Origin of the sequence: Nocardia sp. NPDC059154 (assembly GCF_042755705.1) — a bacterium.
GTDB lineage: Bacteria > Actinomycetota > Actinomycetes > Mycobacteriales > Mycobacteriaceae > Nocardia.
Window position 1 is genome coordinate 1 of sequence record NZ_JBHZCS010000010.1, and the last position, 56,541, is coordinate 56,541.

The 56,541-nt window shown below is 68.1% G+C and carries 51 protein-coding genes and 5 pseudogenes (1 of these 56 only partly in view); 33 read left to right on the forward strand and 23 right to left on the reverse strand.

The genetic code is table 11. The features are described 5' to 3' along the window. Positions 1-85: 85 nt before the first annotated feature. Complete coding sequence (locus ACFXN1_RS11230) at positions 86-1,126, reverse strand: alcohol dehydrogenase catalytic domain-containing protein (RefSeq protein WP_379396030.1); 1,041 nt, start codon at positions 1,124-1,126, stop codon at positions 86-88. Positions 1,127-1,895: 769 nt separating this feature from the next. Between ACFXN1_RS11230 and ACFXN1_RS11235 the strand changes: the two genes are divergently transcribed. The 8 genes and pseudogenes from ACFXN1_RS11235 to ACFXN1_RS11270 form a co-directional block, all read left to right on the forward strand. After that, complete coding sequence (locus ACFXN1_RS11235) at positions 1,896-2,447, forward strand: Chromate resistance protein ChrB (protein ID WP_379445205.1); 552 nt, start codon at positions 1,896-1,898, stop codon at positions 2,445-2,447. 30 nt (positions 2,448-2,477) lie between these two features. Then, on the forward strand, positions 2,478-3,092 hold the full coding sequence (locus ACFXN1_RS11240) for a phosphatase PAP2 family protein (protein WP_379445204.1): 615 nt from the start codon (positions 2,478-2,480) through the stop codon (positions 3,090-3,092). Further along, positions 3,089-4,297 carry an MFS transporter gene (locus tag ACFXN1_RS11245; protein WP_379445202.1) on the forward strand — a complete coding sequence of 403 codons (1,209 nt, stop codon included), beginning with the start codon at positions 3,089-3,091 and terminating at the stop codon, positions 4,295-4,297. Before ACFXN1_RS11240 ends, ACFXN1_RS11245 begins: the two co-directional genes overlap by 4 nt. Positions 4,298-4,442: 145 nt before the next feature. Further along, positions 4,443-4,776, forward strand: a pseudogene (locus ACFXN1_RS11250) (transposase family protein); the annotation flags it as partial. Between the two features lie 154 nt (positions 4,777-4,930). Beyond that, positions 4,931-5,275 (forward strand): YciI family protein, encoded by a 345-nt coding sequence (locus ACFXN1_RS11255; protein ID WP_379339831.1) that lies wholly within the window; start codon positions 4,931-4,933, stop codon positions 5,273-5,275. Between the two features lie 2 nt (positions 5,276-5,277). After that, positions 5,278-6,516 carry an RNA polymerase sigma factor gene (locus ACFXN1_RS11260; RefSeq protein ID WP_379445201.1) on the forward strand — a complete coding sequence of 413 codons (1,239 nt, stop codon included), beginning with the start codon at positions 5,278-5,280 and terminating at the stop codon, positions 6,514-6,516. Positions 6,517-6,627: 111 nt separating this feature from the next. Next, positions 6,628-7,305 (forward strand): hypothetical protein, encoded by a 678-nt coding sequence (locus tag ACFXN1_RS11265; RefSeq protein ID WP_379445200.1) that lies wholly within the window; start codon positions 6,628-6,630, stop codon positions 7,303-7,305. A gap of 64 nt (positions 7,306-7,369) precedes the next feature. After that, positions 7,370-7,594 (forward strand): annotated as a pseudogene (locus ACFXN1_RS11270) (ATP-dependent DNA ligase); the annotation flags it as partial. A gap of 125 nt (positions 7,595-7,719) precedes the next feature. Here the strand turns inward: ACFXN1_RS11270 and ACFXN1_RS11275 are convergent. Then, positions 7,720-8,703, reverse strand: coding sequence for a LysR family transcriptional regulator (locus ACFXN1_RS11275; RefSeq protein ID WP_379445198.1), 984 nt, complete (start codon positions 8,701-8,703; stop codon positions 7,720-7,722). Positions 8,704-8,843: 140 nt separating this feature from the next. On the opposite strand from ACFXN1_RS11275, the gene ACFXN1_RS11280 reads away from it, so the two are divergent. The 3 genes and pseudogenes from ACFXN1_RS11280 to coaD form a co-directional block, all read left to right on the forward strand. Further along, positions 8,844-9,092 carry a hypothetical protein gene (locus ACFXN1_RS11280; protein ID WP_379445197.1) on the forward strand — a complete coding sequence of 83 codons (249 nt, stop codon included), beginning with the start codon at positions 8,844-8,846 and terminating at the stop codon, positions 9,090-9,092. Continuing rightward, positions 9,092-9,604, forward strand: coding sequence for a thioesterase family protein (locus ACFXN1_RS11285; RefSeq protein ID WP_379445195.1), 513 nt, complete (start codon positions 9,092-9,094; stop codon positions 9,602-9,604). Before ACFXN1_RS11280 ends, ACFXN1_RS11285 begins: the two co-directional genes overlap by 1 nt. 128 nt (positions 9,605-9,732) lie before the next feature. Continuing rightward, a pseudogene (gene coaD / locus ACFXN1_RS11290) lies at positions 9,733-10,209 on the forward strand (pantetheine-phosphate adenylyltransferase); the annotation flags it as partial. Between the two features lie 391 nt (positions 10,210-10,600). On the opposite strand, the gene ACFXN1_RS11295 reads toward coaD, so the two are convergent. Then, complete coding sequence (locus tag ACFXN1_RS11295; RefSeq protein ID WP_379445194.1) at positions 10,601-11,335, reverse strand: carboxymuconolactone decarboxylase; 735 nt, start codon at positions 11,333-11,335, stop codon at positions 10,601-10,603. 88 nt (positions 11,336-11,423) lie between these two features. Here ACFXN1_RS11295 and ACFXN1_RS11300 point away from each other — a divergent pair, with 88 nt between their 5' ends. Continuing rightward, positions 11,424-12,062, forward strand: a complete 639-nt coding sequence (locus ACFXN1_RS11300; protein ID WP_379445193.1) for a TetR/AcrR family transcriptional regulator — start codon at positions 11,424-11,426, stop codon at positions 12,060-12,062. 56 nt (positions 12,063-12,118) lie between these two features. On the opposite strand, the pseudogene ACFXN1_RS11305 reads toward ACFXN1_RS11300, so the two are convergent. The 4 genes and pseudogenes from ACFXN1_RS11305 to ACFXN1_RS11320 form a co-directional block, all read right to left on the reverse strand. Beyond that, positions 12,119-12,367 (reverse strand): annotated as a pseudogene (locus ACFXN1_RS11305) (IS701 family transposase); the annotation flags it as partial. A 424-nt stretch (positions 12,368-12,791) separates the two neighbouring features. Continuing rightward, complete coding sequence (locus tag ACFXN1_RS11310) at positions 12,792-13,463, reverse strand: cysteine hydrolase family protein (RefSeq protein ID WP_379445191.1); 672 nt, start codon at positions 13,461-13,463, stop codon at positions 12,792-12,794. A gap of 113 nt (positions 13,464-13,576) precedes the next feature. Beyond that, positions 13,577-13,882, reverse strand: coding sequence for a hypothetical protein (locus ACFXN1_RS11315; RefSeq protein ID WP_379445190.1), 306 nt, complete (start codon positions 13,880-13,882; stop codon positions 13,577-13,579). Beyond that, positions 13,869-14,252, reverse strand: coding sequence for a hypothetical protein (locus ACFXN1_RS11320; protein WP_379445189.1), 384 nt, complete (start codon positions 14,250-14,252; stop codon positions 13,869-13,871). The genes ACFXN1_RS11315 and ACFXN1_RS11320 overlap by 14 nt, the downstream gene beginning before the upstream one ends. A 217-nt stretch (positions 14,253-14,469) precedes the next feature. Here ACFXN1_RS11320 and ACFXN1_RS11325 point away from each other — a divergent pair, with 217 nt between their 5' ends. The 5 genes from ACFXN1_RS11325 to ACFXN1_RS11345 all read left to right on the forward strand — a co-directional run bounded on the left by ACFXN1_RS11325 (position 14,470) and on the right by ACFXN1_RS11345 (position 20,743). Beyond that, positions 14,470-15,351 (forward strand): helix-turn-helix domain-containing protein, encoded by an 882-nt coding sequence (locus ACFXN1_RS11325; protein WP_379445187.1) that lies wholly within the window; start codon positions 14,470-14,472, stop codon positions 15,349-15,351. A 2-nt stretch (positions 15,352-15,353) separates the two neighbouring features. Beyond that, a complete protein-coding gene (locus tag ACFXN1_RS11330; RefSeq protein ID WP_379445186.1) occupies positions 15,354-15,563 on the forward strand; it encodes a DUF397 domain-containing protein in 210 nt (69 codons plus the stop codon). 487 nt (positions 15,564-16,050) lie between these two features. Continuing rightward, entirely contained in the window at positions 16,051-17,067 is a 1,017-nt protein-coding gene (locus tag ACFXN1_RS11335) for a TIGR03617 family F420-dependent LLM class oxidoreductase (protein ID WP_379445184.1), read from the forward strand. Between the two features lie 252 nt (positions 17,068-17,319). Continuing rightward, a complete protein-coding gene (locus tag ACFXN1_RS11340; protein ID WP_379445183.1) occupies positions 17,320-19,563 on the forward strand; it encodes a DUF2267 domain-containing protein in 2,244 nt (747 codons plus the stop codon). A gap of 28 nt (positions 19,564-19,591) precedes the next feature. Next, complete coding sequence (locus ACFXN1_RS11345) at positions 19,592-20,743, forward strand: site-2 protease family protein (RefSeq protein WP_379445182.1); 1,152 nt, start codon at positions 19,592-19,594, stop codon at positions 20,741-20,743. Positions 20,744-20,762: 19 nt separating this feature from the next. Here ACFXN1_RS11345 and ACFXN1_RS11350 read toward each other — a convergent pair whose 3' ends face one another. The 4 genes from ACFXN1_RS11350 to ACFXN1_RS11365 form a co-directional block, all read right to left on the reverse strand. After that, a complete protein-coding gene (locus ACFXN1_RS11350; protein ID WP_379463554.1) occupies positions 20,763-22,421 on the reverse strand; it encodes a SulP family inorganic anion transporter in 1,659 nt (552 codons plus the stop codon). 212 nt (positions 22,422-22,633) lie between these two features. After that, positions 22,634-23,536: a universal stress protein gene (locus ACFXN1_RS11355; RefSeq protein ID WP_379446500.1), complete on the reverse strand. Its 903-nt coding sequence runs from the start codon at positions 23,534-23,536 to the stop codon at positions 22,634-22,636. A gap of 18 nt (positions 23,537-23,554) precedes the next feature. Next, positions 23,555-23,815, reverse strand: a complete 261-nt coding sequence (locus tag ACFXN1_RS11360) for an SHOCT domain-containing protein (RefSeq protein ID WP_379396075.1) — start codon at positions 23,813-23,815, stop codon at positions 23,555-23,557. Between the two features lie 30 nt (positions 23,816-23,845). Continuing rightward, complete coding sequence (locus ACFXN1_RS11365) at positions 23,846-24,337, reverse strand: SDR family NAD(P)-dependent oxidoreductase (protein WP_379446499.1); 492 nt, start codon at positions 24,335-24,337, stop codon at positions 23,846-23,848. 178 nt (positions 24,338-24,515) lie between these two features. Between ACFXN1_RS11365 and ACFXN1_RS11370 the strand changes: the two genes are divergently transcribed. From ACFXN1_RS11370 to ACFXN1_RS11390, 5 genes are all read left to right on the forward strand, one after another. Beyond that, on the forward strand, positions 24,516-25,226 hold the full coding sequence (locus ACFXN1_RS11370; RefSeq protein WP_379446497.1) for an SRPBCC family protein: 711 nt from the start codon (positions 24,516-24,518) through the stop codon (positions 25,224-25,226). Further along, entirely contained in the window at positions 25,223-26,224 is a 1,002-nt protein-coding gene (locus ACFXN1_RS11375; RefSeq protein ID WP_379446496.1) for an Acg family FMN-binding oxidoreductase, read from the forward strand. The genes ACFXN1_RS11370 and ACFXN1_RS11375 overlap by 4 nt, the downstream gene beginning before the upstream one ends. Before the next feature lie 144 nt (positions 26,225-26,368). Then, the gene (locus tag ACFXN1_RS11380; protein ID WP_379396083.1) at positions 26,369-27,373 is read left to right on the forward strand and encodes a hypothetical protein; all 1,005 of its coding nucleotides are present in this window, start codon (positions 26,369-26,371) and stop codon (positions 27,371-27,373) included. A 35-nt stretch (positions 27,374-27,408) separates the two neighbouring features. Next, entirely contained in the window at positions 27,409-28,452 is a 1,044-nt protein-coding gene (locus tag ACFXN1_RS11385; RefSeq protein ID WP_379463555.1) for a zinc-dependent alcohol dehydrogenase family protein, read from the forward strand. A 13-nt stretch (positions 28,453-28,465) separates the two neighbouring features. After that, on the forward strand, positions 28,466-29,326 hold the full coding sequence (locus ACFXN1_RS11390) for a universal stress protein (protein WP_379436691.1): 861 nt from the start codon (positions 28,466-28,468) through the stop codon (positions 29,324-29,326). On the opposite strand, the gene ACFXN1_RS11395 is transcribed toward ACFXN1_RS11390, so the two are convergent. From ACFXN1_RS11395 to ACFXN1_RS11430, 8 genes and pseudogenes are all read right to left on the reverse strand, one after another. Beyond that, positions 29,293-29,547 (reverse strand): hypothetical protein, encoded by a 255-nt coding sequence (locus ACFXN1_RS11395; protein WP_379436693.1) that lies wholly within the window; start codon positions 29,545-29,547, stop codon positions 29,293-29,295. The genes ACFXN1_RS11390 and ACFXN1_RS11395 overlap by 34 nt on opposite strands. Then, positions 29,544-30,215, reverse strand: a pseudogene (locus ACFXN1_RS11400) (DUF4389 domain-containing protein); the annotation flags it as partial. The gene ACFXN1_RS11395 and the pseudogene ACFXN1_RS11400, both read right to left, overlap by 4 nt. 75 nt (positions 30,216-30,290) lie before the next feature. After that, complete coding sequence (locus ACFXN1_RS11405; RefSeq protein WP_379436694.1) at positions 30,291-30,749, reverse strand: hypothetical protein; 459 nt, start codon at positions 30,747-30,749, stop codon at positions 30,291-30,293. Positions 30,750-31,285: 536 nt separating this feature from the next. After that, entirely contained in the window at positions 31,286-32,644 is a 1,359-nt protein-coding gene (locus tag ACFXN1_RS11410) for a wax ester/triacylglycerol synthase family O-acyltransferase (protein WP_379436696.1), read from the reverse strand. 20 nt (positions 32,645-32,664) lie between these two features. Beyond that, a complete protein-coding gene (locus tag ACFXN1_RS11415) occupies positions 32,665-33,567 on the reverse strand; it encodes a universal stress protein (RefSeq protein ID WP_379436697.1) in 903 nt (300 codons plus the stop codon). Between the two features lie 30 nt (positions 33,568-33,597). Further along, positions 33,598-34,185: a hypothetical protein gene (locus ACFXN1_RS11420; protein ID WP_379436699.1), complete on the reverse strand. Its 588-nt coding sequence runs from the start codon at positions 34,183-34,185 to the stop codon at positions 33,598-33,600. Positions 34,186-34,265: 80 nt separating this feature from the next. Then, positions 34,266-35,975: a SulP family inorganic anion transporter gene (locus ACFXN1_RS11425; RefSeq protein ID WP_379436700.1), complete on the reverse strand. Its 1,710-nt coding sequence runs from the start codon at positions 35,973-35,975 to the stop codon at positions 34,266-34,268. Between the two features lie 22 nt (positions 35,976-35,997). Further along, positions 35,998-36,432 (reverse strand): hypothetical protein, encoded by a 435-nt coding sequence (locus ACFXN1_RS11430; protein WP_379436702.1) that lies wholly within the window; start codon positions 36,430-36,432, stop codon positions 35,998-36,000. A gap of 361 nt (positions 36,433-36,793) precedes the next feature. Here ACFXN1_RS11430 and ACFXN1_RS11435 point away from each other — a divergent pair, with 361 nt between their 5' ends. The 3 genes from ACFXN1_RS11435 to ACFXN1_RS11445 are packed head-to-tail and all read left to right on the forward strand — an operon-like array spanning position 36,794 to position 39,240. Further along, positions 36,794-37,219 carry an SgcJ/EcaC family oxidoreductase gene (locus tag ACFXN1_RS11435; RefSeq protein ID WP_379436703.1) on the forward strand — a complete coding sequence of 142 codons (426 nt, stop codon included), beginning with the start codon at positions 36,794-36,796 and terminating at the stop codon, positions 37,217-37,219. Positions 37,220-37,269: 50 nt separating this feature from the next. Further along, positions 37,270-38,214: an LLM class F420-dependent oxidoreductase gene (locus ACFXN1_RS11440; protein ID WP_379436705.1), complete on the forward strand. Its 945-nt coding sequence runs from the start codon at positions 37,270-37,272 to the stop codon at positions 38,212-38,214. Positions 38,215-38,241: 27 nt separating this feature from the next. After that, positions 38,242-39,240 carry an RNA polymerase subunit sigma-70 gene (locus ACFXN1_RS11445; RefSeq protein ID WP_379436706.1) on the forward strand — a complete coding sequence of 333 codons (999 nt, stop codon included), beginning with the start codon at positions 38,242-38,244 and terminating at the stop codon, positions 39,238-39,240. Positions 39,241-39,734: 494 nt separating this feature from the next. Here ACFXN1_RS11445 and ACFXN1_RS11450 read toward each other — a convergent pair whose 3' ends face one another. Both ACFXN1_RS11450 and ACFXN1_RS11455 read right to left on the reverse strand, forming a co-directional pair. Then, positions 39,735-42,098 carry a phosphoketolase gene (locus ACFXN1_RS11450; RefSeq protein ID WP_379436708.1) on the reverse strand — a complete coding sequence of 788 codons (2,364 nt, stop codon included), beginning with the start codon at positions 42,096-42,098 and terminating at the stop codon, positions 39,735-39,737. Continuing rightward, positions 42,095-43,033, reverse strand: a complete 939-nt coding sequence (locus tag ACFXN1_RS11455) for a universal stress protein (protein WP_379436710.1) — start codon at positions 43,031-43,033, stop codon at positions 42,095-42,097. The genes ACFXN1_RS11450 and ACFXN1_RS11455 overlap by 4 nt, the downstream gene beginning before the upstream one ends. Before the next feature lie 226 nt (positions 43,034-43,259). Between ACFXN1_RS11455 and ACFXN1_RS11460 the strand changes: the two genes are divergently transcribed. Further along, positions 43,260-43,466, forward strand: coding sequence for a hypothetical protein (locus ACFXN1_RS11460; RefSeq protein ID WP_379436711.1), 207 nt, complete (start codon positions 43,260-43,262; stop codon positions 43,464-43,466). Here ACFXN1_RS11460 and otsB read toward each other — a convergent pair. After that, positions 43,447-47,172, reverse strand: a complete 3,726-nt coding sequence (otsB, locus tag ACFXN1_RS11465; protein WP_379436834.1) for a trehalose-phosphatase — start codon at positions 47,170-47,172, stop codon at positions 43,447-43,449. The two genes, ACFXN1_RS11460 and otsB, sit on opposite strands and share 20 nt — an antisense overlap. Before the next feature lie 118 nt (positions 47,173-47,290). On the opposite strand from otsB, the gene ACFXN1_RS11470 reads away from it, so the two are divergent. From ACFXN1_RS11470 to mgtA, 3 genes are all read left to right on the forward strand, one after another. Further along, the gene (locus ACFXN1_RS11470; protein WP_379436713.1) at positions 47,291-48,310 is read left to right on the forward strand and encodes an Acg family FMN-binding oxidoreductase; all 1,020 of its coding nucleotides are present in this window, start codon (positions 47,291-47,293) and stop codon (positions 48,308-48,310) included. Positions 48,311-48,365: 55 nt separating this feature from the next. Next, positions 48,366-49,013 (forward strand): response regulator, encoded by a 648-nt coding sequence (locus ACFXN1_RS11475; protein ID WP_379436714.1) that lies wholly within the window; start codon positions 48,366-48,368, stop codon positions 49,011-49,013. Positions 49,014-49,124: 111 nt separating this feature from the next. Beyond that, complete coding sequence (gene mgtA, locus ACFXN1_RS11480) at positions 49,125-51,788, forward strand: magnesium-translocating P-type ATPase (protein WP_379436716.1); 2,664 nt, start codon at positions 49,125-49,127, stop codon at positions 51,786-51,788. Positions 51,789-51,793: 5 nt separating this feature from the next. Here mgtA and ACFXN1_RS11485 read toward each other — a convergent pair whose 3' ends face one another. Next, complete coding sequence (locus ACFXN1_RS11485; protein ID WP_379436717.1) at positions 51,794-52,231, reverse strand: pyridoxamine 5'-phosphate oxidase family protein; 438 nt, start codon at positions 52,229-52,231, stop codon at positions 51,794-51,796. 258 nt (positions 52,232-52,489) lie between these two features. Between ACFXN1_RS11485 and ACFXN1_RS11490 the strand changes: the two genes are divergently transcribed. From ACFXN1_RS11490 to ACFXN1_RS11505, 4 genes are all read left to right on the forward strand, one after another. Next, entirely contained in the window at positions 52,490-54,820 is a 2,331-nt protein-coding gene (locus ACFXN1_RS11490) for a heavy metal translocating P-type ATPase (protein ID WP_379436719.1), read from the forward strand. Between the two features lie 134 nt (positions 54,821-54,954). Beyond that, a complete protein-coding gene (locus ACFXN1_RS11495; RefSeq protein WP_379436720.1) occupies positions 54,955-55,833 on the forward strand; it encodes a DUF302 domain-containing protein in 879 nt (292 codons plus the stop codon). Between the two features lie 80 nt (positions 55,834-55,913). After that, positions 55,914-56,468: a flavodoxin domain-containing protein gene (locus tag ACFXN1_RS11500; protein ID WP_379436722.1), complete on the forward strand. Its 555-nt coding sequence runs from the start codon at positions 55,914-55,916 to the stop codon at positions 56,466-56,468. A 42-nt stretch (positions 56,469-56,510) separates the two neighbouring features. Beyond that, positions 56,511-56,541: the 5' portion of a DUF2267 domain-containing protein gene (locus ACFXN1_RS11505; RefSeq protein WP_379436724.1), read on the forward strand. 449 nt of this gene lie beyond the right edge of the window; 31 of the gene's 480 nt are visible here — the first part of the coding sequence; the start codon lies at positions 56,511-56,513; the stop codon falls past the right edge of the window.

Genomic DNA, 56,541 nt, shown 5'->3' on the forward strand with positions numbered 1-56,541 from the left:
CAGCCATTCACGGACAGAACCGCAACAGCGAAACCATCAGCAAATGCACGTAGTGGCCGCGTAGCGCGCGGCTCGAGCGCTGGTCTCAGTAGGTGATCACGGCGCGGAACCGCACAGCGCCGCCGGCCACGCGTTCGTAGGCGTCGGCGGCCTTCGCCAGCGGATAGGTCTCGACCATCGGTGTCACCTTGCCGGTGGCGACGAAATCGAGTGCCTGGGTGAGGTATTCGAAGCCGCCATGCGTCGCGCCGATGATCTGATTGCGATTGACCACGAAATTGATCCCGGTCTCCGGCCCCGGAATGACGAAATCGGTGTCGTGCGGCAGACCGACCAGCACCATCCGCCCTTCCGGACGCAACCCGTGCAGGCTGTCCATGGCCGCGCGGTTGGAGTTGCCGGTCATCAGGATGATGTCCGCGCCGCCCATCGCCTTCAGTTCTTCGCCGTCCGAGACCACCTCGTCCGCACCCAATTTCAGTGCGAGTTCCCGCTTGTCCGGTGAATGCGTCATCGCGACCGTCTCGAACCCGGCCGCCTTCGCATACTGCACCGCCATATGCCCGAGCCCGCCGATCCCCACCACGGCGACCCGCTCGTGCGGCTGCGGATTACCCGCGCGCAACGCACTCCACGTCGTGTAACCCGCGCAGGCGACCGGGGCAGCCAACTCGAAGGACAAGCCCTCCGGCAACAACACCGTGGCAGCCTCGGGCGCCGCGAAGTACTCGGCATGCCCACCCTGGACACTGAACCCACTGGTTTTCGGTGCAGCACAGCTCAAGCCGGCCACCCCACTGACCGGCTTGTTGAGCCGGCAGTACTCACATCGGCCGCACGTCTGCAGGATCCAGGTCGCCGCGACCCGGTCACCGACCACCCGCGAGTGCACCCCCTCGCCCACCGCGACGATCTCACCGACCGTCTCGTGCCCGACCACCCCGGGCACGCCCGTCGGGATCACTCCGGTGGTGGACCAGATGTCGGTGTAGCAGATTCCGCTGGCCCGCACCCGGATCAATACCTCGCCGGGACCCGGTTCCGGCCTCGGCAGTTCACGCACCTCCCACATCGCATTGACTGCCGGGACGTAGGCGGCCCGCATTTCCGCTGTCTTTTCCGTCATGGTTTCGCACACTGTCCGACGGCGCTGGCAAAGCGCTGTCAGCCGCTGCTCGCAGGCAGTGCACGCTCATGCCGCGACCCGCGCGGACAGGACCGACCGCAGCACCTGTCGGCGAACGTCCTGAACTACCGGGTTGAGTACGCAGGCGACTAGCCTTCGGCGATCGAGGGTCACTCTGTCGGTCGCGTTCTTTAGAGTTGTCAGATTGCAGGACAATGACATCGGAGACTTCCGGAACGGAATCTGATCGCGCGCATGATGTGGCTGCTTTGGTCGGTGCAGTGATTGGTCGTGTGGTCGCCGACGGGCTCCGGCGTGAGTCGATGGTTGGGGCGTCTGCTGGTCGATGCCGGCATCGAAAAGTGATGCCCAAGCGACAAATCCGCGCAAACTCGCAGCTGGGCGGGCCAGTCAGAGCATTCCCGCGCCTCAGGTCACCCGGAATCCCTTCTGAGCATTGGAATGTGCCGGTCCGGAATCTAAGAACCGACACCGACAAGTGTCGGAAAAGTCGGTAAGGATTCTATTCCGACGACTGTGCAGGGACCGGGTGTGTCGAGTTGGGGTCTACCCCAAAACGACAGCCCTGGTTGCGCGTCTTTGGACACCGGGTCCGAATCGCATTCCTGCCGATGCGTGTTCGGGTTGCCCGAGTGTCGAGAACTGATCGCTTCCGATCCACAAATGCCACGCACCCCGCGCACGAGGGCCTATCGGCTATGTGTCGCCCGATACCAACCCGTAGGTAACATCTGTTACATTTCATGTTGTGACGGCGAATCAGGCTGCGGCGCGGTGGCTGGTGTTGTTGGTCCGGGTGCCGGCCGAACCATCGCGGCATCGGGTGGCTGTGTGGCGTGAACTGCGCCGTGTAGGTGCTTTGCAAGTCGGCCAGGGCGTGTGGGTGGTGCCCGACGTTCCGGTGTTCGCTGACGGAGTCGCGCGGGTGATCGAGCTGGCTGCCCGCGGGACCGGTGAGGTGCTGGTGCTCGATGCCACGGGCCACGCCGACGCCGACACCGCGCGGTTGGAGGCGATGTTCACCGCCGAGCGCGGTGAGGAGTGGGCGGAGTTCCTGGCCGATTGCGCCGGGTTCGATGCCGAGATCGACAAGGAGATCGCCAAAGCCAAGTTCACGATGGCCGAGCTCGAGGAAGAGGAGCAGAGCCTGGAACGGTTGCGGCGCTGGCATCGCGACATCAAGGCCCGCGACGTGTTCGGTGCCCCTGCGGCCGCCGAGGCCGAGCGGCAGCTCGAGCACTGCGCCGATCGGCTGGCCGACTACACCGAGCGGGTCTTTCAAGCCCTGCACCAGATGTGACCGGCTGCTACTGGACTCGAGGGAGCCTCGATGAGCGTGGATACGCGAATCTTCTACGACATCAACGACTTTGCCCGCGATACCCCGTGGTTGCATCCGATCGTGTCCGGCTACGCCAATTACAGTGTCTTGCTGTTCGCGGTGCTGCTGCTGGCCGGATGGTGGATCGCCCGCCGCGACGGCGATCCCGCTGCGATAGTGGCGGCGGTGTGGGCGCCGCTGGGCATGTTGACCGCGCTGATGATCAACCAGCCGATCGCCGCCGCGGTCGATGAGACCCGCCCGTGTAATGCGTTGCACGACATCGTGATCCTGCACTGCAACACCGATGCCGGGTTCCCCAGCGACCACGCGGTCATGGCCGGCGCGGTCGCGGCCGGGCTGTGGCTGGTGAACCGGCGACTCGCGGTGCTCGCCGCGGTGGCTGCGGTCGTGATGACGTTCGCCCGGGTGTACATCGCCGCGCACTATCCCCAAGACGTCCTCGCGGGTCTCGCCCTCGGGGCCGCGGTCAGCCTTGTCGGGTTCTACCTGGCACGACCGCTCATGGCACGGTTGCTGGCCCTGCTCGCTCGTACTCCACTGCGCATACTGCTCACCGACACCGCCGTCGAACCCGCTGCCGCGCAGCAAGAATCGCGATGACCGCTATCCCCGGTACCCGAACCGGTCCAGGCCGGGCACGGCTGCTGCCGCTGTATGCGGCCGGGTTCGTGACCGCGTTCGGTGCGCACAGCATCGCAGCCAGCCTCGCCGGATATACCGGACAGCAGCACGCGAGCCTGCTCACCTTGGGGCTGCTTCTGGCCGTCTACGACGGTGCGGAGGTGCTGCTCAAACCCGTCTTCGGAACGTTGTCCGACCGCGTCGGAGCGCGGCCGGTGCTGCTCGGCGGGCTGGTTGCGTTCGCGCTCGCGTCCGCGGCGTTCGTGCTGGTCGGCAATCCTGGCCTGGTCGGTGTCGCACGATTCGGTCAAGGCGCGGCCGCGGCCGCGTTCTCTCCAGCCGCCGGGGCGATGGTCGCCCGGCTCACCCCGGCCGGCGGACACGGGCGCGCGTTCGGCAGCTACGGCGCGTGGAAGGGCCTGGGCTACACCCTCGGCCCGCTGCTGGGCGGCATCCTCGTCTCCATGGGCGGCTACGGCCTGCTGTTCACCGCCCTCGCGGTACTCGCCACAGCAGTCGCTGTGTGGGCGGCGCTGGTCGTGCCCACCGTCGAGGTGCTGCCGAAAACCCGTCAGACCGTGCTGGATCTGGCACGCCGCCTCACCAGCGGCCCGTTCCTACGCCCCACGGCCGCCCTGGCCGGAGCCACCGCCGCGCTCGCGGTCGGGGTCGGATTCCTGCCCGCGATCGGTTCCCGCCACGGCCTGGGGCCGCTGGCCACGGGCGCTGTTGTGTCGCTGCTCGCCGCCACTGCCGCGCTCGTTCAACCACGCGCCGGGCGCGCCCGCGACACCGCACGGCTCCAAGATCGATCCGGTATGGCAGCCGGGCTCCTGCTGGCCGCGATCGGGATCACCATCGCCGCGGCCCTGCCCGGGACAGCGGGGACGGTGTGCGCTGCCGTAATCATCGGGGCCGGTACGGGACTCATCACCCCCCTCGGATTCGCGCACCTGGCCGCGACGAGCCCACTCGAACGGCTCGGCCAGACCATGGGTGCCGCCGAACTCGGCCGCGAACTCGGCGACGCCGGCGGCCCGCTTCTCGTCGGGATCGTCGCCACCGCCGTCACACTCGACACCGGCCTGCTCACGCTCGGCGCACTCCTCGCAGCCCTCGCCGCCGTGATAACCCTGACCACACGAGCAGCCACCGTCGCCCACACCGATACCGGCGCCGCCTGACACCGCGAAAACCACGCCATCTACCGCTGCGAGTCACAACGGCCCTCACCTGGCAGGAGTGTTCGTGTTCGGCAGGCCATCGTTTTCCGAACGTGAACGGGAGCTGGCAACATCAAACGACCGCGGCGGCGAGCTCTTGTTTGCGTTGCCCGGCAGTGTGCACGACAGCAAGGCCGCCTGGATTTGGCAGATCGTGCGCGAGCTCGCGCACTGCGGGCTGATCGTGCTGGCGGACAAGGGGATACCACGGCGTCGAGGGCTGGCTCACCCCGTACATGGGACGCGACAGGCCCGAATCGCAGAAGCAGGCCAACCGCGCCCACGCAAGGCTACGCAGCCCCGGCGAACGCGCCAACGCCCAGCTCAAGACCTGGAAGGTGCTGCGAAAGCTACGCTGCTGCCCGTACTGGGCCGGGCAACTTGTCAAGGCAGTCGACCTCCTGCAAGCCCGCGAGCTTCAAGCCGCAACCCGAGGCTGAAAGGGCTCACTGCACGACTCGTGGCCGATGCTGGCGCAGGGCGTGGGCCTGACGATCTAGGAGATCGATTCCGGACCTGTCGATTCCGCGGTGGTCTGCGCGTCGAAGAGTTGAATGGTCCGAGAGGCGGACCGGACAGCGAGAGGACGGCATCATGGCGGAGTATCTGGTCTTGATCTACCAGGACGAGCGGTTGGCCGGGGACACCTTGTCCAGCCGGTCGGTGACGCAGGGGCATGCGGACTTCATGGCCACGAACCAGGCGGCGCTGCGCGGCGGAAACGCTGTGGAGTACAGCGATGCGGCGACCAGCATACGGCCCGACGGTGCAGGCGGGTTCGTGGTGACCGATGGGCCCTTCGCCGAGACAAAGGAGCAGATCGGCGGGTACTACCTGATCGAGGCGTCCGATTTGGACGAGGCGATCAGCCGCGCCAAGCAGATCCCGATGTCTGCGGGCGGCGTCGAGGTCCGGCCGATTCACGTATTCGAGCCGTAGCGATGCCCAGTGCCGCGGTAGCGGCGGCGGTCGCCGATGCGCACCGGCGCGAGTGGGCCTTCGTGCTCGCCGCGACGGTGCGCGTCACCCGCGACCTCGACGCCGCCGAGGAATGCGTCCAGGACGCCTACGCCCAGGCCCTGACCCGCTGGGAAAGCGCCGTGCCCGCCAAGCCGGCGGCCTGGCTGACCACGGTGGCGCGCAACCGCGCGCTGGACCTGCTACGCAGGCAGGCGACGGCGAAACGATCTCTGCCGCTGCTTGTTTCGGACGATTTCGGCGACGACGTCGCGAACACCGTGGTCGCCGAGCGGGATATCCCCGATGATCGATTGCGATTGGTCAGCACCTGCTGCCACCCGGCACTGTCGCTCGAGGCTCAGGTGGCGCTGACGCTGCGGCTGGTGTGCGGGTTGACGACCATCGAGGTTGCGCGAGCATTCCTGGTGTCGGAGTCCACCATGGCGGCGCGAATCACCCGCGCCAAGAAGAAGATTGCCGCCGCGCGGATCCCCTATCGGGTCCCCGCTCCGGCAGAGCTGCCCGAACGGATCGACGCGATCTTGACGGTGGTGCACCTGCTGTACACGACGGGCCACACCGCGCCCCACCACGCCGAGCTGAGCCGACGCGATCTCACCACGCGCGCAATGGATCTGGCCCGCATGCTCCGCACCCTGCTGCCCGAGAATTCGGATGTGTCCGGGCTGCTGGCACTGATTCTGCTGACCGAAGCGAGGCGTCCGGCCCGCACCGACACCGACGGCAATCTGCTGCGACTGTCGGAACAGAACCGAAACCTGTGGGACCGCGGCGACATCGACGAAGGCATCGCATTGGTCCGAGAGTCATTGCGGCGCAGACCCGGCCGATACGCCTTGGAAGCAGCAATCGCGGCCGTACACGCGGAGGCACTCACCTACGACGACACGGACTGGCACGAAATCGTCGGACTCTACGGAGTTCTCGCCCAACTGTGGCCGTCACCGGTGGTGGCATTGAATCGCGCCGTGGCCCTCGGCCTGGCCGCAGGCGCCGAGTCGGGATTGGCAGCGCTCGACGAGCTGAGCACCGAGCCTCAGCTGGCCGGCTACGGATATCTGGCCGCAGCCCGCGGACATTTCCTCGCCGCGCTCGGCCGACCGACCGAAGCGCAGACGGCGTACGAGGAGGCCATGTTGCTCACCGACAACGAGGTGGAACGACGATTCCTCGCGGGCCGGCTGGCCGAACTGGGGTGAACCCGCGAACGGGGCCGCGGCCGACCGATCGGTCGCAGCGGGAAAACCGGCACCCCATGCCCGCAATGACGCCGATTCGGAGTCGGCGATCAGATCCCCGCCGCGAGAGGCTTGTTCGCCCGCGCCATCCTGCAGAGCGGACCAACACCCCGACCAACCCGAGCACAACAGGACGCGCAAAAGATCGGCGAGATCTTCATCGAGAAACTGGGCGTCGATCCGCGTGCCGCCCCCGTCGCCGCAATGCTCGACGCCGCCGCCCGAACCGCGACGGAGCTGGCGTCAGCCGGTGGAGTCGCGTTGCCGCCGTTCTATCCGGTCTCGGGCGCAGAACCGCTACACACACTGGGCGCGAGTCTCGCCGACAACGTCACAAGCCTGGATGTGCTCTGCGGCTGGAACCTCGACGACACCTCAGCATTCACCGCGACCGCCCCGGGACCGGAAACCCTCGAGTTGACCGAACAACTGCTCGCACAACCGGTGCGGGCGTTCGCGGCCGAGCTCGACGACGCGGGCGCCCGCGTGCACATCTACCGCTTCGACTGGCGCCCCGAGGGATCGGCGTTCAGCGCGACACACGGCGTCGAACTACCTCTGCTCCTGGGCACACGACAAGCATGGCAACCAGCACCGATGCTCGGCACCACCACATGGACCGATATCGAGAGACTCGGCGCTCAACTACGCAGAGTCTGGGGCTATTTCGCACGAACCGGACACATCGACACCGAATCACCGACAGCCCTACCGATGATCTGGGGCCCCGGTAGGGCTGCTCCACGGTGAGAATTGCGCGATGGCGCGGTGAGCGACTGGGTTGCGTCCGAATGGGGCTGCCGCACCAGCGCCGATGCTCGCTACGGCCGGGCCCGCTCCCGCCGACGACGACACCCGGTACGCCTACGAATGGAAGCACAACGGAATCCGCTGCCTGGCACGGATTTCCGACGGCGTATGCCACATGGTCAGCCGTAACGCCAACTCCCTCAACCCGGCCTTCCCCGAGATCTCCCACACCCTGCTGTCGCTGGCGGCGGGGCGGGAGATGACCCACGACGGTGAACTGGTGGCCCCGGACCACGACGGGGTGCCGCCGAGCGCGCGGCATCGTCGATCGGAACGATCGTTTGCCGACAACACCGAACCCTCGGTAAGCAACGCGCGGATCGCGGTGCGGACGTTGGTCTCGGTGCCGAGTTCTCAATGGTCTCGGCATTGCTGTTCGACCATGTCTGCAAAGCTTCTCGCCAGCGGGCTGAGTGTTTCCCAGCGGCGGACGGCCCATCCGACGGTCAGTGGAGCAAGGAACGGTAAAGGCTGAAATCGCAGTGGCCGGTGCGAGGCGGCGGCGGAGTCGTACGGCAGCGAGGGAACTATCGCGTGGCCGACGCCGAGTTCGGCGAGCAGGACTGCGGTGTTCCAGTCTGCGACACCGGTTTCGGGTGTCAGCTGGATTCCGAGTCGATTGAGGACGGTGTCGAGGTGGACACGCGATACTGCGTTGTCAGGTAGTTGGATGTGTCGGATCGCCGTGAGGTCGGCCGGTGTGATCGAGGGCCGGTCAGCCAGAGGGTCGTCGTCTCGGGTCGCCAGCACCCAGGGCAGGTCCATGACGGGGCGTTGTTCGATGCCAGGGATCGCATCGGCGATGGTCACCCACGCCAGATCGACGAGGCCCTCGGCAAGGGATTCGAAGCATCGGCGACTGGAAATGATCGTTCGGAACTCGAGTCTGGCGTGGGGATAGCGTCGGCGGAAGTCGACGACGGCTTCGGACATGAAGTTGCGGATGGTTGTCGCTCCTGTGGTGATGCGAACGGAACCGGTTTGGCCACGGGCCATTTCGCGAAGTTGGCGTAGCGCCAGGTCCACGCCGACGATGCCGTCGCGCGCTGCCGTATACAGCACGAGCCCTTCCGCGGTGGGGGTCACGCCGTCAGGTCCGCGTTCGAGCAGCCGTACGCCGGTGGCCTTTTCGAGCCGTTTGACGTGCTGACTCACCGCGGGCTGGGTACACGCGAGGTCGCGAGCAACGGCACTGAGGTTTCCGGCCTGACAGACCGCCACGAATACCCGGAGGTCATCGAAGGTCATCCGCATCGAGCCCACCGTAATGCGTGTCCGGTTCAAAGCTGAATCTTGGGGATTACCAAGGCAAACCGAGGATTGACCGGCTGCGCGCACGTCGCTGATGATCTTTGTGGGCCCAGGGCGGCAACCCGCCCCGCTTCTTCGGCTCGTCCGGATCAGGGCGGAGCAGAGGGGCGGGTGCCGACCCGCACATCGCAAGATCGTCGTCAACCGGATCGGAGGGGATATGCATCATGAGTATCACCGAACAACAGGTGATCACCGATCAGCCGTCAGTCCACACGCGAGCGCTCATCACCTGGATTGCTGTCTACCCGACCATCACGATCACGCTGGCGTTGATCGGCCCGACGACAGCACACACCCCGCTTCCCTTTCGCACACTGCTGCTCACCATCATCGTGGTCCCGATCGTCATCTACCTGCTGGTACCGGTCTTGACCAAGACTGTCCGCCGACTGACCGCCCGGATACGCAACTGATGTCCGCCTGCACCCGATTACGGCGGTCCCATACAAGTGGGGGCGCTGTGCGAACTCTCGAATGCGATGTCGACGCAACGTGGATCGACATCAATGATCACATGAACGCCCAGTTTTACGGGATCGTGGTCTATCGGGCGCACGCCGCGTTCACCGAGGTTCTGGGTCTGGGCGACGATTACGTCAGGAAGACAAGGTTCGGCAAGGTTGTCGTGCAGACCGCAATGACCTACGAACGAGAAGTACGCCGTGGGGCACGGTTGGCAGTCGATTCCTGGCTGCTGGGTGTGGATACCAAACGCCTGCACTTCTTCCACGAAGTCCGCACTCTCGGCAACCAAACCCGAGTCGCCGCATCCGAGCAGTTGGACCTGCATGTCGACCTCGAGACGAGAAGGACTACCCCCATGCCCGCCGACCTCCTCACCCGGCTGAAGCGTTTCGCTGCCGAACAGGGCGCCTCAGGCCGACCCGATGGTGTGGGGCGCGCGATCATCCTTCCGCGGACTTGACCGGCGAAGCCGATGGCATCATCGGGACCCTCACGGGCACTATCGAACCGATCGCGGCGCAGCGGAAGGCTGCCCTCCCGGGCAATGACGACAACGAAGTGAGCGAAGTGATCATGGGCGAACCGGCCATCCGGCGCGTGGTCTGCCCGGGCTCCTTCGACCCGGTGACCAACGGACACTTGGACATCATCGGCCGCGCCGCGATGCTGTTCGACGAGGTGATCGTCGGCGTCGGCAAGAACGTCGGCAAGCGCGCGCTGTTCACCGCCGAGGAACGGGTCGCCATGATCCGCAACGTCACCGGCGCATATCCGAACGTCCGCGTCGAGGCCATCGACGGGTTGCTCGCCGACTTCTGCGTGCAGCGGTGCGCGCGCGCCATGGTGAAGGGCCTGCGCGCGGTGAGCGACTACGAGTACGAACTCACGATGTCGCAGATGAACCACAGGCTGTCCAACGTGGAGACACTGTTCGTGGCCTCCGATCCGGAGTACAGCCACCTATCCTCGTCGCTGATCAAAGAGGTCGCGGACCTCGGCGGCGACGTCTCCGGGCTGGTCCCCGACCATGTTTCGCGCGTTGGACGCTCAGATGCCGAAGCCTCACAGCACCCGAAATGCGATGAGGCTAGGGATGTTCCAGGCCATTCCAGACAGCACCGATCATCGGGAGCGCTGGGAATCTGCACGGACGCACGGGGATTCAAGTGCGCCACCCAATACTGCAACGACATTCAGGTGAGTGGATGGCCGCGACGTCGGTAGTGGGATAGACGGGCTTGGTGTTGTCGGCGTCGTCGCCATCGTGACCAGGCCCAGGGGCGGTGGCTGGTGAGGACGAAGGCGATGAGCAGGCGGCGGATCCGCCTTTCCGACCCTCGCCGCCGCACTCACCTGCTACCAGAAGCTGGCGAAGGCTAAATCAATGACATGAGACGCGGTCTCAGAACGCGTCTCATGTCAACCTGTCTCCTTGTCGTCGATATCGATGGACGGCTCAGCGCGCTCGGTCGGTCCAACCCGCCTCGGCGGCGTGGGCGTGAAATGCCTGCCACGCGTGCCACATTCGGGTGGCGCCGAATTGAGCGGTGTAACGCAGCACCCCACGCACGTCCGACAGTGTCGCGCCCGCGCCCAGTGCCCGCTCGATGTGGATGCGGAAGGTGTCCCGCAGCGTCTGATAGTGCACGTCCACGCTCATCGTCGCGAATGCCCGTTCCCGCACGGTCAATGTGCCCGGGCCGGACGGCAGCCGCATGCGGGACTGCAGGTCGAAGAACTCGGCGAAGTGCGGGTCCAGCTCCGCCAGCGTGGCACGGACCGACTCGGGCAGCGGGCTGGCCGGCGCATCCGGTCCGGTGGACAGCAGCTCGTCGTCGAGCGTAGCGACGTCGGGGCGGGGCAGACCGAGCGCTGCCTCGATCTCAGCCAGCCGTTCGAAAGCCCCCAATGCCGCGTGATAGCCGCTGTCGTAGGAGATCAGACGGAGCAGCGCACGGATGTCGGCGGTGGACACTCCACGCTTCAGGCCCGCGCGCACGTGCAGCTCGAAGGGTAACCCGAGCGCCTGTTGGCAGACATCGGCAGTGATTTGCAGGAATACCTTCTCCCGATCGGTCAACTCGGACACCGAATCGGCTTGCGCGACGGTGGCAGCACCCATTTGCGCGAATGCCGGGTCCAGCGCACGCAGATCAAGCGTTGCAGCCTCGATGATGTTGCTCGGGGTCACGACCCCTCCTATCAATGAACAACCATAGCGCTACAGGTGTAGCGCTATAACCGTAGCGCTAAGAGTGTCCGGTTACAATGGCCGAATCATGGACGACACAGCTACCTCCACCGCCCGTCGGCGGCCGAATGCGCGCGGCCAAGGCGAACTGCTGCGCGAGGACATCGTCACCACCGCCGTGCGGATGCTTGACGAGCTGGCCGACGATCAGGCGCTCTCGCTGCGCGCGGTCGCCCGTGAAGTCAAGATCGCCGCCACGTCGGTGTACCTCCACTTCCCCGACCGGGATTCCCTTGTGTTGGCTGCCACCCTGCGTTGCCACGAAGAACTCGTGCAGCTCGGCGATTCGGCCGACGCGGCCGAATCCGATCCCGGTGCGGGTCTGCGCGCCCGCATCCTGGCGCAGGCAGGCTGGGCCGAGGATCACCCCGGGCTGTACAAGGTGCTACACGAGAGCACGGTGCACCGCAGACTCGGCATGCCGTTCAAAGAAGTCATGGTCCAACGCACGATCGACTCGGTGCAGCGATGCATGGACGCTGGCCTCGCACCGTCGGACGATGCGACCACCGTGGCGATCGATCTGCGGACTGCCGTGAACGGCATGCTCTCCCAACGTATCAACGAACCCGATTTGCCCTGGCCGCCCGTCACCGAACAGCTGGACCGTTTCCTTGCCAAACTTGTCGGAATCGACAGGCCCAGTACTGCAACGACATTCACGTGAGTGGGTGGCCGCGGCGTCGGCAGTGGGAGAGTCGGACTTGGCGTTGTCGCGTCGTGCTCGACAACATAGTCACGCACATCGTCACGGACCGCGTCGACGTCCCAATCGGCCGCGCGTAGCAGTCGCTGCATCCCCTGCGGGCCAGTCTCGCCGGCCCGCTCGGGCAGGGTCCACCCGTTCTTGCGTTCCAGCCCCGCCAACAATCCCGACACGTACTCGCGCGCCCGGACCCGCGGCTCCGACCGCGCGGACCGGACCCCGATCCGCGAAATCAACGAATCCAACTCGGCCACAACATGATCCAACGCCGCACAACAGATCTACCAGCGCCAACCCACACAGGTGTCGTTGCAGTATCAAAGGTGGCGGGCGCTGTGGTGGATGCGGACAGTGCGGCTGGATTCGGTTGGCACGGTGAGCCTTCCGGATCCGGTCGTCGATACGGGGTGGGATAGGTCGTGGTTCGAGCCCGCCCGCACGATCGGACATCTTGTGACCGCTGAGCCGTGGACCTCTGACATGGACCGGTGCCGTGCGGGTGCGCTGGGATCGCGAACAGCTCATCGGAGGCCAGCCCATCGAGGCTCGTAAGTAGGGCGCTGCGCGTTCTCACCCGGGTTCGGAACAGGACGAACCAGACCCTGACGGGAGGACGAAGTGAGCCAATTCTGCGCGGCCACCCTCGTCAGCTTCGTCTCGATCACCAACGTCGACGGCTGGAGAGAATGATCAGTCCGTGGTGAGCCACGTCGACACGTCGGCGAGGGTGCGCACGTGTACTCCGATGGCCCGGCATTCCTCCGCACCCCGGGGGTAGAGTCCTGACATCGCATCGGACACCAAGACCGTGCGGAAATCACGCTCGGAGGCTTCATAGATCGACGTGCGGGGGCAGTTGGGGAAGTTGCATCCGGCGAACACGATGGTGTCGACCCCGCTCGCGCGCAGATGCTGTTCCAAACCGGTGCCGTAGAACGCTCCCCACCGCGGCTTGTACATCACATACTCGGCCGGACCGACCTGCTGCGACTGCCCGGCGAGCAGCCGCTCGTGCTCCAACTCAACTGCGCCGGGCAGCAATTCAGGCGCGATCTGCGACCCTTCCGATCCCGGCACGGCGATCTGCGCACCCGATTCGACCGCATGCCGGCGAACCAGATCCACATTCGAACCGTCACGCCGGTACAACCGCACAACGTGCACGATCGGCCTGCCCTGGCGGCGGAACAGATGCACGAGTTGCGCCATCGCGGGAATCACTGCGGCGGTGCCATCGATCCGCGCCGGGGCGTCGTCCTCGTAGAAGTCACGTTGCACATCGATGAGCACCAGAGCCGACGACGACGCGCGGGGCGTGAGATAGGGGTCGGTTCCCACGCTCGTGGGTTCGCTGATCGTCATGGTGTCAGTTATCTCCTCGAATGACGAAGTCCTCTGTGCAAGAGAGTAATCCGCACGGGTCGACACATGCCGCCGCCATGACCGGCGAGTTGTCGCTCGCCCGGCGAAGGCGGTCAGTTCATGTTCATGGTGTGGCGTTCGATCACGTCCTCGACCGGGCGACCGCGTTCACCGGGTTCCGACGGTTCGGTGCCGTCGAAGATGGCGTCGAGGATCGCGGCGTGGTCGAGGGTGGCGGGAATGCGGTGGGAGGCGCGGGCGCTGACGATGACCGCATGCAGGACAGCCGCGTAGATGAGCGAACGGGGTGCGGTCAACCGCCACCCGCGACATTCGCGGTCGCACAGCCGGGCTTCGACGGTGTCGAGTACGTCCTGGATGACTTGAATCTCAATCCGGTCGGGGTCATCGCAGGGCATGATGACCTCCGAAAAACAGTGCGCCACACCCGAAAACCGCCATCCGCAACACGGCGAAAAGGGACCTACGGTGCACACCCGGCACCCGTGCCGCACGCGGATCGAGCACCATGCGCCCTGCCACGACCAGCGCGGTCCGCGCCCGCCACCGCACCCAGCAGCTGTCCACCCCGCATCCGAGATGCAGCTGCATGGCGGTATGCGCCTGTCCGGCAGTCAATGTGCCAGGATCGTCGTAGCACGACCACAGCCCACGCACCGCATACCCGGCCGCGCCGACCTCGGCGTGCTCTGTGTCAACGGTTCGCTGCTTCTCACGTTCGATGCGGTCGATGATCGCCTGCACCGACCACGGATTCTCTCGGGACATCGCCTGACCCCCTGCGTAATCGGACGACTATCGTGCACCCGGCCGGAGAGATGGAGCGTGCGGTGGATTCCCGGTGGGCGTGGAACCAGCACACCACCGTCCATGCAGAGTGGCAATGCCACGCTGGCAAATTCGTGATTCCGGTGCAAAACCCCAGGGAGAGTGCCATTCTGACCTCACTCCATTGCCAAGTTGAACATGCCCCGGGGAGCGGATCATGGTGAAGGATGGATCGGGTTCGTCGTTGCCACGTCGACAGCTGGGACGGTATCTGCGCAGGGGACGCCTTGACGCGAACCTCACCCTCGAGCAGGTCGCGCCGATAATGGAGTGGAGCATCTCCAAACTAGGACGTATCGAACGCGGCGAAACGGGCAAACTTACGGCTCGCGATATCGAAGCGCTCTGCGGCGTCCTCGGTTTCACCGCCGAGACCACTGCGGCCATGGTCGGCCTCAACCGGCAGGCAGCGGCGAAGAGCTGGTGGCACTCGTTCGGTGATCTGATCCCCGAGGGCTTCAATGTCTTCGTGGGGCTGGAGACTTCGGCTCAGTCGATGGATATCTACCGGCCCGACGTGGTCCCAGGGTTGCTCCAGACCGCCGACTACGCTCGCGCACTCGATCGCATCTACTTTCCGAACGATTCCGAAGACGAGCAGGATCGTCGGGTTCAGTTGCGGATGAACCGGCAGACGATCATCACCCGCAAAGCGAGACCAACGAAAACCAGTGTGGTGCTGCATGAATCGGTACTGCATACGGTGGTCGGAGGACCAGCGGTCATGGCCGGGCAGCTGCGGAAGCTCGCCGATATCAGCACCCGGCCGAACGTCAGCATTCGTGTGCTGCCGTTCAATGCCGGTCTGCCCGTGGGCACTCCGGTCGGCCCGTTCGTCATCCTCGACTTCGCCGCCGACCAGACCCATGAGAAAGAACCGACCGTTATCTACGTCGAGAACTTCACCGGCGATATGTACCTTGAGGGAGAAACGGACGTCCAGCACTACCGAGTCGCATCCGCGATATTCCAGCGCGCCGCTCTCGACGCGGTGAGCAGCAGAAACCTGCTCCGGCAGGTGGCACGAAAGGACAACTGAAGGTGAGTGTTGACCTAGCCGGCGCACAGTGGTTCAAGAGCAGCCGCAGCTCCGCGGGAAAAGAATGCGTCGAGGTCGCGTTCCTCGACAAGGGGCTCGTGGGAGTTCGCGACTCGAAGAACCCGACCGGCCCCGCCCTCGTCTTCGCCCCCGGCGAATGGGATGCCTTCGCCGCCGGCATCATTCGAGGGGACTTCAACTGCCCGGCCTGAGGACCGATCAGTGCCAAATGTGGGAAGAACCCCATCTGTACAGGCGGCACTATCTGCGCTGGGTGTCGTGAAGCGATCGAGGCATTCCACGCGAACATTCCCTCATGCGCCACTAGTGCCGTTCGCGCAGGCCACATGTGGCGTCAATTCCCAAGCGATTGAGATCATCATCCGTGGCCAGAGAATGCCCGCCCGGGCCACCCTGAAAGAATTTGCCGCCCGGGCGGGCGCTAACCCTTTGCGCGCCGACGCGGTGTTGTTTGGGGTGTCGGCATCGAGAAACCTATCGCGGCAGTCGCATTCCATCGATGACGCACAGTGCCGCTCATGCGACAGTATGTGCCGGTGCTGACCGGCGCGGTTCCACTTGGTGGCCTCGCCGCCAGCATCGTTCGAGGGACTTCGACGGCTCGGCCTGAGGGCCGATGAAGCGGTGCGCCCGCTACCGTCTGCGGTGAGAATGCACCGATGCCGAGGAAGACGGTTGATGAAAGTCTATGCAGCCCTGGATCCGCGACTACCGTTGTCCGAGGTGCCACGGGTGGCGCGGCGGGTGGAGGAGCTGGGATTCGATGGGGTTCACATCCCCGAGACGATCCACGATTCGTTCGCGGTCGCGCTGCTGGCGGCGGAGCACACCAGCCGGATTACCGTGCGCACCGCGATCACGCTGGCCTTCGTCCGGAGCCCGACGCTGGTCGCGTACAACGCCTGGGATCTCGCGAAATTCTCCGGCGGGCGCTTCGAGCTGGGGCTCGGAACGCAGATCAAGCAGAACATCGAAGGCCGTTTCGGGATGCCGTGGACCGAACCCGTCGCACGGATCGGCGAGTACGTGACCGTGCTGCGAGAGCTGTTCGCCGCGTTCGCATCCGGCGATTCGATCCATTTCGAGGGCGACAGCTACCGGCTGACCCGGTTGCAGCCCTACTTCAACCCCGGCCCCGACGACATCGCCCCGCCACCGATCCTGCTCGGCGCGGTCAATGCCGGGATGTGCCGCCTCGCAGGACAACTCGCCGACGGCGTGATCACGCACTCCACCAACTCCGATCCGGGATACCTGCGCGACGTCGTCCAGCCCGCATTGCACGCGGGCGCCGCCGAACGCTCACGCCGGGCCCCCGGAATCATCGCCGCGGTCCCGATCGCCACGGGCGCCACGGCAGCCGAGGTGGCACGCGACCGTGAGCGGCAGCGGCGGCTGCTCGCCTTCCTCTACTCCACCCCGTCCTACCGGCCGACGCTCATACGCGTCGGTATGCCCGAATTGTTCGACCGCCTACGCGAATTGGTGAAAGCGCAACGCTGGGATCAACTCCACGACGTGGTGACCGACGACGTCCTCGACGCGCTGCTCATCTGCGGCGACTACGACGCCCTGCCCGACCTCGTGCGTGACCGCTACGCCGGCCTCGTCCACGGCATCGTCCTACCGGCACCCACAGCCGACCCCGAGGGCACCCGTTTGATGCACGCGATCGAGTCCCTCCGAGCGTCGTAGCGGGAAGCACGCCCTTCGTGTGCCCGCGTCTCCATCCGACCGCGAGGGTGTGCGGTGGCGAACGGCTCCGGGAAAGCACAGGTTGGAGCCCCGCGGTGATCGCGACACCGCACGCCCGTGCGCTCAGACCGCTCCGGCAGCTGCTGATCGGCGATGTAGTTACGGACGATTGCCGGTGACGGGACCGTTGTCGTCACCGCGGGGACCGAAGTCCTCTGTTCCCGCCCGCCCGGAGCGCGGAGTGTGGGAGGCATGGACACGAACGCCTCCACGTCACGTCCTGTCGTCCGGCCCGACGACATGCGACAGCGGGCGGCGAACCACGCCGTGGCTGCCGAGCACCTGCGCAGCGAGATCCTCCATGATGCGCGCGCCGCCGAGCTGCGGGAGACGCACACCGGGCTGGTGGTGTTGTTCGGGGATCGGGCGTACAAGGTGAAGAAACCCATCGTCACCGACTTCCTCGATTTCGCCACGACCGAGGCCAGGGAACATGCGCTGCGCCGCGAACTCGAATTGAATCGGCGCTGGGCGCCCGATGTGTACCTGGGCCTGGCACATCTCACCGGTCCGGTCGACGGTCCTGGCGAGCCCGTGCTGATCATGCGGCGGATGCCGGAATCTCGGCGGTTGAGCAGGCTGGTCGCCAGCGGCGAGATCGACCGGGCGGAACTGTCCGAGCTGGCGACGGTGGTGGCCCAGTTCCACCGCAGTGCCGTCCGCAGCAGCACGATCGATCAGGCGGGAACGGCACAGGCCCTGCGGCAGCGATGGCGAATCCTGTTGCGCGACCCTCGATCCCATCCGCTCAGTGCGCTCGATCCCCTGCTGGTCGACCGCATCGAGCGGCTGGCCATGCGTTTCCTCGACGGCCGGGCGCCGCTGCTGGCCGAACGCATTGCGGACGGCCGGATTCTGGATGGGCACGGCGATCTGCTGACCGAAGACATCTTCGCGCTCCCCGACGGCTTCCGGATCCTGGACTGCCTCGACTTCGACGATTCCCTCCGCGCTGTCGACGGCCTCGACGATGCCGCCTTCCTGGCGATGGATCTGGAGTTCCTCGGCCAACCGCAGCTCGCCGAGGACTTTCTCACCGATTACCTGCGCGCGGCCGGGGATTCGCCGCCGGCCTCACTGCGCCACCACTACATCGCCTACCGGGCCATGGTGCGGGCCAAGACGAACCATATCCGGGCCGCACAGGGCGACGAGCAGTTCGTCGGTCACGCGATCCGGCACCTGGACCTCGCGGTACGGCACCTGGAGGCCGGCGCGGTGCGGCTGGCTCTGGTCGGCGGCCTGCCCGGGACCGGAAAGTCCACTGTCGCAACCCGTCTCGCACAGCTCACCGGCGCCGAGGTGATCTCGAGCGACACCGTGCGGGCCCGGCTCCGCGCCTCGGGAGCGATCACCGGTGCGAGGGGCGTCTTCGACGCCGGGGCCTACCGGCCCGATGCGAGATCACTGGTGTACACCCACATGCTGGAAATGGCACGCCGGCGACTCGGGCTCGGCATCTCGGTGATACTCGACGCCTCCTGGATCGATGCCGCTGAACGGGCCCGCGCCCAGGCGCTCGCGGCGGGCGCCCACGCCGAGCTGATCTCGCTGCGCTGTGAGTGCCCGCCCCGGACGTCCGACACGCGCATCCGCACGCGCCGCGCCGGTGATTCCGAGGCCACGCCCGAAATCGCGCACGCACTGGCCACGTCCAGCTCTCCGTGGCCGGACGCGACTACCGTGGATACCACCACCTCGATGGATGCCACCATCGCCCAGGCATTGCGCGGGTGGAACCAGACCTGTCAGCTCAGTGCGTTCTCATCTCCCGAAAGGACGTGTCCCATGAGCCATCACACCGATCCGTTCGCGCGGAGCGTGCACACCGCCCACGAATGGCTGGCGGCCGTGGCCGAGGCGATGGGCACCGAGGATCGCTTCCTCGCCCATCGCGCCCTGCGCGCATGGTTGCACACCGTGCGCGACCGCTTGGGCGTCAATGCCGCCGCGCATCTCAGCGCCCAGTTGCCCGAGCTGCTCCGCGGCACGTTCTACGAGGGCTGGATCCCGGCCCACGTGCCGGTCCCGCGCGATGTGCCGTCATTCCTCGCCCAGTTCGCCCATGCCGCGGGCGTCACTTCCGAGGAGGCCGTGCCGCTGGTGGGGGTGGTGACCGATGCCCTCGCCGACCTCTTCTCTCCCGGTCAGCTCGACCATGTGCTGGCGCAGCTGCCGGCGGCGCTGCGCTTCCTCCTGCTCGGCACCGACCTGGCGGCGGTCTACGGGGGCGCGGCGGTCCCCACACAGCCGGGCCCGATGCAGACCGATGACATCGAACGACGCCTGACCGCGCTCACCGAGGCCGTCACCGCGCTCGTGCGTGGCCTCGAGTATCCCGCCGACGCCGGACCGGACGAGCACGGCGGATTCTCGGCCGCGCAGCAGGCCCATCGCATCCTGCTCGCTCAGGGGCTGACCGGGGCCGAGCACTGATCCGACCGGCACGACAGACGAGGACACCATGCAGCTCCGATCCACGGTCCCACTGGGAAGAATCGCCGGCATCCGGGTCGCCGCGCACTGGTCGGCGGCCGTCACCGTGGGGCTCTTCACGTGGATCCTCGCCGCCTACCTCCGTGGCACCGCCGGCGCCGGAATCATCTGGGCCGCGGCGATCGCCGGCGCTCTCGGATTGGTCGCCTGCCTGCTCGCACACGAGCTCGCACATTCGATCGTGGCCACCCGCAATGGGATTCATGTCGAACGCATCGTGCTGTGGCTGCTCGGCGGGGCCTCCGAGCTGACCGACGAGCCCAAGGATGCCCGGACCGACCTACGAGTCGCCCTGGTCGGCCCCGCCACCAGTCTGATGCTCGGCGTGCTGGCCTACGGCGCGGCGGCCGTGTCGTCGGTCTTCTCCCCCGGCGGCCCGGTCACCGCAACCCTCTTCTGGCTCGCCACCGTGAATGTGGTTCTCGCCGTGTTCAATATGCTGCCGGGGGCGCCCCTCGACGGTGGGCGCGTCGTGCGGGCGGTGATCTGGTGGCGCAGCGGCGACCGCCTGCGCGCCGCGACCACGGCCGCCCGCACCGGCCAGGTCCTGGGCATGGTCCTGGGCGGCCTCGGCAGTGCCGAGATCATCGCGTTCCGCGACTTCAGCGGCCTGTGGCTGATACTGCTCGGCTTGTTCCTCTACAGCGCCGCCAACAGCGAGCTGACCATGGCGGGCCTGCGACATCGCCTGGGCGCCACCACCATCGGCGATGTCATGACCCCCGCGCCGCGGATGGCCGATGCCGCATGGACCCTCGACCAGCTCCTCCGATCCGACCTCGTCTACACCCACCACCACCTCTTCCCGGTCGTCGACCAGAACGGCCACCCGAACGCCGTCCTCGCCTGGGCCGATCTCCTGCGCACCCGCGCAGGTCCGCACCCCGGCCTGCGGGTCGCTGACCTCGCCCGCCCGCTCCCCCCGGCCGCCATCGCTCACTCCGACGATCTGCTCGCCGACGTCATCTCCCGAATCGTCCTGCGCCCCAACCTCGATGCCGTCGCCGTCACCGACCCTACCGGCCGCCTCACCGGCCTGGTGACCGCTACCGACCTCGCCCTGGCCTGCAACCGCTCCGCCCTGGGGCTCCCCGCCCGCCCCTCCACCAACACGCACTGAACAGCGCGGACCAGGGATGTCAGGCGCCCGCTACGTGACCGTCCCCGACCACCGCGGGCGCCAGCTTCCGCGCACAGGTGATGGCATCGGGCGTGTGGGTGAACAGGTGCGCGGCGCCGCCCGCGGGCAGGGCCCCGATCGCGGTGAGACGGCGCTGGTGTTCGGGGCGAAGCCCGGACATGAGCACGACGATGTGGCGGTGTTCGAGTTTGCCGATCGCATCCTTGAGCACCAGCGCACCGGTGGTGTCCAGCGCGGTGACGTGCGACATGCGCAGGATCACCACATGCACATCCGATACCTCGGCCAGCTCCAGCAGGAATCGGTGCGCGCCGGCGAAGAACAGCGGCCCGTCGAGCCGATAGGCGACGATGTGTTCGTCGAGCAGGTCGTGCTCCTCGGCCAGATGATCTCCCTCGTCCAGCGGAATCTGTTGTAGGCGAGCCTCTTTCGCGACCGCGCGCAAGGCGAGCACCACCGCGATCCCCACACCCACCGCCACCGCGGTCACCAGATCGGCGGCGACGGTGACAAGGAACGTGACGCCCATGATCGCCGCGTCTCCCTTCGAAGCGCGGGCGATCGCCACCAGCGACGCCGTCTCGACCATCCGCACCGTGGTCGCCAGCAGCACCCCCGCCAGCGCGGCGAGGGGAATCTGCCCGACCAGCGGGGCTGCCAGGAAGACGATGGCCGCCAACACGATCGCGTGGGTGAGCGCGGCCAGCCGGGTGCGACCGCCCGAGCGGACGTTCACCGCGGTGCGCGCGATCGCGCCGGTGGCCGGGACACCTCCGAACAGCGGTGCGGCGATATTGGCCAGGCCCTGACCGAACAGCTCGCGGTCGGAGTTGTGGCGTGTCCCCACGGCCATTGCATCGGCGGCCGTGGCCGACAGCAGCGACTCCAATGCCGCCAGCGCGGCTACCGCCAACGCTGGCGCCAGCAGCGAACCCAGCTGATCGGCATGAAGGAAACCGAGGCCGGGGGCCTGCAATCCCGACGGGATGGCGCCGATCCGCTCCAACGGCAGATCGAACACCGCCACCGCCGCGGTCGCCAGCGCCACGGCCAGCAGCGCGAACGGCCAGCGGGGCAGATACCGGCCACCGACCAGCATGAGCGCTGCCACCAGCAGGGCGGTGGCGATCGGCAGCGGGTCGAGATGCCCCAGGTACTGGCGCACGGCGTCGGCGGCGGCCTGCCACACCTTGTCCCCGTGCGCGTGCGCGATACCGAGCGCGGCCGGGACCTGTTGCAGCGCAATGACCACCGCGATACCGGCGGTGAAGCCCTCGATCACCGGGGCGGGCATGTAGCGCACCGCACGCCCGACCCCGGCGACCGCGAGCACCACCAGCACGAGCCCGGCCAGCAGCCCCACGGCCAGCACCCCGCTCGCACCATGCTGATGGAAGATCGGCACCAACACCACGGTCATCGCCCCCGTGGGCCCCGACACCTGGAACCGCGATCCGCCGAAGACCGCCGCAACCGCGCCCGCGATCACCGCGGTCGCCAGGCCGGCGGCTGCGCCGAGGCCCGAGGAGATCCCGAAGCCCAGCGCCAACGGCAGCGCGACCAGGGCGACGATCAGCCCGGACAGCAGATCCGCGCCCGGAGCACGCACGCCCGCACGCCAGTCCAACCAGACCGGCAACAGTGCCCGCACGCTCACAGTTCTTGCACCAGAGCCGATTTCAACGCTGTCGGTTGCTCCAGTACTGCTGCCGGCCGCTCCGCAGTGGTCTGATCGTCCATGGCAACATTCTCCTTCACCAATAAACTAGGTTATTAGTTTAGAAAACATGCAATCAGTGAGTGGCGCGCACCCCCCTTGTCGGGGGGCGGTACTGCAGTTACCACTACGCCGAGACCATGTCGGCCCGGTCAGCGGGTCGGCACCACGATCATCGGGCATTCCACGCTGTGCAGCAGCGCGTTGCTGGTCGAGCCGAGCACCATGCCGGTGAAACCGCCGCGGCCGTGACTGCCGACCACCAACAGCTGGGCGTTCTCCGCCGCATCCAGCAGGGACTGGATCGGGCGGTCGCGGACCAGGATCCGGCGGACCTGGACGTCCGGATAGCGCTCCCCGAATCCGGCGAGCCGTTCGGCGAGCAGTTCGGTTTCGCGGTCGCGGACGGCGTCCCACCCCGGCAGCGGCAGGCCGTCACGGTTGGTGTCGCTCCAGGCGTGCAGCGCGTCGAGCCCGACCTTGCGACGGGATGCCTCCTCGAAAGCCAGCGTCAGGGCAGGCACGCTGTTGGGTGTGCCATCGACGCCGACGAGCACCGGCTTCTCCGCTGACACCGGGTCGATCGCCGCTGTCGAATGCACGATCGCGATCGGGCAGTGGGCATGCCGTGTCACCGCGGTACTGACCGATCCGAGCAGGCCGCGCCGGATCGCGCCGTGCCCGCGGCTGCCCACCACCAGCAGGCGCGCGTGCCGCGACCGTTCGATCAGAGACGGAATCGCCGTGTCGAAGGTGATATCGGTGCGGATGGACAGGCCGTCGCCGACGGCCGCGGTGCGCGCCACGCGACTCGCTTCGGCGACCACCCGTTCGCCATCGAGGCGGAGCCAATCGGTGTCGGTATTGGTCAGCATCGCACCGGGCCCCCATCCGCCGGGCACCGCCATCGAGGTGACGATCTCGAGCGGCGAGGCGTGCAGTGCCGCATCGACAGCCGCCCAGGCCACGGCGAGGTTCGAGACGGCCGATCCGTCGGTTGCCACGACGACCGGCGGATTCAATTGCCCGCCAGGGGTTTCGGAGATCTTCGACATGCTCGCACTCCCGTCGTTCTACTGCCGCGCGCCCGAGGCCCGCAGTGCGGCAAGGCGATTGGTGTATTCGGTCTCGTCGATCTCGCCGCGCGCGAAACGCTGGGCCAGCAGTTCCTGCGGCGACGGGGATTCATAGCGGCCCGAGCGGCCCGGGTCGGATACCGCGAACCGGACCGCGAGCGCGATCCCGACGATGAGCAGGGCCCAGAAGACCAACATGCCCACGCCCATCCAGGCGTAGCCCCAGCCACTCATGTCGTGGCCGTACCAATACATCATGGCGATGCCTCCAGTTCTTTCGTGTCGCCATTACCGCTGGTCTGCACCAGATGTTTCGATCAGCCCGGCCTGACAGCTGGTCGCGCCGCCGTCGACCACGAATTCCGACCCGGTAGAGAAAGTCGCCTCCGTGACGAGGAACCGCACCATGGCCGCGACCTCCTCCGGTTCGCCGAATCGCGCCAGCGGCTGGGTGGCGGCGATCGACTCGTCCAGGCCGGTGGTCATCGCCGTATGGATCAGCCCGGGGTGCACCGAGCACACGCGAATGCCGGACGAACCCAGTTCCAGCGCCGCGGCTTTGGTCAATCCGCGCAGTCCCCACTTGCTGGCGACGTATCCGCTGATGCCCGGGTAGCCCACCAGGCCGGCGGTCGAGGCGATGAGTTTCGTCCCGGCGTCGGTGCGCAGGTCCGCGATGACGACGCCGAAGCCCGCCTTCACCAGTTCCGCGACCACCGCCGCGCCGATTCCCCGCGCACCGCCGGTGACGAGCGCGCTCCGGTCCACGAACTCCGTCATTGCCTGTCCTCCGATCCGTGCGAATCCACTGTTCGTTCACAGCATCCCGCGCGGGCGAGCTGCGGCGAGACGGCCGAAAGTCACCGGTTCCGAGGGCGGATGTCGGGCCATCGGTCCCTGCGGAAATCCCGCGGCGCGGCCGAGGATCGACATCGACGTCCCACCGAGAGGAAGAACCGTGAAGACACCATTGGCGACCGTGATCGGCGTGGCCTCGGCCCTCACCGGGCTGGCGGCCGGATACCGGCTCTTCGCACGCACCAAGTGCGTGACCTGGGGCTCGACCGCCGAGGAGGTCGGTCGGGCGATGCCCGGCGACGGACTGCTGGCCGAAGCCGGCACCGTCACCACGCGTGCGATCACCGTCGCCGCCACGCCGGAGCAGATCTGGCCGTGGCTGGTTCAGATGGGACCGGGCCGGGCCGGCGCCTACACCTACGACTGGATCGAGAACCTGCTCGGCCTGGACATGCACAGTGCCGACCAGATCCTGCCGGAGTATCAGCAGCTCGCGGTGGACGATGTGCTGCCGATGGGCAAGTCCGGTCCCGCGATGCGGGTGGCTGTGCTGGACCGTCCGAGCGGCTTCGTGCTGGCCTCGACCGACCACCGCTGGGTGTGGGCGTTCGGCCTCTACCCGACCGCCGAGGGCACCCGGTTGATCAGCCGCAACCGCATCGCGCTACCGGATGCCGGTCTGCTGCAACGGCTCTTCTACATGCTGATCATGGAGCCCGGCAGTCTCATCATGGAGGCCAAGATGCTGCGGGGCATCAAGGAGCGGGCCGAACGCACCGCGCCGGCACTCGCCCTGGTGACCAACGTCCCTGGTCAGCAGGCGGAAAGCCCGTATGTTCCGGACTGGCCGACGCGAACACTCGAAGTATGACCGCAATGAACGCCACCCCGCTCGCCGTACCCGACCACCGCACGCTGAGGGCCGCGATGCTGCTGGCTTCGCGCGCGCCCTCCGTGCACAACACCCAGCCCTGGCATTGGCGCTTCGACGGCGCGCGGCTGCACCTGCGCACCGATCCCGACCGGCTGCTCACCGCCGCGGATCCGCACGGCCGGCAGCAGGTGATCAGCTGCGGCGCCATGCTGCACCACGTCCGCACCGCGTTCGGCGCGCAGGGCTGGCACACCGACACCACCCGGGTCCCGGACCCACTGGATCCCGGCCGCCTGGCCGAGATCAGCTTCCGGCCCTGGCCCGATCCCCCATCGGGTTTGGTGGCCCGCGCGGGCGCCATCGAAGACCGTCGCACCGACCGGCTGCCGCTGGGCGCGCCCGGGGACTGGGAAGACCTCCAGCGGAGGCTCCGAATGCTGGTCTCGCCGTACTACCTGGAGCTGGACACGCTCGACGACGCGGTACAGGCCAGGCTGGCCGCGGTGTCCCAGCAGACAGCGGCGCTGCGCCGGCACGACATGATGTACCAGGCCGAAATCGGCTGGTGGGCAGGGCATTCCGGGGTTCCCGAGGGGGTTCCGTCGGCGGCGCTGGTCTCGGACGCGGAATTCGCCCGGGTCCGGGTGGGCCGGGTCTTCCCGTCTGCGCCGCACTCCATGCGGCGCGCGGAGACCGACGACCACGCCGGGATGGTGATGCTCAGCTCGGAGGGTGATTCCTTACCCGAGTGGCTGGCGACGGGCGAGGCCCTGTCGGCGGTCCTGCTCGAATGCACGGTGGCCGGGCTGGCGACTTGCGCGCTCACCCACATCACCGAATTGCCCACGGCCCGAAACATTCTCACCAACCTGCTGCGGCATCCCGGCACACCGCAGCTCGTCGTGCGTATCGGCACCGTGCCTGCCGGGGAACCGCCCCTGCCGCCGACTCCCCGGCGCCCGCTGGCCGACATCCTCACGATCGAACAGGGCTGACACAGGCGAGCGCGGCGCCGCTCCCCGACCGCACGGCGCGCCGTCCGCGGCTGCCCACACGGTCGGCTCGAGATGGGCGGAATCAGCCTGCTCGTCGGTTGCCCGATCGCTCTCCTCCGAAGTAAGCGAAAGGCGGTATCCACCATGATCAGCGCGGCGTCGCAGGCGGTGTCCGGGAATCCGGCCCCCTTCACGTGGGTGACGGCGGTTTCGATGCTGGTGTTCTGCGGCGTCCTGTGGCTCATCGTCGACTACATGCGCACCCATCCACGACCCGCGATGTGGGTGTGGGGACTGTCGCTGCTGACGTTCCCGCTCTGGATCTGGGGGCCCGGCCGCGACATCGGTCTGATCAACTGGTTCTCCTGGGCCAAGATCCTGTCGGTGCTGATCCCGCTGACCCTGGTCGGAGCGATGCGGATCTCCGTGGCCGAGCAACGCCCCGGACGGGTGTGGGAGATCCTGCGCAATCCGCGATTCCTGTGGTTCCCGTACGCGATCCTGTTCCTCAACATCGCCGAGGCCACCCTGCGCGACGCCCAGATCGGCAACTACTGGAACGCCGCGGTCGGGCTCGGACTGTGCCTCACGATCCCCTACTGCCCGCGCTTCTGGGAAGTGCTGCCCGGCCGCAACGCCGAACTCGTCGCCTACACGACCATGGCGTGGAACTTCCTCTACACCACCTGGAATCTGTGCTTCACCTTCGGCGGATATCCCCCGCAGGAAGAGCATTTCGCCGCCAGCATCTGCATTCTCGCGGTCGCGGAAATCTATCCGCTCGTCAAACGCCGTCCCGAGCTGTACATCATGGCGCGCATCTACACGTTGCCCGTGCTCATGCTGGTGATCGCGATCTACAACATCTTCCCGAAGGTGATGCCGTCGGACGGGTGGTTCAACAACGATGTCTGGATCGTCTGGGGCATAGCCAATTTCGTCCTCACCATCCCCTACCTGTTCTGGTACACCTGGCAGCTCGAGACCGGCCGCTCCTTCCTCACCTTCCGCCGCGGCCGCGCCCGCGAGGACTTCCTGCGCCGGCACGGCGAACAGGTCCACCAGCTCATCGACTTCGCCGATTCCCTCGACGCCGCGACCGATACGCACGGCCGCCGATCACGCACTGCGGCAGCACCGGACCGTTAGGCCGGTCGACATGTCCGCGCACAGGAGGTATTCCCATGCGAGCAATGGTTTTTCATGGACCCGGGCAGAAATCCTGGGATGAGGTTCCCGACCCGACCATCACGCAACCGACCGATGCGATCGTCCGCGTCGGGGCGGTGACGATCTGCGGCACCGATCTGCACATTCTCGAGGGTGACGTACCCGAGTTCGCGCCCGGCCGGATTCTCGGTCACGAAGCCGTGGGCACCATCGTCGAGGTGGGTACCGGAGTGCACACCCGCAAGGTCGGCGAGCGGGTCCTGATCTCCTGCATCAGCGCTTGCGGCGCATGCCGATTCTGCCGGGAGGGCCGCTACGGGCAGTGCCTCGGCGGCGGTGGCTGGATCCTCGGCCATCTCATCGACGGCACGCAGGCGGAAATGGTGCGCGTCCCCTTCGCCGATACCTCGACCTATCCGATCCCCCGGAGCATCTCCGACGAGCAGATGCTCATGCTCGCCGATATTCTGCCCACCAGCTACGAGGTCGGCGTCCTCAACGGCGCCGTGCGGCCGGGCGATACCGTGGCGATCATCGGCGCGGGTCCGATCGGGCTGGCCGCGATCGTCACCTCCCGGCTCTACAGCCCCGGCCACATCGTGGCCATCGACCTGGCCGACAGCCGGCTCGACGCCGCCGCGAAACTGGGCGCGGACGTCATCGTCAACAGCGGCCGCGACAATCCAGCCGACGTGATCGCAGGGCTGACCGGCGGCCTCGGCGCGGACGTCACCATCGAGGCGGTCGGCATCCCCGAAACGTTCGAGATCGCAATCGACCTCGTCCGCCCGGGCGGTCACGTCGCCAATATCGGCGTGCACGGCAAGCCCGCCACCCTGCACCTCGAGAAGATCTGGATCCGGGACCTGACCATCACCACCGGCCTGGTCGACACCTACTCCACACCCCGGCTCATCGACCTGGTGGCCAGCGGGCGCCTCGACCCCGCCGCGATGATCACCCACCGCTTCACGATGGACGAATTCCCCTCCGCGTACGACACCTTCGCACGCGCCGGCGAGACCGGGGCGCTCAAGGTCGTCATCACCGCCGCGTAGGAGGCAGGGAACGATGGACGCGCACCATGATCGCAACGCCGTGGTGGCCGGGGTGGACGGCTCGACGGTTTCACTCAATGCCGTCCGCTGGGCCGCGTATCTCGCCACGGCCATCCACGAACCGCTCGTGATCGCCTGCGCTCCGAGATTTCCCCGCGGCGACGGCGAGGCGGAGCACGTTCACCCGAGCGGACGGGTGGTTCGCTGGCACGAGATCGCCGCGCACACCACCGAACACGCTGTGGCACTGGTTCGTTCCTGTGCGCCGGAGTTGCCCGTCACCACCGAGGTCACCCCCGAGGCGGCCGCTCCCGCGCTCATCGCGCGCAGCTCGCACGCCCGGATCCTCGTGGTCGGGGCCCAGACCGCCTGGGATGGGCGGCTGGTCGGCCCGACGACCATGGAGGTCGCACGCCACGCGCGGTGCCCGGTCGCGGTATGGCGCGGTAGAGCGGGTCGTCGCATTCCGCGGCGGAAACCGGTCACGGTGGGTGTGGACGGCACCCCGCTCAGTACGGCGGCCCTCGCGCTGGGATTCGAACTCGCCGAGGCACTCTCGGTGCCGCTGACCGCAGTGCACTGCCGGCCGGGGAACCGGATCGTGGCGATCGGACCGGCAGCCGACCACACGGCCACCGACGATGCCCTCCTGACGAGTGCACTGGCCCCGCATCGCCTGGCTCACCCGGACGTGGAGGTCACCGAGGTGACCGTTCCAGGCGTACCCGCCGCCGTTCTGGCGGAGGCGGGACGCGACTCCCAGCTACTGGTCGTCGGCACCCACGCCCGCAGCTCCGCGACCGCCGCATTGTTCGGTTCCACGAGCCGGGATCTGTTGCATCACTCCCCCTGTCCCGTCGTGCTGTGCGGTTGAGCGGCCGGGTGTTCGGCGAGGCTGCAGAAGGGCCAGAGAGGTTCGTAGCGGAAGTCGGCGCCGGCCGACGAGGCGACGAGGGCCGGCGGTGCCGGCTCGGACTGATCACTCCGATCGCAGAGGATCGCCACCAGCGCCGCAGCGGCCAGCACCACCGCGACCGCCAGCAGCACGGCGATGACTGCCCAGCGTTCCGGCACCCGGGGGAATCTCGTTGTCACGGCACGACATCCTCGGCTGGTTCCCGCGGGCCCTGGTCGAGCCGGAAGGGTGGATAGTTGTCGGTCAGCAGCGCCGAATACGCCAGGACGCGGTAGAACCACCGGTTCACGCCGAGAACGAATCCGAACAGTCCGCGCGGGTAGCGGCCGGTGAACAGCAGGGCGACCGCGGCGATCAGTACCAGCACGCCGATCAGCGGAATCGTGTTGCTGGCGTTGCTGTCGCCCGTATCGCCACCGAGCATCACACCGCCGCCGAACAGGGCGGCCAGAATCAAATAGTGCGGGATGGCGAGCAGCCACCATTTCACGAGAGCGAGCCCGCGCGAGAGCTGTTCGGGGTAATCGATCTCCAGATCCGCCGGATAGTCGGTCTGCCGCAGGGTGAACGGCGGATACCTGTCGGTGCCCAGTGCCGCGTAGGTGTAGAACTGCACCCGCCAGGACCAGCGCATCACACCCACGGTGAAGTCGAACAGCGAGCGCGGGTAGCGCCCGGTGAACAGGATCGCGAACCACGCCACCACCGTGACCACCCAGAAGGCGATCCACAGGAACAACAGCACGATGGAGTGGGGTATCGCCAGGATCCATTTCACCAGCCACAGCCAGCGGGAGAGCGGTTCGTCCAGGTCGCCGCGCAGTCGCACGGAGCGGACGGTGGAGGGTTCGGGGTTCATGTCGTTCTCCTGTTCGGAACAAAGGGTCGAGCACGGTCTCGATAGGGAATCCGTGGCCGGGCTTCAGGATCGGCGCTCCGTACGCGGCGTCCGGCGATGCCCGTCGGCCAGTACCTGGGTCAGGAAGGCGCCGGTCACCCACGCCATGGCGGCGGCCATGGCCGCACCGCCCAGTGCGCCGATGCCGGCGGTGAGAATCAGCGGCTGGCCCGGCTGCCACAGCGGCGGCGCCACCACCGTGAAGGCGATGAGCCCACCGATCCATGCCACCGCGTTGGCCAGGATCCACAGTGCGGACCGATCACTGAAGCGGCGCAACACCGTCCACTGCGCGACGCCGATCGAGGACACCACGATCAGCGAGCCCGCCACGGCCGCCGGAACCTGTGCCCACGTGGGCCAGGCGCCGAATCGTTCGCCGTAGAGCATGGGCAGCAGCCCGATCGACCACGCCACCACCGCCCCGGCCGAGGTGACCGCCGTCCATTCGCGAATTCGTAAACAGGACAACAGTGTTCGCAACACCCGGGCCTGGAAGTACCCGAGAACGGCGCCTTCGACGGCCCCGCCGTCAGCATGACGGCGGCAACCGCCGCCCCACTCGCGTGTGCGATGAGCGCACCCGCGAGTGCCGGCACGAGGAACCCGAGGAATTCTCCGGCCGTCACCATGGCGAACCACCGTGCGCGCACCTCGCGCACCCCGCGCGCCGCGGGCACCGCCGACGCGGGCGCCGTTGGCTCGACAACCGCGCCGGGATGCCGTGTCCTGTACTCCCCCAGCGCATGTCGCAGTGCGCTCGGCAGCCGCACGGCCGCCGCCCCGATGCCGTGGCCCCCGTACTCGGTAACCATTGTGTCCTCCGTCCGCGGGTGCGTCGATCCGCCCGCCGATCCGATCGTCCGCCGTGACCGGGCACCGCAGACAGAAGCCGAAGTCCCACGCCCGACGGCCTTTCGCCGCTGCCGGTCCACCGTCGGCGGCACCATGGGCAGGACCTTGGTCCCGCGGGTAGCGGGACCTCTGGCTGTCCGACGGTGGGCCCGAGCACCGGCGACCTACTCGGCCGGGGGCTGCGGCCGGGCTCGCGCCGCGGTGAGCAGTTCGGCTATGGCGCTGTGGATTCCGTCGGCGAGCACCTCGAGGTCGGGGGTGGAGTCGTAGTCGCCGGTGATGCCGAAGGTGAGCTGATCGCCGTAGCTCAGGATCGCGATGCCGGTGCGCAGGCGCATGGCGATGGGAATGGCCGGTATCAGCTCCAGGACCTCGCGACCCAGCATGGTGAGGGTGCGGCGCGGGCCCGGGACGTTGGTCGCGACGGCCGTCACGCCGCGCTGCGGCAGATGCGACCACAGCCGCATGCCCCAGGCGACCGGAGCGAACGGGAGCCGGCCGGCGAGGGCGAGCAGCGACTTCTCGGCTTGCGCGGTCCCGCCCGACTTGTGCCGGGCCATCCGACGGTGAATGGCGGTGAGTCGTTCGACCGGGTCGTCCAGGTGTAGGGGCAGCAGGGACAGGACCGCCGAGATCCGGTTGTCGAGAAACGATTTCGCGTCGGCAGCCCGCATCGACACCGGGACCAGAATCCGCACACTGTTCCCGGTGGGTTCTTCCCCGCGCCCGAGCAGGACAGCTCGGTACGCCGATGTCACCGCGGCCAGCACGACGTCGTTGACCGTCGCGTCGAAGCCGTGGCCGATCTCCCGGATCTCGCTGAGCGAGGCTCGCGCGATCGCATAGCGCCGTTGCCTGCCGATCGGACCGTTGAGCGAGGAGGCCGCGGGCGTGGAGACGAGAGCGGCTGCCACCGGGGCCAGGCTGCGTACCAGGCTCAGCGCATACCGTGGCACCTCCACCGGCAACCGGAGCCCGGTGACCGCCCAGCCGAACCAGTTCCCGCCTCCGGCAGAATCGGTGTCCGGCGCCGGTTTCCCCCGGCTCGCCGCTTCCGTTTCATCACAGAAGCTTTCGAACAGGTTCACGCCGGACACACCGTCGACCAGGCTGTGATGCGCCTTCACGATCACGGCCCAGCGCCCGCCCGCGAGGTGGTCGATGACGACGCACTCCCACATCGGATGATCGCGGTCCAGGCGCTCCACCAGCTCACCGGCGACGAATTCACGCAAGGCGGGCTCGTCGGCAGGCGCGGGCAGCGCGCTCCACCGGAGATGGTGGGCGAGATCGAAATTCGGGTCGTCCTCCCATACCGGTACGACGAGGTCCAGTGGCGCACGCCGGACACGCTGCCGCAGCCGGTCGTTTGCCGAGACCCGCGCGGCCAGTGCCGCCGTGAATTCCGCACGGTCGGGGGGCACACCGGCCAGGATCGCGACAGCGGCGATACCGAGGCTGATATGCCGGTCAGAGTCCTCCAGTTCGATGAATCCCGCGTCCAGCGGTTGTAATTCGGTCATTACCGCCACCCGATCTTCGATTACGCGCGCACGACGACCGTCGGGGTCTCGACGTTGTGCAACACGGTGGAACTGGTGGAACCGAGCAGCATGCCCGTGAAGCCGCCGCGGCCGCGGCTGCCGATCACGACCAATTGCGCGTGCTCGGATTCCTGGAGCAGAGCCTGGGCCGGGCGTTCCGTCACCAGCATGCGGCGGACCGGCACGTCGGGATAGCGTTCGCCGAACCCGGCGAGCCGCTCGGAGAGCAGTTCGTTCTCCTGCGCACGCAGCGGCTCCCAGCCGATCAGCGGCACGTAGGAGCCGAGAACGTCGGTCCAGGCGTGTAGCGCGGTCACCCCGACCTTGCGCACCGAGGCCTCCTGGAACGCGAATTCCACTGCGGGCACGCTGTGGGGTGAGCCGTCGATGCCGACCAGCACCGGCTTCTCCGCCGACAGCGGATCGGCCGCCGCGGTCGCGTGGATCACCGCTACCGGGCAGTGCGCGTGCCGGGTGACCGCATCGGCCACCGAGCCGAGTAGGCCGCGCCGGATCGCGCCCAGTCCGCGGCTGCCCACGGCGATCGCACGCGCGTGCCGGGACTGATCGAGGAGATAGTCGATGATGGGTTCGCGAATTACCTCGGTCGTGATCGGCACGGCCGCACCCGTCGCCGCGGCGCGCACCACACGGCCGGCTTCGCCGACGATTCGCTGGCCGTCCCGGTCCAGCAGCTCCAGGTCGGTGTCGCCGAGCAACTCGCCGGGGATTTCGCCGACGGGCAGCGAGATGGAGGTGACGAGGTGCAGTCCGCAGCCGTGCAGATCCGCGGCCACCGCGGCCCACACCGCCGCCCGGTACGAGGTCGCCGAGCCGTCGACGGCGGCGATGATGATGCGCGACATCGGTTGCCCGGCAACAGAACTGGGGTCGGCACTCATGATCGGTATCCTCCCGATGGTCTGTGGTGACTAGGTTCCGATGGGACGGCCGAGCCCACGCAGCTCCGCCTCCCAGCGCGAGGCGTGCAGGCGTTCCAGCCCCTGGCTGACGCACCAGAGCAGCGCGAGTACTCCGAATCCAGCTCCCATGAGCAGTGCGAGACCGGTGCCGACGCCGTCCCACACCGCCATTTCGGGTTCCCGCGGCGGGTCGGTGGCCAGGCCGTCGGGACCGACCCAGAGCTGCACCGTGTCACCGGCCTTCGTATCGCGCCGGATCTCGATCGTTCCGGTCGCGAGGCTCCCGTCGCGCTGCCACTGCACCTGTGACTCGTAACGCGCCGGCTGCGCGGGACCGGCCGGCTGGACTTCCTTCGGCGTGGTCAGAACCGTCGCGTGGACCGTGGTCTTCGAAGCGTTCGCGACACTGATGTGGGCGGCGCTGCGGGTGTAAGTCTCGGTGCCGACCGCGGCGGCGACCGGCACGGCCAGCAGCAGCAGGACGACCACCAGCACATGCAGCACCGATGCCCAGCGGTCGGATGCCCGCATGAGCGGATTCGTGTTCCACGGCCGCATCCGCCACACCCGCCACAGCAGTGAGCAATTGTGTGACATGGCCCTGCACCTCGTCCCTGGAGTTTCTTGTCTGCCCGTTGAGCATCTCGCGTCCGGAGCCGCTCGGTGACGGCCGAAAGTCACCGATCCGCCGGTCCGAGGTCGCCGGTTTCGCGCCGATAGGCCGCCAGCGCCGTCGGCAACGTCGGAAACAGGCGATCGGCGCCGATACGGGCGGTGAGCCCGGCCGCGTCGAGTGCCGCTCGCAGATCCTTCTTGACCCTGGCCATCGCGAAAACCACTCCGCGGGAGGCCAATTCGGCACGAAGCTGGTCGACGGCGTCCAGTGCGGTCAGATCGACCTCGACATTGGCCTCGGCGTTGAGGACGAACCAGCGGACCGGGACCGTCGCGGCAGCGGTATCGACGGCCGCCAGCGCGCGGCGGCGGAAGTCCTCGGCATTGGCGAAGCACAGTGGGGCGTCGTACCGGTAGACCACCAGTCCGGGCACGGTCGTGGCCTCCGGGTAGTCGTCGATGTCGTGCATACCGGCCAGACCGGTGACGAAGCCCTGGATCGCATCGTGGGCGCGGGCCACCCGGCGCAGCAGGTCCAGGATCGACAGGCCGACGGCGATGAGGATCCCGTACAGGACGCCGACCGCCAGCACCGCGGCGGCCGTACTCAGCGCGAGCACCAGCTCGCTGCGACGGAATCGCGCCAGGCGGCGGAACTCCGGCAGGTCGATCAGCCGCAGCGCGGCGTAGATCACCAGCGCGCCCAGCGCGGCGGCCGGGAACGCGGCGAGCACGGTCCGCCCCCAGAACAAGACGGCGAGCACCGTCAGCAGCGCCCCTACCGCGTACAGCTGGGTACGCGCGCCCGCCGCGTCGGCGATGCTCGTGCGGCTGCCACTGCAACTGACCGGAAACCCCTGCGAGACACCGGCGCTCAGATTGGTCGCACCCATGGCGAGCAGTTCGCGGTTCGCGTCGACGGCCACGCCGTGCCGGGCCGCGAACGCGCGGGCGGTCAGAACCATGTCGGAGAATCCGACCAGGGCGATCCCGACCGCAGGCAGCAGCAGTTTCGCGAGGTCCGCGGCCGCGACGTGCGGTATGCCCGGAACCGGTAGCCCGGACGGGATCTCACCCACCACGTGAATCCCGCGTTCCCGCAACGAGAACACCGCAACCACCGCGGTCGCGCCCAGCACCGCCACCAGCGGCCCCGGCAGCCGCGGCGCCCGCCACGCCGCCAGCAGCAGCGCGGCCAGGGTGCCGCCGGCCAGACACACTGTAGGCCAATGCAATTCGTCGACATGGGCCGCGAAGGACCGCAGTTGATCGGAGATGGACTCCCCTGTCACGCTCACCCGGCTAACCCGGCCGAGCTGGCCCACGATCATGATTCCTGCCGTCCCGGCCAGGTAGCCGACCAGTACCGGCTTCGACAGCAGGTCGGCCAATACCCCCAGCCGGGTCACCGCGCCTGCCACACAGCAAGCTCCGACCAGCAGCGCGAGCGCCGCGGCCAATGCCGCGTATCGGGCGGAGTCACCCGCGGCCAGCGGCGCCAGCGCCACCGCCGTCATGAGCGCCGTCGTCGATTCCGGCCCGACCGACAGCAGCCGTGAGGTCCCCAGCACCACATAGACGGCCAGCGGGCCGAGCACCGCCCACAGGCCCGCGATCGGCGCCAGACCGGCCACCGTCGCATACGCCATCACCTGCGGAATCAGATAGGCCGCCACGGTGACTCCGGCCACGGCGTCGGACCGCAGCCAGCCACGCCGGTAACCCCGGAACTGTCGCGTCCCGGGCAGCCACCGCCCTGTGGCGTCACCCATCAGAGCACCGTAGCGCGCGAAGTCATCGCATCGCGCTGTCCAGGACGAGCACGCCGGCGCTGAGGAGGGCGATCGCCTTCAGGACTTCGAGGGCGACGTAGGCATAGTGGCTGCGCGAACGCGGCCCCTCGTCCCCGGCCAGCACCGCGTCGCTGCGCCGGGTCAGCCGGGGGCGCACGAAAGCGAGCTGCAGGACCAGTGCGCCGATCGCGACGGCGAGGGCGCCGGTCGTCGCAGCACCGGGAGCATCGGCCCAGACGGCAGCGAGAACGAGGATGGCGAGCAGGGATTCGACGCCGTTGAGGGCACGGAAGACCAGGCGGCCGATGCCGAGTCCGATGGCGAGGGTGACATTCGGGGCACGGAACTTCAGCGGCGCCTCGATGAACGAGATGGCCAGCACCATGCCCAGCCATAGGAAGACGGCGGCGGTGATGAAGGCACGGGCGGTGGTCATGGGAATCAGTCCTCTCAGGGCGGCATTCCCGAGCCTGGCGCAGCCACTAGCAGGCTCAGCAGAGTCGACAGGTCGCACTCGAGATGACCATTGCCCCTAGTACTCCAGCATCACAAACCCATCTACCTGGGGACTCCACGTCCATCTCCAGCACCCCAATCGGCATGTGGCCCAGACACTTTCCGGGAGGCAGGTCATCGTATCGTCGACGGCGGGGCTGCTACTGCGCCGCGCAGGTTGGCCGTGAGCATGGCCGTCATTGTTTGCGATTCCTTTTCGGTCCGGCCGAAGTCTTCATTCTGTGCACTACAAACCGGGCGCGCGAGCGGCGCGACCGGACAGTCGAGAGTGAGGACGATCGATGACCAGCTATGCGAATCCCACTGCCGGAGCGGTGGACAGCGCTGTGCGGGCGCTGTTCGACGCGGCGTCGGCTGCCTGGGCCGACGGTGATATCGAAGCGTTCGTCGAGTGCTACGCCGACACTGCCACGGCGATCCTGCCGGGTGTGTACCTGCCGGGCAAACAAGCAATTCGTGCCGACATGGGAGCGGCGTTCGCCGGCCCGTTGAAGTCCTCGCGACGCATCCATGAGGTGGATTACATCCGGGTTCTCGACGGCGGCACCGCAGTGGTGATCTCCAAGAGTGTCACAGTGCCGAGGGGTGAGACCGAGCCTGCGGCCGAGCGGTGGGAGTGGGGGACCTGGGTGCTTGTACAGCATGACGGGAGATGGCTCATCGAGGCGTATCACGGTAGCCCGCAGCGCGAAACGGAACCGCGATGAGCTTCTTCGCCTAGAGATATGCGCACCAAATCTCGAAAGGACGACACCCTGTGAAACTCAGCCTTTATATCCCGACCGGGACTACCCAGGAGTTCTACGGCTACACCGACCCGGTGACAGCGTTCACGACGATCCGTGATCTCGCAGTGGTCGCCGACGAATGCGGATTCGACACGATCTGGGCGCCGGATCACTTCATTCCGTTCGGGCCGCCTGGCGCCTATGTCTTCGAGGCATGGACCACTCTGGCGGCGCTGGCCCGGGAGACCAAGGACATCAAGCTGGGACAGCTGGTGACCGGCAACGGTTACCGCAATCCGACCCTGCTGGCGAAGATGGCATCGACCCTCGATGTCATCTCGGGCGGGCGACTGAAGTTCGGAATCGGCGCGGGCTGGTACGAGGACGAATACCGGGCCTTCGGCTACGACTTCCCGGCCGCACCCGAGCGGCTGCGGCGGCTCGAGGAGGCGCTGCAAATCATCACGTCGATGTGGACCGACCAGGCGACCACCTTCGACGGCAGCTATTTCAGGGCCGCGGGGGTGGTCAACCAGCCCGCCGGCGTGCAACGACCGCGCATCCCGATGATGATCGCCGGCGGCGGTGAAAAGGTCACCCTCAGACTGGTCGCGAAGTACGGGGACCTGTGTAACGTGCAGGAACCGCCGGACGAGGTGGCCCGAAAGTACAGCGTCCTCGCCAAGCATTGCACCCATGTGGGACGCGACTTCTCCACGATTACGAAGACCTCCACGTCCTACTGCATCATCGCCGACACCGACGAACAAGCCCGGGCCGCGGTTCCAGAGTGGGCTCCCCTGGTTTTTCCCGGCCTGCTCGCCGACTACGGGCTTGTCGGCACCCTCGACACCATTGGTGACCGACTCGCCGTCTACGAGCAGGCCGGAGTCGACGAGTTGATCGTCGGGTTCGCTGACGCACTCAACCCCGAAGCGCTGCGTACCTTCGCGGCCGCGTTCATCCGGAAATGACTCCCTGGCATTCGTGGAGGAGCTGACATGCGGCCGACTATTTCCGGCACGATCGATCGGAACGAGTTTCTGTACTACGCCGACCGATACCGGCCGGAGCTGATCGCGCACTGTTACCGGATGGTCGGGTCGGTACAGGAGGCCGAAGATCTCGTTCAGGAGACGTACCTCCGGGCGTGGCGCGGCTGGGAGTCGTTCGAACAGCGTTCGACGGTGCGGGCCTGGCTCTACCGGATTGCCACCAACCTGTGCCTGACGGCAGTGGTCCATCAGCAGCGCCGAGTCCTGCCGTCCGGACTCGGCTCAGCTAGCGAGGGCCCCGGTTCACCGCTCGCTGCCGGTTCCTCCGATCCGCTGTGGATCGAGCCATTCCCCAACCGGCTGTACGAAGGTTCGAGCGATGACCCCGCCGAGATCGCGGTGTCCAGATCGAATCTGCGGCTAGCGCTGGTAGCGAGCCTGCAGCATCTGCCACCGCGCCAGCGGGCGGTGTTCATTCTGCGTGAGGTGCTCTCCTATCCCGCGGTCGAGGTTGCCGACATGCTCAGCATCAGTGTCGCGGCGGTCAAGAGTGCGTTGCAACGCGCTCGCGCCACAGTGGATGAACTAGCACCTGCGGATCACGCTGTGCTCGAACCGGATTCGCCGCAGGCCCGCGCTGTTCTCGACCGGTACATGGCTGCGTTCGAAAATGCCGATATCGCTGCGCTCACCGAGCTGTTGCGAGATGACGCCACCCTCGAGTCTGTTCCCAGGGGGACCTCGTTGTCGGGCAAAGACCGCTGCTTGGCACGCCTGGCCCAGTTGGTCGGCACGACGGCCGGTCGATACCGGATGCATCCCACGATCGTGAATGGGCAGCCCGCCGCGGTGGCCTACCGGCGCGAGCACCCGGACTCGGCATTCACCTTGTTCGCAGTGGTGGTGCTGTCGGTGGAGGCAGACCGGATCACTGGGATAACGAGCTACCAAGATCCAGCAGTTATCAATCGATTCGACGTCGCTGATGGACAGCGCACCGACTGACTCGGAGCGGAAGTAGCCCGGCAAGCTACCACACGGCGATGGCCGGGCCGGGCCAGTTTTTCGCGGCCCTCCCAGGATGGATTGGGCCGGCCATGGTGGATCGACGCCCGGGCGGGCAGCAAACCGACCGCACCCGGGCGTCGACCTCGACGTCGTCACCGGGATCGTTGCAGGCAATCCGCGGGACGACCGTGAGCCGCTGCGAAGGGGTGAGCGGCTCACGTCTCCTCGATCCTCTGCGCATGGCACGGCTCGGGATCGAAAAATCCTGCTGTAGTGGAGGATTGGAACCCTATCGAGCGCGCCGCCGATATCCACCGGGCCGGCCGCCGATTAGGGGGTGATATGTGTTACTTCAATTAACATGCCTGATCAGCGCATTCATATGATTCACCGGACAATGCTGACCTGGGGGATGACAAGACCAATTGACCAGTCACAACGGTAGAAACAGACTGGGCAACTGATCAGTAACCTAATGCGCCACCCCCGGGCTAGGCGGGCCAGCGCCAGTCGGTGATCTCCGGTGGGTCGATGCCGTAGCGGCGGGCGTAGGCGTCGGCGGCCTCACGGCGGGCTGTGAGCTCCTCGGTGAGCGGGGCGAGCTGTTCGGACAGGCGCGGCACCTCGGCAAGGGCTGCGGCCGCCAGGGTGAAGCGGTCGATGCCGTTCATGGCGCACATGCTGAAAGGTGTTGTGGTGGTGCCGTTGTCGGTGAATCCGTGGACGTGCATGACGTCGTGGCCGGGGCGGCGGTAGGCGATGCGGTGGATGAGCCAGGGGTAGCCGTGGAAGGCGAAGATCACCGGCGCGTCGGTGAAGACGGAGCGGTATTCCTCGTCGGAGATCCCGTGCGGATGGCGATCCGGCGGGAACAGGCGGGCCAGGTCCACCACGTTGACCAAACGGATCGCCAAGTCCGGCACGAGTTCTCGCAGCAGCGCCGCGGCGGCCAGGGCTTCCTGGGTGGGGACGTCCCCGGCACAGGCCAGCACGACCTCGGCGGGACGATCGGAATCCGAACTCGCCCAGTGCCAGACGCCCAGACCCTGCTCGCAGTGCACTCGCGCCGCCTCGTCGTCGAGGTATTGCAGCGCGGGCTGCTTCCCGGCGACCACGACATTGACCCGGCCGCGGCTGCGCAGGCAGTGGTCGAAGACGTGCAGCAGGCAGTTGGCGTCCGGCGGCAGGTATACCCGGCTGACCTCGGGCCGCTTGCTGAGCACGTGGTCGATGAATCCGGGATCCTGATGCGACGCCCCGTTGTGATCCTGCCGCCACACGTGCGAGGTGATCAGGTAGTTCAGGCTGGGAATCGGCTCGCGCCAGGGGAATTCCGCCGCCATGTGCAGCCATTTGGCGTGCTGCACCACCATCGAGTCGATGATGTGTGCGAAGGCCTCGTAGGTGGAGAACACACCGTGCCTGCCGGTCAGCAGATAACCCTCCAGCCAGCCCTGGCACAGATGCTCCGACAGCACCTCGAAGACGCGGCCGTCCGGGGACAGCCGATCATCGCCCGCGATCCGCCTGGCGCGCCAGCGCCGGCCGGTGACCTCGAGAACGGCGTCCAGGCGATTGGAGGTGTGCTCGTCCGGCGAGAAGAACAGCAGATTGTGCGGATTCTCGACCAGCGCGTCGCGCAGATACCCGCCCAGCACCCGCGTCGCCTCCGCCGATTCGGTTCCGGGAGCGGGGAATTCGAGGGCGTAGTCGGTCGGGCACGGCAGCTGCAGATCGACGCTGTCGTGACCGTGCGCGGCGCGATTGGCGCTCATCTGCAGGTGCTCGGGATGCAGGCGCGCGATCCGGTCCACCGGACGGCCGTCGTCGTCGAAGAGCTCCTCGGGCCGATAGGACCGTAACCAGTCCTCCAGTTGCGCAAGGCGTTCCGGATTCTCGCGCACGCCCGACAATGGCACCTGGTGCGCCCGGAAGGTGCCCTCGACGCGCACGCCGTCCACCGTCGCCGGACCGGTCCACCCCTTCGGAGTCGACAACACGATCATCGGCCGGCAGGGGTCGCGCGGACCCAGGCCGCGCTCGGCGAACTCGCGAATCTCCCGGATCCGCTCCATCGCCTCGTCGAGCACGGTCGCATACCGGTCGTGGACCTCGGCCGGATTGTCGCCGTCGACATACATCGGCTCCCAGCCCTGCGCGCTGAGCATGGCGTCGAGCTCGCCGCGCGGCATGCGCGCCAGCAGCGTCGGATTCGCGATCTTGTAGCCGTTGAGGTGCAGGATCGGCAGCACCGTGCCGTCGGTGACGCGGTCCAGGAACAGCGACCCGTGCCAGCTGGTGGCCAGGGCCCCGGTTTCGGCCTCGCCGTCACCGATCATGCACGCCACCACCAGATTCGGATTGTCCAGCGCCGCGCCGGTGGCATGGGCGAGCGAATAGCCCAGTTCGCCACCCTCGTGGATGGAACCCGGCAGATGCGGTGAGGCATGGCTGGGGACACCGCCCGGGAAGGAGAACTGCCGGAACAGTTCTCGCATCCCGGCCAGGTTCTGGCCGACCTCCGGGTGCCGCAGCGAATAGGTGCCCTCGAGCCAGGTCGCGGCGGTGAGCGCCGCGGCACCGTGCCCGGGACCCAGCACGAACAGCATCTGCTGCCCGGTCCGCATGATGATCCGATTGAGGTGGGCGTAGGTCAGGGTAACCCCGGGCACGGTTCCCCAGTGGCCGATCAGCCGCTGCTTGATGTGCTCGGGCCGCAGCTTCTCGGTGAGCAGCGGGTTGTCCACGAGGTAGATCTGCCCGGCGGCCAAATAGTTGGCGGCCCGCCACCACGCGTCCAGATCGATCAGGTCGTCCCGGATTCCGGTTCCGGCGCCGGGCATGGTCAGCGTCATCGCTTCGTCTCCTCGTCATCGGCGTGCACGACCATCACCGGGCAGTGCGCGTGCTGCACCAGGGATTGGGTGGTGGATCCGAGCAGCATTCCCAGGAATCCCCCACGACCGCGGCTGCCGACCACGACCAGCTGCGCGGTCTTCGACAGCTCCCCCAGCCGCCCGGCGGGCCCGGAGGCGAACACCTCGCGGCTCACCGAGACATCCGGATACTTCTCCTGCCAGCCGGCCAGCCGCTCGGCCAGCACGGCTTCCTCGATACCGGCCAGCTCCGCGGTCACCACCGGGATCACCGCGTCGGCGAATTGCCCCGTGTCCCAATCGCTGAAGACATGGACGGCGACCAACCCCACCTCCCGTTCGGAGGCTTCGGCGAACGCCGCGCCGATCGCGGCCTCGCTCACGCGGCTGCCGTCCACGCCGACCACGACCGGACCCGAGCCGCGAACGGCATTGGCCGCGTCGGGATCCGGCCGCACCACGACCACCGCGCCCCGGGCGTGACTGGTCACCGAGAACAGGGTGGATCCCAGATGCGAGAGCGTGCCGGCCGTCCCGGTCGCACCGATCACCACCGCGAACGCGGACTCGCTGAGATCGATCAGCACCCGGGCGGGACTGTCCGTCGACACCGCGGACGAGACCGTCAGTTCCGGCTCGTAGTCGCCGGCGGCCAGCCGGGCCCGGGCGATGGCCGCCGCACCGGCGGCCTTGACGGCCTCGGCCAGCGACGGCGCCGCCACCGCGTAGGGACCGACGCCACGGCTGACCGCCACCAGATCCAGGCCGTGGACGATGTGCAGTCGCCGCCGCCACTGTGCGGCGTAGTTCGCGGCCCAGTGCACCGCCCGCGCCGAACCTTCCGAATTGTCCACGCCGACCACCACGGGCGCCGAGGCCAGCCGATGCGGATCGTCGAGTTCCTGGTTTGTCATCGTGACCTCCGGTGAAGTCGTCGGCGCCCGGGGCAGGGCTCGTACTCTCACGGTAGGAACGGAACCTGACCGCCCTCTGCGGGCGATCGTCCTCGGTGTGAGGACCAAAGACCCCTCTGCACGGCGGCCGGGCCGGGCGGTGTGGCACCTCGGACGCCGTTGGTCCCACCGGAGTCGGGTACATCGGCCCTGCTGATTCGCGCGGGCCGCGACAAAGCTTGCTGCCATGAATTCTCCCGCAACTCCTCATGCCGCCGCGACCGTGGCCCTGGTCCTCGGCGCGGGCATGGTGGTCGCGGTTCCCGCCGCCACCGATTACATCTCCCTCTGGGCCCGGCTCTACGGCGCGGTTCTGGTGTATCTCGCGCTCGTCGAATACCTGGCCGTCGCGATCGGGCTGGCCCGATGGGGCGTCAATCGGCTGCGGTCGTGAGCGGATCCGGATCGGATGCCTTGCGGCTCACCGGCATTCGGATCGTCGCCCCCGCCGGCAGCAGTTCGGTGAATCCGTCGTAATGAATCTCCACCGGGTCCGCCACGCCCGGATCGGCGGCGACCTCCAGATCGGAGGCGCTGACCCTGATCGCGAGCCGGTGCCCGCGGTAGACGATCCAGAAGCGCAGCTCCCCCAGCTCGTCGGGCCAGCAGGGGTTGAAGATGAGGCGATCGGCCCGGATCTCCATTCCGGTGAAGCACCGCTGGACCAGGTCGATGGTTCCGGCCATGGCGCCGAGGTGGATTCCCTCCTGCGTGGTCCCGCCCTGGATATCGGCGATATCGGAGTCCAGCACCCGGTCGAAGAACTCCATCGCCCGCGCCCGGTGCGCGCGGGCCAGCACCCAGGCGTGGACCAGCGCGCTCAGCGTCGAACCATGCGACGTGCGGGCCAGGTAGTAGTCGATCGTCCGCGGAATCATCTCCCCGGGGAGGTCGTAGCCGAGGTGTCCGAGCACCTCCCGCAATTCGTCGGCGGAGAGCAGATAGAACAGCATCAGGACATCGGCCTGTTTGGCGGCCCGGTAGCGGTTGACGTCGTCGCCCTCGGCCTCGAGGATGCGATCCAGCCGCTGGATCTCGCCGTAGCGCTGCCGGTAGCCGTCCCAATCCAGTTCGGCCAGTTGCTCGTAACCGTCGAACTGGCTGATGACCTCGTCGTGGAAGGGCACGTACATCCGCCGCCCGACATGCTCCCACCGCGCCAGTTCCACCGGTGAGACCCGCAGCGATTCGAGCAGTTCCGCCCGTGCACGGGGCGTCAACCGGGCCAGCGCGTCGCGCGCCCGCAGCAACGTCCACACCGCCATCACATTCGTGTAGGCATTGTCGTCCACGCCGGATCCCGGTGCGCTCGGCGAACCGGTGTGGAATTCGTCGGGCCCGATGACCCCGCGCAGGTGATACCGGTCGTGGCGCGGGTCGTAGTCGGCCAGGCTCGCCCAGTACCGGGCGATCTCCACCATCAGCTCGGCGCCGTAGTCGGTGAGGAATTCGAGGTCGCCCGTCGCCTGGAAGTACTGCCAGACGTTGTAGGCGATGGCACTGCCGATATGGTGGGCGCGCGGGCTCGGATCCGGATTCCAATGCCCCGACAGCGGATTCAGATGCATGAGCTGGCTTTCCTCCCGGCCGTCGGAGGCGGACTGCCACGGGAACATCGCCCCGGACAACCCGGCGGCGGCCGCCGCGCGCCGCGCCTCCGGCAATCGCCGGTATCGGTACCGCAGCAGACCGCGCGCGAGTCGTGGGAAGCGAGGACTCAGCACCGGATGCACGAACAGCTCGTCCCAGAAGACGTGCCCCCGATAGGCCTCGCCGTGCAGACCCCGCGCGGGGACCCCGACGTCCAGATCGGCGGTGTGCGGCGAGAGGGTCTGCACCAGATGCAGCAGGTGCAACCGGATCACCCGGGTCGCGTGCTCACCGCCGCCCAGATCGATTCGGAGCCGATCCCAGAGGTGTTCCCAGGCGGCCGTGTGCGATTCGAGCAGGTCGGCGAACCCGCCGGTACTGCGCAGTGCGCGCGCGGCCTCGTCGTCCGGGGCCGAGACCGCGTGGTCGCGGCCGGTGACCACGGCCGCGATCTTCTCCAGCACGACGGTGTCGCCCTCGGCCATCGCGACGCCGTGGTCGTGCCCGATCGACCCGTCGCTCTCGACGAGCTCCGTAGCGGGACACAGCTTCACACCCTCTCGGTACAGCGTGCCGCGCGCCGCGGTCGCAACCGGAATCCCGGATTGCCCGGTGCGCACCACCACCAGCACCGATTCCGGTGACAGCTCCTGCGCCGACACCCGCTCGAGGTGATCCCCCGACAGGTCCCGATACCGCGCCACCAGACTGTTGCTCACCGCGCCGTCCACCGTCGAGCGGAAGACCACTGTCCCCGACCAGTTCTCGGCGGTCACCGCGGTCTCGAGCGCGCACAGGTGCGGCGCGTGCATGGCCACGAACCGCCGCTGCCGCACCGCGGTGATGCGGCCGGTGCCGTCCCGGAAGCGGAAGTGCCGCAGCAGGACTGCCCGGCGCAGATCGAATTCCTGGCGATAGGACAGCAATTCGACGGCGTCGATGTCGAGCCAGTCGCCGTCGCCGATGCGGAAGGTGACCGGCAGCCAGTTCGGCAGGTTCACCAGGCTCTCGTTGTCGACCGTGCGACCCGCGATCTGATCGGAGAGCCGGTTGTAGATACCGGCGACATAGGTACCCGGGTAGTGGTGCTCCCCCGCCGCGCACTCCGGCGCGGCCCCGCGGGTGGCGAGATATCCGTTTCCGACGGTGCACAGCGCCTCCCGCAGCCGCTCGTGCGCCGGGTCGTACCCGTCGAAGGCGAACACCCACGAATCCGACACGGCCCCAGCGGATTCGGCGGCCAGCAGGGTGGCCAGATCGTCGAGGAAGGGGCGCACGCCCTCGGGTCCGGGCAGCGCGAAGCGGGCGGCGGTCCGCCGGTCGCCGTTCTCGTCGTGCCGGACCACGATCGAGATACCCTCGGCCTCCACGGCGTCGAAGGCGTCCTCGTCGGTGAGGTCGTCGCCGATGTAGATCGGCAGCATCGGCGTGACGAGGTGGCCGAGGATCCACTGGAGCGCGGTGCCCTTGTCCCAGTCCATGTCCGGCCGCAGTTCGACCACCTTGCGTCCGCCCGTCACGCGCAGGCCACGCTGGTGCGCCTGCGCGTGCACGGCGGCCGTCACCGCGCCGACCTGTTCCGGGGCGACCCGCCGATAGTGCACCGCGACCGCGAAGCGCTTGTGCTCCACCAGGATCCCCTCGATCGCGCTCAACGACCGCGCCAGCTCCTGCGCTGCCGCCACCAGCGCGCGTTCCGCGCCCGGAGCGGCATCGTGCACACACGTCGTGCCGTCCGGGGCCTGCAATTCGAAGCCGTGACACCCGGCGTACCAGAGGCCCTCGACACCGACCCGGTCGCGCAGATCCGCCAGCTCACGCCCGCTGACAATGGCGACCGGGCACTGCGCCGCGAGCCGCGTCAGCGCCGCAGCGCCGCCCTCCACCAGGGTCGCGGCCGCCGGATCGGGGACGATGGCCGACAGCGTACCGTCGAAATCGAGCAGGACGCAGGCCTTTTCGGTGTCGAGCAGGTCACCGAGCCGCCCCGCGACCGCCTCCGGCACCTCCGACATCCGCCGGAAACCGTTGCGCAGCAACACCCGATCGAGGTCGGGCACCACCACATCGGCCCCGCGCCCGGCCGGCCGATCGCCGTGCCCGCCCCGGTCGACGCCGATCACCAGACCGAATCCGCCGGCCCGGCCCGCCGCGACACCGGCCTCCGCGTCCACCACGACGGCGGTCCGTTCCGGCTCCGCCCCCAGCCGGCGCGCGGCCTCGAGCAGCATCGCCGGGCCAGGCTTGCCCGCCGGCCCCAGTTCCGCCGCCACGGTGCCGTCCACCCGCACCGCGAACAGGTCTCCGATGCCGGCAGCCCGCAGCACGTCGGCGCAGTTGCGGCCAACGGAGAACACCGCGACACCGATACCCGCGGTCTGCAGGCGCCGCACCAGGGCCACGGTGGAGTCGAACACGGGGACGCCGTCGCGGGCGCTGCCGGCCACCACGTCCATATCGAAGATCACCGCGTCATGGCGCCGCGCGTCGATCAGCGGCGCGGGCCGCATGTTGTCGTCCACGGCTTCAGCGTGCGTGCGTCCGGGCGCCGGGCCAAGGGTCCTGTAGCACCGCAACGAGGACCAACGGCCCCTGTAGCGCGGACGCCACCCGTCCTAGCGTGAATCCATGAGCCAACTACCCAGCGGCGACACGATCGAGCAGGCAGTCCGGCTGGCCGGTCGCGCGCCCTCCCTGCACAACAGCCAGCCGTGGCGCTGGGTCTTCGACGGCGATGCCCTGCACCTGTTCTCGGTGCCATCGCGCATGCTCGCGGCCACCGACCACTCCGGTCGGCAGATGCTGATCAGCTGTGGCGTCGCGCTGGGGCATCTGCGCGCCGCGCTGGCCGCGGCCGGATGGCAGACGCAGGTCACCTACTTCCCCAACCCCAACCGGCACGATCAGCTGGCGACGGTGACCTTCGAGCCGGCGCGGATCGTGACCGACGCCGACCGGGACCGGGCCGACGCCATCACGGTTCGCTACACCGACCGGCTCCCCTTCACCGCACCGGCGGACTGGCGCGAATTCGAACCGGTGCTGCCGGTCATCGTCGACCCGCCGGACGCGGTGATCACCGTGCTGCCGCCCGAGGCCCGCACCGAGCTCGCCCGCGCCTCGCGGCTCACCGCGGCGATACGCCGCTACGATTCCGGCTATCAAGCCGAATTGCAGTGGTGGACAGGGCATTCGCTCCCCGCGGAGGGTATCCCGCCGACGGCCCGGGTGTCCGCCGAGGAGCGCGAGCGGGTCGATCTGAGCCGCGTGTTCCCGGCCGTCGGCGACGAGCCGCGCCGCGCCGATGTCCAGGACGACGAGTCCGTGGTCCTCGTGGTGTCCAGCGGCAGCACCTCCGCCGACCTGGTGCGCTGCGGCGAGGCGCTGTCCACCATCCTGCTCGAATGCACGGTCGCGGGATACGCGACCTGCCCCATCACCCACGTCACCGAAGTGCCGCAGAGCCGAGCGGTGATCCGCGAGCTCACCGGCCGCGTGGAGCAGCCACAGGCGCTGGTGCGAGTCGGCACGGTGCCCGCCTCCGACCGCCAGCCGACGCATACCCCACGGCTGCCCCTCGCACAGATCCTGGAGGTCACCGCTCCCGCCACCCCCGGCGGCCCTGCTCCGTCCGGCCATCCCCGGTAACCCGCCCCCGGAGAGCTATGTTGGACCACGACGACCTACAGATTGGGAACCGGCCATGATCAAGGTTTTTCTCGTCGATGATCACGAGATCGTTCGCCGGGGACTCGTCGACCTGCTCGAGGGCGACCCGGAACTCACCGTCATCGGTGAAGCCTCCGATGTGGCCCAGGCCCTGGCCAGAATCCCGGCGCTGAAACCGGATGTCGCGGTCCTCGATGTCCGGCTGCCGGACGGGAACGGCATCGAACTCTGCCGTGATCTGCTCTCGCGCGTCGATGCGTTGCGCTGCCTCATCCTCACCTCGTTCACCGACGAGCAGGCCATGATGGACGCGATCCTCGCCGGAGCCAGCGGTTACGTGGTCAAGGACATCAAGGGCATGGAGTTGGCGAAGGCCATCAAGGAGGTCGGCGCCGGGCGCTCGCTGCTGGACAACCGCGCCGCCGCGGCCCTGATGGATCGGCTGCGCCGCAGCACCCAGTCCGACGGCCCGCTGGCCGGGCTCACCGACCAGGAGCGCAAACTTCTCGACCTGCTCGGCGACGGGCTGACCAACCGGCAGATCGCCGAACGCATGTTCCTCGCGGAGAAGACGGTCAAGAACTACGTCTCCCGGCTGCTCGCCAAGCTCGGCATGGAGCGCCGCACCCAGGCCGCGGTCTACGCGTCCAAGCTGCGTGGCGACCATCCGCGTCCGCAGTAGAGCGAACTGCGGTCCAAGCGCGGCAAGTCCTCGGCGGCAAGGTCTTTGGTCCCATCCCTCGATGCGAGCAGGCCCTATCGGCCCGGCCCGGACAGCGGAACCCTCTACTGTATGCACGATCACGCGCTGTCGTTGGCCACGAATCGCACGCTGCCGCACACGGTTCGGGCCGTACCCGCCACGACCGCCGCGGCGCAGCCCACCGACCAGATTCTGACCACGCTGGCCACCGGCGACGAAGGGCTGACCGAATCCGAATATGCCGGACGGGCACGCCTTTTCGGGCCGAACGCCATTCAGGCGCATCGCGCGCGCATCGGACCGGTCATCGCGCGGCAATTGCGCTCGCCGCTCCTGCTGCTGCTCGCCGTGACCGCTGTGGTGTCGTTCTTCCTCGGCGAGCGCAGCGATGCGGTGGTCATCGGGGTGATCGTGGCGATGTCCGTCGGCCTGGGCACCGTCAACGAATTCCGTGCCGAGCAGGCGGCGGCCGCACTGCACGAGCGCATCCGGCATCGAGTCGTGGTGACGCGTGCCGGGCAGGCACGATCGGTCGACCTCGCGGAGCTGGTACCGGGCGACATCGTCCAGCTGCGGCCGGGTGAGCTGGTGCCCGCGGACCTGCGGCTGTTGTCCGTGACCGGACTGCAGTGCGATGAATCGGTACTGACCGGCGAGCCGGAACCGGTGATCAAGTCGACCGACCCGGTAGCAGCCGGAAGCCCAGTGTCCGAGCTGGCCTGCTGCGCACTCATGGGCACGGTGGTCGCCGCCGGGACCGGCCGCGGCGTCGTGACAGCGACGGGCGGCGACACCGAATTCGGCCGTATCGCCGTCGGTTTGGCGCGCCGGGAGCCCGAGACCGAGTTCCAGGCCGGGCTGCGCCGGTTCTCGATGCTGCTGGTGCGCGTCGCCGCGGTTCTGACGATCGGCATCTTCGGGGTGAACCTGGTGCTGCACCGGCCGCTGCTGGACGCGCTGATGTTCTCGCTGGCGATCGCGGTCGGCATTTCCCCGCAACTGCTGCCGGCGGTGGTGTCGACCAGCCTGGCGGCAGGTTCACGAATCCTGGCGCAGCGCAAGGTGCTGGTGAAGCGGCTGGTCTGCATCGAGGATCTCGGCGACATCGAAGTGTTGTTCACCGACAAGACCGGCACATTGACCGAGGGGCGGATCGAATTCATGCGCGCGGTCGCCGCCGAACCGGACGCCGACGGAAATGTCATCGAGCTGGGCATGGCCTGCACCGACGGCGTGATCCAGAACGGCCGGCTCGCCGGCGGTGACGCACTCGACACGGCACTGTGGGCCGCGGCGCTCGCACCGCGGGACGGCGCCGAGCGGCACACCCGGCTCGCCACACTGCCTTTCGATCATCGGCGGCGCATGGTCTCGGTCCTGGTCGATGCACCGCGCACCGGGGGCACGATCATTACGAAGGGAGCACCCGAAGCCGTCCTCGCCTGCTGCGAGAACGTGCCGGATGCGGCCACCGCGGCGCTCGGCGCCGAGTTCGCAGCCGGGCACCGCGTGGTCGCCGTCGCGACCCGTCCGGCGCCCGGGCGGACGTCGCTGACGGCCGCCGACGAGACCGGTCTGAGGCTGGCCGGGTTCCTCGTGTTCCTCGACCCGCCGAAAGCCTCTGCGCGCGAGGCGATCAGCCGCCTGGCCACGCTCGGCGTCGCGGTCAAGGTCATCACCGGCGATCATCCGACAGTGGCCGCGCGGGTCTGCGAACAGCTGGGCCTACCGGCGGGCGACACCCTGTCGGGCGCCGACCTCGACCGGCTCACCGACGCCGAGCTCACCGGGAAGCTGGCCACCACAACAGTTTTCGCCCGCATCGATCCCGAGCAGAAGGCGCGCATCGTTCGCGCGCAGCGGTCGCTCGGCGTCGATGTCGCGTTCCTCGGCGACGGCGTCAACGACGCGCTCGCCCTGCACGCCGCCGATGTCGGAATCTCCGTGGACGCCGCCACCGACGTCGCCAAGGACGCCGCCGACGTCGTGCTGCTCGAGAAGGACCTGCAGGTCCTGGCGGACGGCGTCACCCAGGGCCGGCGCGTATTCGCCAATACCATGAAGTACGTCTTGATGGGCACGTCCAGCAATTTCGGCAATATGTTCAGTGCGGCGGGCGCTTCCGCGTTCCTGCCGTTCCTGCCCATGCTGCCCTCGCAGATCCTGCTCAACAATCTGCTCTACGACTCCAGCCAGCTCGCGATCCCCACCGACAACGTCGACGCGGAGCAGCTGGCCCGGCCCGCGCGCTGGGACATCGGGCTGATCCGGCGATTCATGCTGGTGTTCGGTCCCATCAGCTCGGTGTTCGACTTCGCGACCTTCGGCATCATGCTGTGGGTCTTCCACGCGGGCGAAGCTCTCTTCCACACCGCCTGGTTCGTCGAATCGCTGGCCACCCAAACCCTGGTGCTGTTCGTGATCCGCACCCGCAGAACGCCCTTCTTCCGCAGCCACCCGAGCGTCGCCCTGCTCACCGCCGCGCTGGCCGCGGTGGGAATCGGCGCACTGCTGCCCGTGACGCCGCTGGCCGCCTCGCTCGGCTTCCAGCCGCTGCCCGGCGCCTTCTTCGTCGCGCTGCTCGCCATGATCGTCGTCTACCTCGCGCTGGCGGAAACCGCGAAGCACTGGTTCTTCCGGACACCCCCCGCCGTCCCGGCTGCCCGCGACCGCCGGCCCGATCATCGATTGCGCCGTCGCGCTGCGCGTTTCGCCACCGGAACGCCTTCGGCGGCGGGCACTTCCGCGTCCTGAACCCGCTAAACCGCCTGCTTCGCCACGAGCCGCACCCCGGTCACCAGGGTCGGCTCGATGGCGACGATGGTGTCCATCTCCCCGTCGACCCACGGCTGCAGCAGGCGCTCGTAGCGTGCGACCCGTTCCGGATCCGTCACGGTGCGGGCGATCCCAGTCACCACTACCGACCATCCCAGCCCGGCCACGGGGTCGATGTCGTCGGCCTCGTAGGCCACCACCACATTCGAATCCGCACGCACGGTCGAGGTCAGCCGAGACGTGAGCCGGGTCCGCACGACGATGATCTCGCCCTCGTCGACCAGATGGTTCACCGGCCGCACAGCGGGCAACGCGTCGCGAGTGAAGACGACCCTCCCGAACGGAACACCGGCCAGCAGCCGCAGTGCTTCCGCGCGCCCCAGACTCACGGTGGCGCGCGGAGCGAACTGATACCCACGCATCAACTGACACCCTTTCTCACCTGATCCCCTGCACGACAAATCCCTCGATCCATGTCAGCATCCGCACAGCGCCCCTCACAGGGCCGAAGGTCCTGTCTCGAGCATCCATCGGACACGGCACAGCCCACGAACCGTGGGCCGACCACGACCACGACCGGGACGAAGGGCAGTGGTGTTCGGGGACTGTGGCCCTGTCGCTCCTTTGGACAACTGCGATGCACTGGTCGGGAATGCACACCCGGCGAAAGGACGAGAGCCATGGTGGCCGATTCACGCTTCCAGGGTTGGATCGATCGAGCCGGCGGTGTCCTCGGAACGGCGCTGCTGGCCGGGACGATCGCACCGCTGGTCGCCGGTGGCATCGCCTGGGCCGCCGGGGCGACAGCAGTGGCCGACCGGTGCTGGGCCGCGGGCACGGTGGTGGCCATGGTCCCGGCGGTGTGGTGGGTTGTCGCAGCGCTGCGCCGCGGGCGCGCCGGAGTGGACCTCATCGCGGTGTTGTCGCTGGCCGGCACGCTCTGGGTGCACGAGTACCTCGCGGGCGCCTTGATCGCGGTCATGCTCAGCGGCGGGCATGCGCTCGATGCCGCCGCCGAGCGGCGCGCCGCCCGGGACCTGCGGGCCCTGCTCGAGCGAGCGCCGCGGTCGGCACGGCTACGGCGGGGGGACGTGGTGCGGGTCGTCGATCTCGATGAGATCGTTCCGGGCGACATCCTGGTGATCGCCGCCGGCGAGGTGGTTCCCACCGACGGCAGGATCATGGATACCGTTGCGGCACTGGATGAATCGGCACTGACCGGTGAACCGCTCCAGGTCGAGCGCGCCCCCGGGGAGCCGGTGCGCAGCGGCGTGCTCAATGCCGGCGGCGTGTTCGAGATGCGGGCCACCGCGACGGCCGACGACAGCACCTACGCCGGGATCGTGCGGCTGGCACGCGAAGCCGGAGCCGCCACCGCGCCCACGGTCCGGTTGGCGGACCGCTATGCCGTGTGGTTTCTCCCGCTGACCCTGCTCGTCGCGGGTGCCGCGTACTGGTTCAGCGGATCGCCGGTGCGTGCGGTGGCGGTGCTCGTGGTCGCGACACCGTGCCCGTTGTTGCTGGCCGCGCCCGTTGCCATCGTGTCGGGGCTGTCACGTGCGTCGCGGGTCGGCGTGGTGGTGCGCGACGGCGGGGCGTTGGAAAATCTCGGTCGCGCAACAACTCTGGTCATGGACAAGACCGGCACCGTCACGGCCGGGCGGCCCGTGGTCACGGAGGTCGCCGCCGCTCCGGGCGCGGATGAAGCGTGGCTGTTGCAGCTGGCCGCCTCGGTGGATCAGCTGTCGCCGCACATGCTGGCCGAGGCGATCGTGACCGAGGCGCTGGCCCGCAAGCTCCAGCTCGCCGTCGCCACAGCGGTTTCCGAGCAGGCGGGTCGCGGCGTCACCGGCACGGTCGACGGTCATCGCGTACAGGTGGGGAAGCTGCCGGAGTCGATGATCACCCCGGAATGGGCGCGGCCGGTGATGAATCGGGCACGGCTGGACTCCGCCGCCGTCGCCTGGATCGTCGTCGACGACGACCCCCGGGGTGTCGTGTTGCTGCGGGATCCCTTGCGGCGGCAGGCGCCCCGCACCCTGCGCCGGCTGCGTGAGGCCGGGCTGAACCGCCTGGTCATGCTCACCGGTGATCGTCCCGAGCCCGCGCGCGAGGTCGCGACGGTGCTGGGCCTCGACGAGGTCTACGCGGGCCAGAGCCCGGCCGACAAGGTCGAGGCGGTGCGCCGGGAGAGCCGGCAGCAGGTGACCGTCATGGTGGGCGACGGTATCAACGACGCGCCCGCCCTCGCCGCCGCCACGGTGGGAGTGGCCATGGGAGCGCGGGGTTCGACCGCCTCGTCCGAGGCCGCCGACATCGTGCTCACCACCGATCGGCTGGACCGGCTCGCGGACGCCATGGACATCGCCCGCTGGTCGCGGCGCATCGCGGTCCAGAGCGCGACCGTCGGCATGACCCTGTCGCTGGCGGCCATGGTCGTCGCGGCCGTCGGCTGGCTACCGCCCGCGGCGGGCGCGCTGCTTCAGGAGGCCATCGACGTCGCCGTCATCCTGAACGCGCTGCGAGCACTGCGCGGCAATCCGGCCGCCCGCCTCGACCTCCCGGCGGACACCGAAGAGCTGCTCCACCGGTTCGCCGCCGAACACGATGTACTGCAGGACGCCCTCGCGAAGCTCCGCGCGGTCGCCGACCGGGTCGCGGACCGCCCCGACGACGCTGCCCTCGCGGCACTGGACAGCGTGCACCGCTTTCTGATCGAGGACCTGCTGCCCCATGAGGTGGCCGAGGAGACCCAGCTCTATCCCGCGCTCGCCGCGCCGCTCGGCGGCACCGAGGCAACCGCCACCATGAGCCGCGCGCACGCCGAGATCCAGCGGCTGGCCACCCGCATCGGTACCCATCTCGAACTGGCCCACGCGCGTGGCGGATTCGACCCGGATCAGATCGACGACCTGCTGGCCTGCCTCTACGGCCTGCACGCCGTGCTGCGCCTGCACTTCGTGCAGGAGGAGGAGAACTATTTCGCCCTCGCCGCCGACGAACGGCTGTAATCATGACCCGGGCCTGCCGGCCGATCGCCCCGCACGGCTGTGCGTTTGTTCCCCCGCCACCGTGACCTTGTCCTCTGTGCCGCCCGCGCGTCCGGACGCACGCTGAACGCACGAACCATCCAAGGAGGCGCGTCATGGAGTACCGGGTGAACGTGTGCGAGACGCCGCCGCAGGCGGTGCTGCGCATACCGCTCGAGATCCGCCCGGACCTGTTGAGCGAGGGCATTGTCGGCGGCATGAACCGGCTGGCGGAGGTCGCCGAGCAGGCCGGGCTGGTCGCGAACGGCGCGCCGACGATCACCTTCCATCGGGAACTGCCCGCCGAGGATGCCATCGTCGTCGATTTCGGGCTCCCCATCGAGGCCGCGCCCGCCCTCGGCCCGAGTTCGGGTGCGGAGCTGACCATCCAGTCGCCGGCGCTGGTTGCCCGCACCTGCCATCGCGGCGGCTATCACCACATCGACGCCGGGTACCGCGCGTTGCGAGAGTGGCTGCAGGGCAACGGCTATCGACCCATCGGGCCGCCGACAGAGGCGTATCTCATCGGCCCCGACGAGGTGAGCGATCCCCGCCTGCTGATCACCGAGATTCGCATTCCGGTGGCCCCAGCCGCAGCCATCGCCGTCCACCTCGACGCGACGTTCCCCGACGCCGTGGACCGCACCCGGATCGTATTGCGAGAGCACGGATTCGGCGTCGTGACCGAATTCGATGTCCAGGCCGCCCTCCGGGAGGGGACCGGTGAGCACATCGAGGAGTACCTGATCCTCGGAGCCTGTAACCCGCAGCTCGCCGGTCGGGCCCTCGCCGTCGACCGGGAGGCGGGATTGTTGTTGCCCTGCAATGTCGTCGTGCGGGCCGATCGGACCGGCGTGCTCGTGGAGGCCACCGATCCCACGCTGCTCGCCGAGGTCCTGGCCAGGTCCGAGCTCACCGGACCGGCCGCAGAGGCCCGTCGATTGCTCGCCGCCGCACTGGCCGACCTGTCCCATCCCGCCGCGGCGGCCGGCTGAGGCGGTCGAGGACCATGGTCCCGGTCACCACGGGTAGGAGTCCTCTCACCGAAATCCGGCCACGCGAGAAGGCTCGATGCATGGAAACCACCGCTCCCCGCGTCGCCGTCATCTACGCCACCGCCCAGGGATCCACCCGTGAGATCGCCGATTTCATCGGCGCCTACCTCATGGCCCGCGGTGCGACCGTCGAGGTCGCCGACGTCGAACACGCTCCCGAACTCACGCCCTTCGATGCCATCGTGCTGGGCAGCGCCGTGCACGATCTGGCCCTGCTGCCGGAGATGGCCGGATTCGTCCGGTCGCATCGCCACGAACTCCAGGCTTACCCGGTGTGGCTGTTCAGCGTCGGGCTGGGGCCGGCCCTGGTCGGTCCGACCGGGCGCCGCATCGGCCATCTCGTCCCGAAGAAGATTGCCGCCCTGCGTGACTCGATTGCACCGCGTGATTTCCACGCGTTCGCCGGGCACTACGAACGCGCCGGGGTCTCGCTGCCCGCGCGCGCCATGTATCGCCTGCTCGGCGGTGCCCGCTACGGGGACCTGCGCGACTGGTCCGACATCACGATCTGGACCGACACCATCGCACAGGCTCTGCACCTGCCGCAGGCCAAGGCCACTCCGACCCACCCCTGACCCGCACCCCCGGTCATCCCGTTTCCGCGAAAGGCCATGCCGATGAGCCATCACACCGATCCATTCGCCCCGG

What these genes read in the sequence shown, in the direction of transcription:
- ACFXN1_RS11230 (WP_379396030.1), bottom strand. Translation starts at nt 1,126, where the DNA reads ATGACGGAAAAGACAGCGGAAATGCGGGCCGCCTACGTCCCGGCAGTC.
- ACFXN1_RS11240 (WP_379445204.1), top strand. Translation starts at nt 2,478, where the DNA reads ATGAGCGTGGATACGCGAATCTTCTACGACATCAACGACTTTGCCCGC.
- ACFXN1_RS11245 (WP_379445202.1), top strand. Translation starts at nt 3,089, where the DNA reads ATGACCGCTATCCCCGGTACCCGAACCGGTCCAGGCCGGGCACGGCTG.
- ACFXN1_RS11255 (WP_379339831.1), top strand. Translation starts at nt 4,931, where the DNA reads ATGGCGGAGTATCTGGTCTTGATCTACCAGGACGAGCGGTTGGCCGGG.
- ACFXN1_RS11260 (WP_379445201.1), top strand. Translation starts at nt 5,278, where the DNA reads ATGCCCAGTGCCGCGGTAGCGGCGGCGGTCGCCGATGCGCACCGGCGC.
- ACFXN1_RS11280 (WP_379445197.1), top strand. Translation starts at nt 8,844, where the DNA reads ATGAGTATCACCGAACAACAGGTGATCACCGATCAGCCGTCAGTCCAC.
- ACFXN1_RS11285 (WP_379445195.1), top strand. Translation starts at nt 9,092, where the DNA reads ATGTCCGCCTGCACCCGATTACGGCGGTCCCATACAAGTGGGGGCGCT.
- ACFXN1_RS11300 (WP_379445193.1), top strand. Translation starts at nt 11,424, where the DNA reads ATGGACGACACAGCTACCTCCACCGCCCGTCGGCGGCCGAATGCGCGC.
- ACFXN1_RS11310 (WP_379445191.1), bottom strand. Translation starts at nt 13,463, where the DNA reads ATGACGATCAGCGAACCCACGAGCGTGGGAACCGACCCCTATCTCACG.
- ACFXN1_RS11315 (WP_379445190.1), bottom strand. Translation starts at nt 13,882, where the DNA reads ATGCCCTGCGATGACCCCGACCGGATTGAGATTCAAGTCATCCAGGAC.
- ACFXN1_RS11320 (WP_379445189.1), bottom strand. Translation starts at nt 14,252, where the DNA reads ATGTCCCGAGAGAATCCGTGGTCGGTGCAGGCGATCATCGACCGCATC.
- ACFXN1_RS11325 (WP_379445187.1), top strand. Translation starts at nt 14,470, where the DNA reads ATGGTGAAGGATGGATCGGGTTCGTCGTTGCCACGTCGACAGCTGGGA.
- ACFXN1_RS11335 (WP_379445184.1), top strand. Translation starts at nt 16,051, where the DNA reads ATGAAAGTCTATGCAGCCCTGGATCCGCGACTACCGTTGTCCGAGGTG.
- ACFXN1_RS11340 (WP_379445183.1), top strand. Translation starts at nt 17,320, where the DNA reads ATGGACACGAACGCCTCCACGTCACGTCCTGTCGTCCGGCCCGACGAC.
- ACFXN1_RS11345 (WP_379445182.1), top strand. Translation starts at nt 19,592, where the DNA reads ATGCAGCTCCGATCCACGGTCCCACTGGGAAGAATCGCCGGCATCCGG.
- ACFXN1_RS11355 (WP_379446500.1), bottom strand. Translation starts at nt 23,536, where the DNA reads ATGTCGAAGATCTCCGAAACCCCTGGCGGGCAATTGAATCCGCCGGTC.
- ACFXN1_RS11360 (WP_379396075.1), bottom strand. Translation starts at nt 23,815, where the DNA reads ATGATGTATTGGTACGGCCACGACATGAGTGGCTGGGGCTACGCCTGG.
- ACFXN1_RS11365 (WP_379446499.1), bottom strand. Translation starts at nt 24,337, where the DNA reads ATGACGGAGTTCGTGGACCGGAGCGCGCTCGTCACCGGCGGTGCGCGG.
- ACFXN1_RS11375 (WP_379446496.1), top strand. Translation starts at nt 25,223, where the DNA reads ATGACCGCAATGAACGCCACCCCGCTCGCCGTACCCGACCACCGCACG.
- ACFXN1_RS11380 (WP_379396083.1), top strand. Translation starts at nt 26,369, where the DNA reads ATGATCAGCGCGGCGTCGCAGGCGGTGTCCGGGAATCCGGCCCCCTTC.
- ACFXN1_RS11385 (WP_379463555.1), top strand. Translation starts at nt 27,409, where the DNA reads ATGCGAGCAATGGTTTTTCATGGACCCGGGCAGAAATCCTGGGATGAG.
- ACFXN1_RS11390 (WP_379436691.1), top strand. Translation starts at nt 28,466, where the DNA reads ATGGACGCGCACCATGATCGCAACGCCGTGGTGGCCGGGGTGGACGGC.
- ACFXN1_RS11410 (WP_379436696.1), bottom strand. Translation starts at nt 32,644, where the DNA reads ATGACCGAATTACAACCGCTGGACGCGGGATTCATCGAACTGGAGGAC.
- ACFXN1_RS11415 (WP_379436697.1), bottom strand. Translation starts at nt 33,567, where the DNA reads ATGAGTGCCGACCCCAGTTCTGTTGCCGGGCAACCGATGTCGCGCATC.
- ACFXN1_RS11420 (WP_379436699.1), bottom strand. Translation starts at nt 34,185, where the DNA reads ATGTCACACAATTGCTCACTGCTGTGGCGGGTGTGGCGGATGCGGCCG.
- ACFXN1_RS11425 (WP_379436700.1), bottom strand. Translation starts at nt 35,975, where the DNA reads ATGGGTGACGCCACAGGGCGGTGGCTGCCCGGGACGCGACAGTTCCGG.
- ACFXN1_RS11430 (WP_379436702.1), bottom strand. Translation starts at nt 36,432, where the DNA reads ATGACCACCGCCCGTGCCTTCATCACCGCCGCCGTCTTCCTATGGCTG.
- ACFXN1_RS11435 (WP_379436703.1), top strand. Translation starts at nt 36,794, where the DNA reads ATGACCAGCTATGCGAATCCCACTGCCGGAGCGGTGGACAGCGCTGTG.
- ACFXN1_RS11445 (WP_379436706.1), top strand. Translation starts at nt 38,242, where the DNA reads ATGCGGCCGACTATTTCCGGCACGATCGATCGGAACGAGTTTCTGTAC.
- ACFXN1_RS11450 (WP_379436708.1), bottom strand. Translation starts at nt 42,098, where the DNA reads ATGACGCTGACCATGCCCGGCGCCGGAACCGGAATCCGGGACGACCTG.
- ACFXN1_RS11455 (WP_379436710.1), bottom strand. Translation starts at nt 43,033, where the DNA reads ATGACAAACCAGGAACTCGACGATCCGCATCGGCTGGCCTCGGCGCCC.
- ACFXN1_RS11460 (WP_379436711.1), top strand. Translation starts at nt 43,260, where the DNA reads ATGAATTCTCCCGCAACTCCTCATGCCGCCGCGACCGTGGCCCTGGTC.
- otsB (WP_379436834.1), bottom strand. Translation starts at nt 47,172, where the DNA reads ATGCGGCCCGCGCCGCTGATCGACGCGCGGCGCCATGACGCGGTGATC.
- ACFXN1_RS11470 (WP_379436713.1), top strand. Translation starts at nt 47,291, where the DNA reads ATGAGCCAACTACCCAGCGGCGACACGATCGAGCAGGCAGTCCGGCTG.
- ACFXN1_RS11475 (WP_379436714.1), top strand. Translation starts at nt 48,366, where the DNA reads ATGATCAAGGTTTTTCTCGTCGATGATCACGAGATCGTTCGCCGGGGA.
- mgtA (WP_379436716.1), top strand. Translation starts at nt 49,125, where the DNA reads ATGCACGATCACGCGCTGTCGTTGGCCACGAATCGCACGCTGCCGCAC.
- ACFXN1_RS11485 (WP_379436717.1), bottom strand. Translation starts at nt 52,231, where the DNA reads ATGCGTGGGTATCAGTTCGCTCCGCGCGCCACCGTGAGTCTGGGGCGC.
- ACFXN1_RS11490 (WP_379436719.1), top strand. Translation starts at nt 52,490, where the DNA reads ATGGTGGCCGATTCACGCTTCCAGGGTTGGATCGATCGAGCCGGCGGT.
- ACFXN1_RS11495 (WP_379436720.1), top strand. Translation starts at nt 54,955, where the DNA reads ATGGAGTACCGGGTGAACGTGTGCGAGACGCCGCCGCAGGCGGTGCTG.
- ACFXN1_RS11500 (WP_379436722.1), top strand. Translation starts at nt 55,914, where the DNA reads ATGGAAACCACCGCTCCCCGCGTCGCCGTCATCTACGCCACCGCCCAG.